Origin of the sequence: Streptomyces canarius, from assembly GCF_014650735.1 — a bacterium.
GTDB classification, from domain to species: Bacteria; Actinomycetota; Actinomycetes; order Streptomycetales; family Streptomycetaceae; genus Streptomyces; species Streptomyces olivaceoviridis.
In genome coordinates, this window is the sequence record NZ_BMVN01000014.1 from 159,133 (window position 1) to 214,186 (window position 55,054).

Genomic DNA, 55,054 nt, shown 5'->3' on the forward strand with positions numbered 1-55,054 from the left:
GACTGGGCCGAACGATTCCGCAAAGCCGGAACCAGCATCGGCGACCCCTTCGGCGGCAGCTTCAATGCCGAGCCGCCGGCCGGGGCGGTCCAGACAGCCGTGCATACGGATCCGCCGGGACTGGGCGTGGACTTCTACCAGGCACTGCCCGACACCGAAGCCGTCCGCATCGCCCAGTCCCTCATCGACGTACCCGCCGGAGTCGAACGCCCGGTCGCCGCGCGCCTGGAACTCACCCGCCAGCTCTCCACGGTCCTGGCCGACCCCGACACCGCCGCCCGCGTCGCCGCCAGCGGCGTCCGCGTCAGGATCATCCCCCGCACCAGCACCGCCGCCGAGACCGCCGGCCTGCCCGACAGCCCGCACGCCCCCGACGGCCGTCCCCTGGACACGGTGCGCGGTGCCACCCTCACTGACCACCGCCTCGTCCTGGTCGCCGAGGAGAACCTCCTCGGCGAGCACACGCCCGTCAGCGACGACCAGCCGCACCAGAGCGACGGCTACTCCTCGGTCAGTCACGAACTGCACCATCTGATCTACCACTTCGGGCTGACCGACACCGACCGTGACCTCGTCGGCTCAGCTTTCACCGCCAAGAAGAACGCGGGCCCCGACGCCGAATGGGCGGACGGCCCCCTCCGCGACGCCGACGGGAACGACAACTACGCGTCCCGCGACGTGGAGGAGTACTTCGCCCAGACCGCGAACGCCTACCTCGGCGCGAACCACGGGAACGATCCCCACACCGGCCTGCCCCGCAACAACGGCGTCGACTGGGTCGACCGGAACGAGCCCGGCCTCGCCCCCCTCCTGCACCGCCTCTACGACAGCCCCGCCCCGTCCGAAACCGGACACAACCCCGTCAACGCGACCACCGCCGAGAACAGCCTGTGGCAGGGCTTCCGCGACATCACCGCGCTCAACGAGCGGGAGCCGGTCCCCGGCGAACCGGACGGGGTGACGACCGAAGCCGACGGGCAGCCGGTCCGGCCGCAGGCCGACGGGCACCCGGACGTCACCCAGGACCTCGACGGCTCCGGTGTCGGGGTCCGTGGGGAAGAGCCGCCCGCGCGCACCGACGAGGCCTCGTCCCCCGTCGAGACGACGCGCCCGAGCGTCGTCGACTCGGTCTTCTCCGTCCTCACGTCGCCCGCTGCGCACGGCATCGACTCCGGTGTGCACGACACCGGAACGGCGGCGGACAGTACCACCCAGCCCCGGCCGAGCGGCACCGTACACGCCGGAAGCGGCGTGCCCCAGGAGTCGTCGCACTCCGGTGGGCTTGCGCCGGACGGGGCCGACGTCCACGACGGGCAGGAGGTGTCCACGGCGGCGCCCGCCCAGGGCGACGGCCACGGGGTCCGCGACTCGCAGTCACCCCGGCAGACCGAAGCCCCCGACGCGTCAGCCGTGACGCCCGGCGCTCATCCGGCCGGGGCCGCCGCGGAGCCGGCCCCGCCCCACCACGTGCCGGAGGCCGGGGCGGCGGAGGCCCAGGGGACCTCCGCGGGAGACCATCTCTCCCCGGATCCGGTCGCCGGGCCGCTGCCCCCGCCCCCCGCCAGGATGACGGTCGTCGGTCAGATCGGCGGCGCGGACCGTGTCCTGCCGTCCCAGGAGACTGCCACCGCTGTCCTGGAGGACGTGGTGGCGCGTCTCGACGCCGTGCTGGACCCGGCCGAGCGCGAGGCGCTGTCGGCGGACTGGGGGGACCAGCTCCGCCGCACGATCTGGCCGTCGCTGTCGGCGATGACCCGTGGTGAAGTGCGCACCCTCACCCTGGACGTGGCCGGCTTCAGCGGTGAGGTCCCGGTCCGGGCCGAGGTCACGCGGGCCGAGACGGTCGGTGTCTTCGACAGCCTCGAGTTCGAGGACGGCAGCGAATCGCTCATCCGTGACGGCTTCCAGCGCGACAAGCGTTCGACCGTCACCGGCGGCCTGCTGGTGAAGGGCAAAGCGGCCGAGCACACCGAACTGACGGGAAACCTGTCCTCGAACTGGTCCCATTCCCGTTCGCACCGCACGTTGTCCAGCGGCCGGCTGTTCAGCCGTACGAAGACGCCGGAGCCGGCGTTGCGCATCGATGCCGGGGTCCGGTTGGAGTTCGACTTCTCGGCGGTCCGCGGCTCCCTCGGCAAGCGCATCATGTGGGATGCCGGCGACGGTGCGCGCACCAGTCGGGTCCAGGTGTCGGCGACGGTGCCCGTGGCCACCGCCGAGGGGGACACCCGCCCGCTGTCCGAGACACCCGACGCCCGGCACTACACGGCTCCGCTGCGGGTCGAGCAGACGCAGGCGCTCGGTGGCATGGACACCGTCCGCGACGTGTTCCTCGTGGACGCGAACGGCGAACGCGTCACCGGGACTCTGCACGAGAGCCTGTTCGGTTCCCCGGACGAACCCACCTCACTGGAGTCGTACGGGCGGCGCGTCTTCGGCTCCGATTGGAGCGGGGTCCGGAAGACGGTCGGGGACCGCCTCGACTCCCTGGACGTCCTTCAGTACGAGCTGAAGGGCCTGACGGCGGGCGAGGCACTGGAGATCGAGCTGGGCGGGGACCGGGGGACTCTGCTGGTCTCCGCCGAGGTCACGTCGATGAAGCACGTGCGGAACACCGCCAAGACGGAGTTCAACACCGGCTCGGACGTCACCCGCGTCTTCTCCGACGCGGAGGTCTCCGAACAGTCCTTCCGCGCGGCGTTGAACGCGCAGAGCGGCGACCTGCACGCGGGCCCGACGACGGTCACCGGTACCGTGCAGGGCGACTTCGACCGTGACGGCACCCTGGTCGACCAGCACTCGGTCAGAACGGGCACCGCGATCAAGATGAAGGTGCCCGGTGCCGTCTTCGACGGTACGGCCGCCCTCACCTTCGTCCATCGTGCCGACCCGCTCGGCGCGTCCTCCACGACGACCGCGTCGGACGCTCCCGCCACCGCGCCGCACACGGGGACGTCCGCGTCGGCTCCGCCGCGCGGGGCCCGGGCCCGGATCGGCTTCCAGGTGCTGGTGGACGCCGGCGACGCGCGTGCGGTCTCGGAGCCGACCGTCTTCTCGGCCGCCGAGCAGCCGCAGCAGCCCCGCCGTATGACCGGGACGCCGCTGGAGCCCGGGGACACCGCCTGGCAGCCGTCGCCCCAGGTCTGGACCGGGCTTCCGGCCCACACGGTCGTCCTCGACGTCCTGGCCGGGGAGGAGCGGTCGCCGGACGCCGCCCACCTGCCCAAGCTCGGTGATCTCCTGGACGGGATCGGCCGTGACTTCTTCGCTTCCCACTGGCGCGCCGTACGTCCGGCCGCACACGACATGGCCACCCGGGAACAGCTCGCCACGAACCTCCCCCGGATCACTCGCGGCACCACCGCCCACAGCATCCCGCTGCCGGCGCCGCTGCGGTCCGATGCCCAGCTCAGCCTGAACGGGCGGCTGGAGTCGTTGGAGTACCTGCGGGTTCTCGACGCGGCCGAGGTGAACCTGCTGAACGACGTGACGGACGAACTGAGCACCCGTATGGGGTCGGCCGTCACGCACGGCGAGTGGGCGCAGGCGGGCGTGGAACCGGACCTCGGCAACGATGTGCTCCTGAGTGTGCACGCCCCGGGCGCCGGCATCGCGCACCGGTACCGGACCGGTGCCGGGATGTCCGACGGCTACAGCAGTGTGGCCAGTGCCAAGTACCCGGAGCCGATGGTGGCGTACATCGCCACGGTGAGCGTCGACGCCGCTGTCAGCCGGCCGGACGTGTCAGGGGCGCACCGGGGCCGGACGCAGGTGCGTTTCGTCGTGGCGTTCCCGCAGGCCCATGCCCAGCGCTTCGAGGTCGCGCGGGACGGCGTCGGCACGCAGGTGTTCACCCGGCCGGACACCTCCGCCGACGGCGGGCCGGCCGTACACGAGCGGACGGCGGACCCGGCCACGGCCGTGCCCGGGAACCCCGTGCACCCGGTGGCCGTCGGCGACACCGTGCCGGGCCGCCCGGAGCCGGCCGGTTCCGGGACCGCCCACGAGGCACCCTCGTCCGCCGGGTCCCCGCCGCGCGGGCACCTCGCCTTCCAGCCGCCGGCACGGGTGGTCGGCGGTCGTATCGGCAACGGGGACGTCGTTCTGGAGCTGCCCGGGGACCGGGTCGTCGCGGCGGTGAAGGAGAACCTCTCCGGCACGTTCGGTGAGCACTGGGACCAGGTGGAGGCCGAGATCGGCCAGTTCTTCGACTCGGACGCGCTCCAGCCCAGGACTGCCGGGCTGACCGCCGGCGAGACGTGGGGCGGCGTCTTCAAGGGCGGTCCCGTGACAGCCGACATACGCATCACCTCGGCCAGGGCCGAGATGACCCGGTACCTGCGGGTGGTGAAGGACTTCGAGTTCGAGCACGGCACCGAGTCCGCCGCAGCGTCGGCCGCCCAGAAGGACGGCAACGCCCGCCGGAGCCTGTGGCAGCGGGCCGGCGTCAAGGTGCCGCACGTCTCGTTCTCCGTCGGCCACCAGCGACACCGTGACGTGCTGTCCGGCAGCAGTGTGGATCACCGCGGCGGCGTGGTCTCCAAGGACAAGACCGTCGAACCGGCCGCCCTCTTCGAGGGCGACGTGACGTACACCGTGGAGGTCCGCCTCCCCCACGTGCTGCCGGGAGCCGACGGCGGCCGGCGGACGTTCACCGTCGTCAACGGCGGTCAGTTCGCGTTCCCCGTGCGGGATCTGCCGGTGGATCCCACGACCGGTGACGCGCCCGGACCGGAGCAGCACTTCCGCGTGCCCGACCGGATCGCGCGGACGTTGCGCCTCGGCGCCGACGACGTCGTGCTCGACGTACGCCCGGTGGGGGCCGACCGCGCCGCGGCGCCCGACGCGCACGCGGCCGAACTGGTGCAGGACGTGTTGCGGCAGCTGGACGCGACCGGACCGAAGGCGTTCGGCTCCGGCAGGAAGTGGGAGGCGGCCCGGCTGAAGCTCGCGGAGCGTCTGCACGGTTCCGAGTTCCAGCGGCGGCTGAGGTCCATGATGGCCGGGCAGCCGTGGGTCGTCCGGGTGAACGGCCGTGAACTGGCCATCACCGCGAGTGTGAAGGCGATGACCCACACCGCGAACACCAGGGCGACCGAGTTCAACTCGGCCACGCTCGGCGTCACCAGCAGCGGTCGGACGGATCCGCACGGCTCCGGCCCCCAGGTCACCGCCGACGCCACCAACCTCACGGTGGTCGGGACCTCCGATCCGCTGGGCGCCTCTCCGGCGGAGGTGTTCGCCGGGGGGACGCTGACGCACACCTCCCAGGTCGAGGACATCGCGGACACGTCGACCGGCGTCCGCTCCGCCGCCGGCACCAAGACCAAGGTGCCCGGCAGCGTCTTCGACGGTGTCGCACGGCTGCATGTCGCGTTCCGGGACCGGCGGCGGTTGTTCGGACCCGGTGTCGACACGCGGGTACCGGACGGCACGGCGCGGGAACAACTCCACATCGGTCAGCTGCGCGATCGTTTCGTGCAGCTGGAGGGGCAGCTCCAGGCGCAGGAACTCCGGGTCGCGGAACTGCTCGACCGGATGTCCGACGGCCATGCCCACGGTCCGGACCCGGCCGTGCGGACCGGGGACGGCGAGCGGCCCGAGGGCCCGGACGGTCCGCGACGCGAGCTGGAGCGCGCTCTGCTGGAGTCCGAGGCTGTGCAGGCGCGGCGCGACAAGGCACGGACCGAGTTCCATGACGCGCTCAAGGCGCAGACCGAGCGCATCCGGGCATCGGCCGCCGCCAAGCTGGCCGAGGCGGGGCCGAACGGTTCTCCCTCCATGACCAGGCGGACGTTCGGCGTGCGCGTGCGCAAGGTCGGGGAGGCCGAGATCGGTTTCCAGGCGCTGGTGCAGAGCGCCGACGCCGTCAAGGTCTCGGGGGCCGAGCAGGCCCGCTTCGAAGCGCCGCGGCCCGGTTCCGTGGCCCCGCGCCCGGCGACGGAGACGTCCGCGAGTACCTCGGTGGTGCCGCAGCCGCCACGATCGTTGTGGACCCACGGCATGTCGGACGGTCAGCTCGTCCGCGATCTGCCGGACGTCGGGTCTCTGCGGGACTTGCTGGACACCGAGGGGCGCAAGGCGTTCGGAGGAGCGTGGTCCGACGTCACCCAGGTGGGCAGTCGGCGGAGCACGTTGGTCATGGCGGAGTTCGGCAAGGACCGGCTGATGGCCGCGCTGCCGCACCTGACCCGTGGCGGTGAGCTGCGGGGCGAGTCGTTCAGGGTGAACGGCCGTGAGGCCTGGGTGTCGGTCAGGGCCGAGGTGGTCGACCTCACGCACACGCGTCCGGAGGCGAAGGCCGAAGTGGCGCTGGCCAGCGAGAAGTTCTCCCTGTTCAGCCGGCGCGGACTGCATTCTCGGCAGTTCCTGCTGGTGAGCCAGCTGGGGGCACGCTCGAGTGCCCTGCACAGCAAGCTGGGGGCGGGTCTGACCTTCGGCGGGGGTTTCCGGTACCGCAGCCGGGCCGACCAGGCCAGCGGGGGCCGTGTCTTCGACAACGCGAAGATCCCGACCCCGCTCGAACACTTCGACGGTCATGTGAAGTTCACCTTCGCCTTCCACCACGGGGACTCCTCCACCGAGGCCACCGGGGTGGTGCCCGTCGGACTTTCGGTTCCGGCGTCCCAGATCACCGAGCACACGGTCGTCACTCCGCGGGTGACGGTCACCGCACCTGCGTCGACGGCCGACGGAACGCACGCCGACGATGCCGTCGGAGCGCCGGTGGACAAGGGCAAGGAGCGTGCCTACGTCTGGGAGGGCGACGACGTGGACCGCGCCCGGGACGAGGGCGCGGTGATCGACGCGGGCGCGGCGCTCACGTCTGCGCGGCTTGACCTGGCACGTGCCGAGTCGGTGCTGGAGGGAATACGGGAACAGGTCGGGCAGGGCGTGGGCGGCGTCGACGACGACGTGCGCCTGGCGCAGGCGTATGACACGTACGTGTGGGCCGGTCACGCGTTGTCCGAGGCGGAGGCGCACTGGTTCGAGGTGACGAACGGCGAACCCCTGCCTGAGGTGCAGCCGTACGAGGGACCCGGCCTCGGCGGCGGTATGCCGCTGCTGAAAAAGAAGACGGCGGACATATCCCAGCGCGCGCCCCTTGCTCAAAACCTGGGGGAGGGTTCGGCACAGCCGGGCCACGGAACGCATCCCGGAACCATGGGCACGAATCATGTGGCGGCGGCGCCCGACACATATTTCACGAAGTGGCTCTCGAAAACTCCGCCACAAGCACGCAAGAACAGGTACCTCGCCCGCGTTCACGACGATCTGCATGCCTGGGTCTACAACCGAGGGTCCCTCGACGCCGTCCAGCACAGTATCGATGCGTACTTGAGTTCACTCGCAGGGCAGAACAACAGCATGTACACCAGTGCTGTGAGGGACTTGCGGGCTCGTCTGGGTCAGCACACGCGGAACCAGATGCCATCGGGACCTGCGTATCAGCACCAGGGCAGGAACAGCTCGGCAGGGAACCTCGACATCGGGTACAGCTTGAAGCGCTCGGACACCCGCGAAAGCCACCGCAGCCAGGTGTCAGTGGCGAGCGAATCGGAGCGGGGCCGCTCGAAGACTCGCGGAATCTTCGGCCGCATCGGAGACACGTTCAGGCGTTCGGTTTCCCGTGGCGGCGCGCAGAGGGACAGCCTGCCTCTCGCCGAAGGCACGATGCACCCGCAGTACACCGGGCACCAGGTGCCCTGGACCGGCCCGACGCCGGAGCGCCCGCCGTCGGCGACCGGACAGTACGCCGCCGGCCCGTCCCGACGCCGGTCGTCTTCGGCGGCCCGTCCTGACGCCGCGCCTCACCCGTACCAGCAAAGCCCTTACGGCACTGTCCAGCATTACCCGACGGGCGCGCCGGCCACAGGCCACCGCCGTAACCCGAGCCAGGTCAGCGTCAACAGCCTCGTAGGCCCGCTCCAGGGAATGCACGTGGGCCCGACGAGGCATGGGGGCCAGCAACAACACGCCCCCGTGCAGACGCACGCGCAGGGCACACTGCACGCACAGCCTTACGGCGGCCATGCGCCTTCTCCGCAGACAGGGCGTGCAACCCCGTTCCATGGGCACACGCCTCAAGGCACGTCCGGCGTGCCGCACTTCACCGACTATGTCGCGATCTCCAGGAGCGCCCGCGAACATATGTCGGCCATCGCACAGAGCAGGTTCGACGGCAGAAGATTCGAGGGCGACCTCAACCTGGCACTGGAGAATTTCAGAGCAGCTGAAAACCGAGGGTGGGAGCAGACCACGCTCTACCAGGCAATGGGTGGGGTGCAAGCAGTGCCTGGTGCGAACTTGGAGGCCACCAAGACCTACCACCTCCAGATGAACCCCGAACTTCAGACCTACTTCAGAGACATCAAGAAGAATGAGCTGCCGGCCAAACCTTTCGGCCCTCACCAAATGTACAGGGATTCAAATTTCCAACTCTCTCACGGCGTGACCGCCCGCATCACCTACTACAAAAACGAAAGGTCATACCGGAAGGTCGTCGAGGCGTTCAACGAAGCAATTTCGGCGATAATCACGAAGTTCGACCTGCCCGCAACCGAACTCGAAATCGTGATATCCCCGTACGCGAACAAGCAGTTCACGATCAACCTCGACGGCAGCGTAACGAAAACGGGTACGATTCCGGGCAGGAATGAGAATGACGCGGCATACTCCGCAGGCGGGAACAAGTTCTTCATAGCAGTGCCCCACCGCATGATACCCCGCTTCATAATTCACGAGTTCGGCCATCAAATAGCGAGGCAGAGCAATCCGCTCCTCTATTACACGACATTGAATGCAGGATGGAAAGACGACTCACACAAGCAGAGGGCACTGCGCACACCGGTGAGCTCCCAGGGCGCAGCAGAGGGCTACGCCGGAGCCAATCCGGCCGAGTTCGTCGCCGAAGCGTTCACAGCCTTGGTAGAGGGCAAACAACTGCCCCCTGACATCGAAAAAATGTACAGAGCACTCGGTGGCCCCATGCCCCGGGGAACTCGTTAAGGAAAGCAGGAGACCGGATTGTCCGCGCAACACCCGATGCCGATACCCGATCTACCCGAAGTACCCGCGGAGAGCTCCTCCGCAGGGGAAGACGACGCCGTCCTCCCCGCACCTCCAACGGAAATCGTCAGTGCCGCGAAGGTCGCGCGCGGCCAGTGGCTCACCGAGGTCGATCCGCTCTGGGCGGACGAGGAGGAGGTGCCCGCCTGGGCGGTCGTCGGTGAGTGGCAGAGCGATTCCAGGGGGCAAGTCGTCGCCTGGCGCGCGAACGACGAGTACCGGCCGTCCCCGCTGGCGCTGGGCTGGCCCGACCCGACGGACCCGGTCGACCAGGCGATGCAGTGGGCCGCCACCGGACACGGGCCGGTCGAAGCGGTCCTGCGGGCTCTTGTCGAGGCCGAGGAGGTCGCCGTCCTCACCACGCTGGACGGGTCCTTCGTCACCGCCCTCTCCCAGGACGGCGCCGAGGTGGTCCCCGTCTACACGGCCGCGGACCAGATGCTGGGCGTCGGTCGTCTGACCGCGCGTACGGCGCCCGTCGCCGAGCTGCTGGACGGGCTCCCGGACGGCCACGAGTTCTACCTCAACCCCGCCGGCCCGGTCGCCATGCGCGTGCGGACCGAGGCGTTGCGGGAGGCGCTGGCCCGGTCATCGGCCGAAGCCGAGCGTCCGGAAGACCTGTCGCCGGACCTCGAACCGCCCTTCGTGCCCGTGCCCACACAGTCCGCGGAGGCCGAGGAGCCGCTTCAGGCCTCCGTCGGTCCCTGACCCGCCGGCCGGCGACTGAGGCCCAAGGCGGCCGGCCCGTTGGGATGCGGATTCCAGCGCGCCGAGCGGGTCGCGCAGCAGCCGGTGCCCGCCAGGGCGACGACGTCCCCTCCAGGACGCCTCGGGGACCCGGCGCGCCCCGGCACGCCTGGGACATGTATCCAAAGACGTATCCGGCACACGTTTGCGCGTCGGCTGCCGTACGATCGCCGCCATGCTCGACGATTCGACCCACACATGGCTGCGCGGTCTGCTCGATCGCCACACGGCCGTCGCCGGCACGGTCCACGTGGTGCGCGAGGACCTGCTGCACATCGCCGCGGCGCACAACATCCCGCCCCGCGTGCAGGAGGTCACCGCGCGCATCCCGCTCGGCAAGGGAATGGCGGGCCTCGCCTGGGAACGCGACCGGCCGGTCCAGACCTGCAACCTCAGGGAGGACGACAGCGGCGCGGTCAAGCCGGGAGCCAGGGCCGTGGACGGCAAGGCCGCCGTCGCCCTGCCCGTGCACGACGACGACGGCACGGTCCGCGCCGTGGTCGGTCTGGCCTGGCTGGACGAACGTGAACTGACCGACGGTGAACTCGCGTCGATCGCCGAGGACGCGACCTCCCTGCCCGTCACAGTGCCACCGGTCTGATCGGCCGGGACGACGGTCTGTCGCCGCCCGCCGGGCCCCGCGACGGACATGTGATCCCCGGCGCCCCCGGATTCCGTGTCCCTAGTGAGCGGGCCGGAAGAACCCCGGCTCCCCAAGCCGGCCGGACCGGCCCGCCGGTCGTGCACCGGTTCGGTGGACGGCCTCCGCCCCTCCGGCGGCGGACACACTTCTTCTGCGAGGAAACGGTATGGGACGTCTGGAGAACAGGATCGCACTGGTGACGGGCGCGGCACGCGGGCTGGGCCGCAGCCACGCCGTACGCCTCGCCGAGGAGGGCGCCGACATCATCGCGCTGGACATCTGCGCACCGGTCGCCGGCATCGACTACCCGATGGCCACCCTCGACGATCTGCGCACCACCGGGGACCTGGTGGTGAAGACGGGCCGCCGGGTCGTGACGGCCGAGGTGGACGTCCGGGAACGGCAGGCCCTCACGGAGGCGGTGGAAGCCGGGGTCGCCGAACTCGGGGGCCTGGACATCGTGGTGGCCAACGCGGGTGTGGCGGCGTTCGGGCGGTGGAACGACACGGACGGGCAGCAGTGGGAGGCCGTGATGGGGGTGAACCTCACAGGCACCTGGAACACGATGGTCGCCACGATTCCCCATCTACAGGCCCGCGGCGGCGGTTCGGTCGTGGTCACCGGCTCGGTCGCCAGCGTCGAGGGCCTGCCCTGCGCGGAGGCGTACACGGCCTCTCAGCACGGTGTCTTCGGGCTGGTGCGCTCGCTGTCCGCCGAACTGATCGAGGAGGGCATCCGGGTCAACGCCGTCCGCCCGATCGGCGTATCGGGAACGGGCATGCCGCAGACCCTGCCCGCGGTGGCGGACGTCCAGGCGGGCATGCGGGGGGAGTCCGTGTTCCGCCGCGGGTTCGAGGCCGACACCGTCGAGCCCGCGGACGTCAGCAACGCGGTGCTGTACCTGGCGTCCGACGCGTCCCGGTACGTCACCGGTACGGCCATGCCCGTGAACGCCGGCCTGATCAGTCACTGACCGCGCGCCGCGCTCCCGGGGTCCAAGAGCACCGGCGAAGCCCGGCGCGTCCGTTCGGACGTCGTGTCGCAGACCCCACGGCCGACGGCTGGAAGCCCCATGCGCCGTCGTTTCCCTGGCGAACCTCTCGCCCGGGTCGTAGCACGGCACCGCTCGCCGTGGTACGACCGGGCTCCGCCGTCATCCGTGGAAACCGCGCCCTGCCGAAGGGACCGAAGGGACCGGCATCGGCATCATGGTCCGGCGCCGCGCTCTCAGAGGGTGCGGGCCAGCAGGGCGAGGAGTTCGGTCCAGTGCCGCTCGGCCGCCGCGGGGTTGTAGGCGGCGGTGTCGGACTGGGTGTAGCCGTGGTGCGCGCCCTCGTAGACCTCGCACCGGTGCTTGACGCCTGCCTCGGTGAGCGCCTGCTCCAGGCGGTCGACCTGCTCCCCGGGCATCGACGGGTCGTCGTCGGCGTGCGCGAAGTACAGCTCGGCCGTGACCCGGCCGGCGAGCAGGTGCGGGCTGTCGGGTGCCTCGCTCGCCAGCCCGCCGCCGTGGAAGCCGGCCGCCGCGGCCACCCGGTCGGCATGGGTGCCGGCCGTGTACAGCGCGAGCCGGGCACCCATGCAGTAGCCGGTGATGCCCACCGGTCCGTCCGCCACCGGCGAGGCGTCCGCGAGCCACGCCAGGTAGGCCCCCGCGTCGCGCTCGATCAGGTCCGGCGTGAGCGACTCCATGACCGGGACGATCTTCTCCACGATGTCCGGTCGGGCCTCCATGTCGATGAACTCGGGCAGTTCCACGACCGGGGCGGGACCGTGCCGGTAGAAGACGTTGGGGACGAGCACCGTGTAACCGGACTCCGCCAGCCGGTCGGCCATCGCCTTCAGATGCGGGCGCAGCCCGAACGCGTCCTGGTACACGAGCACACCTGGATGTGCCTTGCCGTCGTCCGGGTGGACGAGATACGCGTCGGCGGTGCCGTCGGCGGTGGCGATGTCCACGGACGTTCTGCTCAGGGTGCTCATGGCGGGGCTGCCTCTCAGTGTGGTCGGGACGGGCGGCAGCACCACGGCACACCGCTCCGCTCACACATCTCGAACACACTTGTTCGTTCCGCGATTCCCGCTCGCCATGACCAATTGACATAGGTGTCTCCGCGCGGGCGGGACGGGCACGGAGGCCGACGTCATATGCCGAACACGGCACCGGCATGCGCGCCGTCGAAGTCCTCGCCGCTCGGGCGTACCCCCGCCGCCAGGAAGGCCACCTCGACGGCCGGCGGCAGGAAGGCGCTCTCCTCGTCCTCCCGGTACCGGCCCAGGCCGATCTCCTCCATGAACGGCACGAAGACGCTCCGCTCCGCGCCCCTGGGAGCCGCCTTGCCGCGCTCCAGCCGGGTGGAGTCGTCCTCCCCGTACCCGGCGAGCAGCTTCCCGTCCCGGTACCAGGCGAGGGACTGCCAGCCGTCGTAGTCCAGGTAACAGACGATCGCGTCGGTCCCGCGGGACAGGTCCTTCCCGCGTTCCACGGCTTGGTAGCCGCACGGCTCGACGACCACGACGTGGTCACCCGTGCGCACCGCGAACGCGCTCGCGCAGTCGGTGTCCGGGTCCCGGAGGGACGCCTGGAGCAGGTCCCGGTACGTGGTGGCCCTGATCGTCTTGGCGGGGGCGCCCAGGCTCCGCAGGACCTCCTCTTCGTCGGTGTGCTTCACCAGCGTGAAGGTGTACGGGCCCTCGGACAGGTCCAGCAGGTCGAACCAGTCCCGGGGCAGGCCGGTGCCGGCCGGCCGCACGGGCCTGGCGGCCTCCCTGGCCTGCCTGCGGGCCTCCGAGCGGCGGAGCTTGTCGAGCCGGGCCTCTTCCGCGGCCGACCCGCTGTCGTGGAGTTCGGCGCCGTTCTCGTCGAGCAGCACGATGTCTCCCCGGTCACGCACCACCACCGCGGAGATCCGGACGGCCTCCGGATCCAGCCGGTAGCGGCCGGTCCAGCGCAGCAGGACCATGGAGTTGGTGCCGGCGCGCAGGATACCGTCGGTGCCCAGGGTCAGTTCGCCGGGTGCCTTCACGCTACGCGACCAGACCGGGCGGTCCCTCCCGTCACCGGGTGCGGTGAGAGCGGTCTCGCCGTCCGGGGTGTGGCTGAGCCGGTACTGCCCGTTCGGGGAGACGAGCGGCTCGGACAGCACCTGACCGGGCAGCAGCCGGTCGCCGGTCGCGGGGCGGTGGGCGGCCAGTTCGGCCTCGCTCACCGGATCCCGGCTCCAGCGCAGACCGCCGTCCGGGTCGGTGAGGACGAGGCGCCCCTGGTCGGTGACCATGGCGGTGACCGCTCTGGGGTCGGGGTCCGCCGAGATCCAGACGGGCCCCCTGGGCCAGGCCTCCAGCACCAGACGCCCGTCGTCGAGGAGGGTGAGCTGCCCCGGCGCCGTGCCGGGGACGCCGACGTGCCACAGGTCGCGCCCCTGGACGCGGTCCCGCAGGACGGCCGTGCCGTCGCGCCGGTGCTCCAGGGCGTAGCCGCCGCCGGGCGACACCAGGGACGCGAGGGCGAGCGGGCGGCCCGCCCTCAGCACGGTCGTGTCAGCGGTGCTCATCACGGCCTCCAGGGGGTCGGACAGCGCGGTGGTGCGCGCGACGGAAGGCGGCCGTCCCACCGGGGGAGATAGGGACGGCCGCCGGATCCGCCGCATCTCGATCGCGCGGCGGAGCTTCCCAATCGACAACGGATCCGGGATGCCGAAAGGTTCACATCTCTCGGCTCGGCCCCGGGACGGTCTGCCCCGTCCGGAGCTCGTCGGCCCCGGGTTCCGCTGCGAACGAATCGTACACACAACCGGGTTGGGCCTGGAAACACCTGATGCTTCTCCGCGTAGACACCTATGATCGTTCGGCGACATGCCACGACCACATGTCACGGAGCCGGTCGTCCGGCTCTGCCCTCACACCGCGAGGACAACACTGACGTGAACGACGACTTCCACCCCGGCCGCCGACGCCTGCTGAAGATGTTCGGGCTGGGCGCCACCGCGACCACCGCGACCATCCTCCAGGCCGACCCGGTGCTCGCCGCGACGCTCGGGTACGACGAGAAGACCGGTGTCTCTCCGGCCTCGTACCGTGCCCCCAAGGGGCTGGCGCAGAACACCGCCGCCAAGCAGACCGCGCTCGACTGGATCTCGGCCAACGAGGACGCGATCAAGAAGCTCAGCGACGAGGTGTGGCAGCACGCGGAGCTGTCGCTGCGCGAGTGGAAGTCCTCCCTCGCCCACGCCAAACTGCTGAAGGACAACGGCTTCACCATCGAGTGGGGTTCGGCCGGCTTCCCGACCGCCTTCGTCGCCACGTACGGCACGGAGGGGCCCGTCCTCGGCTTCAACGCCGAGTACGACGCGCTGCCCGGCCTGTCCCAGAAGAAGGGTGTGGGCACCCACGACCCCCTCGTCTACAACTACGACGCCTACGGCCCCACTTACGGCGCCGGCCACGGCGACGCCCACAACACCCTCGGCGCGGGCGGCACCGCCGCCGCCATCGCCGTCGCCCAGGCGATCCGGGCGAACGGTCTCAAGGCCCGGGTCAAGCTGTTCGGCAGCGCGGGCGAGGAACAGCTCGTCGGCAAGGCGTACGCCGTCAAGGAGGGGGTGTACGACGGCCTCGACGCGTTCCTGGACTGGCACCCGTTCAACATCACGGTGCCGTTCTGGAACACCACCAGCGCGCTGATCTCGGCCACCTTCACCTTCCTGGGCGCCTCCGGTCACGGCGGCACCCCGCTCGGCAACAAGAGCGGTCTGGACGGCGCGCTGCTGATGGCCACGATGTCGGAGTACCTGCGCGAGAAGAACGTGGCCCCGTCCGGGCGTTTCCACTACGCGATCATCAACGGCGGCGGCGCGCCGAACGTGACCCCGGACATGTGCTCCATCTGGTTCTTCGTCCGCGAGGGCAGCCCGGCGCGCGCCCAGGTGCTCTACGACAAGATCGTGGAGTGCGGGAAGGCCGCCGCCCAGGCCAGCCAGACCCGCCTGGTGCACAAGTTCCACGCCGCGACGTGGAACCTGCTGGCCAACAAGGCCGGTGCGGAACTGCTCAACGACAACATGCGGCAGATAGGCGCCCCCAAGTTCGCCGACGCCGACCACGCCCTGGCCAAGAGCATCCAGAAGTCCCTGGGCAAGCCCGAGGTGGGCATGCCGACCGAGCTGACCCCGCTCGCTCCCCCGGCCGCCGCCTACACCGGCGGACTCGCCACCGACACCGCCGACATCAGCTGGCAGGCGCCCACCGCCGTGCTGCTGTCCGCCGCCTACCCGCCCGGCATCCCGAACCACAACTGGGGTGTCACCGCGACGGCTGCCACCAACATCGGCCACCAGGCGCTGCTGTCCGCCGCCCGCTACCTGGCGGCGGCGGCGGTCGACCTGATCGAGCAGCCGGAGCAGCTGGACGCGATGAAGCAGGAGTTCAAGGACCGTACCGAGGGCGTCGCATGGGCCTCGATGATCCCCGACGGCAACCAGCCGCCGCTGTACGAGCCGCCGGCCGAGTTCCTGAAGGCGACCGGGCAGAGCTGGCCGCCGAAGGGCGTGACCTGGCCGGTGCCGCCGGTGGTGTCCACTGAGCAGCTCGGCACGACGGGCCCCAACCTCCCGCCCGTCACCTGACGTCCGGCGGACTCCCGCACGAACCCGCCCGTGACCGGTCTCTGCCGGTCACGGGCGGGTTCGTGTCGCACGGGCGGGTGCGGCGGTCACCGTGCCAGCGAGGCGGCGTCCCCCATCACGATCACCGGGTGCAGCGCCGGGTCGAGCGTGCGCAGCAACTGCCTCATGTGCTCCTGCGACAGGCTCACACACGCGTGGGTCGGGCCGCCGTGGTCGACGTGCAGCCATATGCCGCCGCCCTTGTCCGCGCCCTGGGGGCGGCCCCAGTCGAGCGGGGACGTGCCCCTCACGCGGTTGTAGTCGATGGCGACGACGTAGTCGAAGGAACCGGCGAGGGACTCGCCCTCGAAGCCGGTGCCGCCGACCGCGAACCCGCCGGAGCGCGTGTACGGAAGCTTGGTGCCCGGGTCGGCCAGCAGACCGCCCGCGTCGCTGAGCGTGAACACACCGATGGGCGAGCGGAGATCGCCGAGGTGGTGGTCCGTCGTCCAGCCCTTGAAGGCGTTGTGGGCCTGCCAGGTCGCACCGCCCTCCCAGCCGGACGCCGTCTTCCGGTACAGCACCACCTGGGAGCGGGAGGAGTCCTTGCCCTCGCCGGTGACCAGCACGACCTGCCGCGCGTTCGCGGGGATGCGGGCCGACGTCTTCGGGCCCACGCCGGGAAGGTGTGTGTCGGTGGCGGAGACCGGATCGGCGGCCGTCACCGTACGGGGGACGCCCGGTGCGGCCGGCGGCGCGCCGCCCGGCGCCGCGTCCGGTGCGACGGCCTGGGCCCCGTGGACGGGATCGGCGGTGGTCGCGCCGGTGGCTCCGCATCCGCTGACGGAGACCGCGGCGACCAGGGCGACCGCGGGGAACGGCAGACGCCTGCCGGAGTCGGCGAGCAGTGCGCGTAACCGGTCGCCGGCCGAGGGCGCGCGGTGACGGCCGGTACGGGCGCGGTCGTAGGACGAGGACATGTCTGAGGCGACCCCCACTTCACGGTGCACGTCGGTGTGCGGCGGAACCCGCACGGATGCGTGCCGGCGACGCCCGTCGTCCAGGTGTGGGACATCGCCGATTGAGGCACGTATGGACTTGAAGATACATGCACCGTGGTCGCAGCCCGCCGGCACCGGCCGCTCGGCGGCCCCCGGTGCCGGGCAGCACATTGACTTACGTCACGTTCCTCCCGCTCCGCACGGCGCGTCTCCGCGTCATCGGCTGCCCCACCGCGCCTCGTCCTTTGACCGTCAAGTGACCGATGTGCGGGTTGTGCCCCCGGGCGAACAGTGGGAGGCGCAGACTTCCTACCACGGAGGGGAACTCCCGTCATGCACCGTGACCAGTCACCACTGCGGGCGCGGTCGACGCCCCGGCATCTGCCTTCGCTGTTCCTGGACCTCGACCAGATGCTCGACGAGTTCACCCGGCAACCCATGCGAGCGGAGTTCCGGTTCGACGCGGACATGCCCGCGGTGATCACCGTCGAGTTCCTGGCGGAGCGGGGACCGAGTCTCATCTGGCGGATCGGCCGCGAGCTGCTCCACCGCGGCCTGACGTCGATGAGTGGCTGCGGCGAGGTGCGGATGTGGCCGACGCTGCCCGGGGAGCGCCCCTCGTCCTGGCTGCTCCTCGAATCGCAGGAGGTGGAGGCCCTCTTCGAGGTGCCCACCGGGCCGCTCGCCGAGTGGCTGGAGGCCACCTACCGGATCATCCCGGCCGAGGCGGAGATGGACGGTCTGAACTGGGACGACTTCCTCCTCCGGTTGCTCGACGGTCCGGCGGCGCCGTCCGAGTGAGCGCGACCGGGCCCGGGCAGGGACGACTTGCGCCCCATCGCGTCACCTGTCAGAGTGGTGACGCACAGGATGGCCGGACACCGATCCGGCGGGCGGCACGGTCACACGTATGCCACCCCGGACACCCGAGGACACACTGTGCCGCAGGCCGCACGCGCGGCGGATGAGGAGGAATGACGTGAAGAGCACCAACCCGGTCTTCTCCCGCTGGGGCGCCGCCCGTGATGCCGCCCCGGTCGACGCATACACGCGTCACCCGGTGGGCGCCACGGCCGGAGGCCGGCCGGCGGACGACTACCTGACCAACCCCTACGCCCCGGCCGCCGGCGCGGGCCCGGACGCCGGCGTACGGACCACGCGGACCGCGATCACGATGGACGACGTCGTCGTCCGCACCGCGACCACGCTCGGCACCGTGGCCCTGACGGCGGTGCTGTCCTGGCTCCTGCTGCCCGTCGACGAGGCGAACATCGGCCGGTCCTACGGCCTCGCCGTGGGCGCCGCCCTGATCGCCTTCGTGCTGTCGATGATCCAGGCGTTCAAGCGGGCACCGTCCCCGGCGCTGATCCTCGGATACGCGGCGTTCGAGGGGGTCTTCCTCGGCGTCATCTCCAGCGCCACCTCGACGTACATCGCGCCGGGCGTGGTCGTCCAGGCGGTGCTCGGCACCTTCGCCGTGTCCGCCGGCGTCCTCCTCGCCTACCGGATGCGCTGGATCCGCGTCGACCGGCGCTTCGCCGGGTTCGTCGCCTCCGCCGCGACCGGATTCCTGCTGCTGCTCGCCGCCGACCTCCTCTTCTCCGCCTTCGGCGCGGGCAACGGCCTCGGCTTCCACAGCGGCGGCCTCGGCATCCTCTTCGGCGTGCTCGGCATCCTGCTCGGCGCGGCCTTCCTCGCCATCGACTTCAAGCAGGTCGAGGACGCCGTCGCCTACGGCGCACCCCGCGAGGAGGCGTGGCTGGCCGCCTTCGGTCTCACCACGACCCTGGTGTGGATCTACCTGGAGGTGCTCCAGGTGCTGACCATCCTCAACAGCGACAACTGAGTTCCCGGACGCCGGAGGGGCATGCGCGGTGCGCATGCCCCTCCGGCGTGTCCGTCCACGGGCCGGGCAGGCTGAACCAACGCCGAACCCGGCTCGTTCTCCCCACACGACGACCTGACAGCGCGTCGGGTGCCGGCCGGGGCCGCCCCGGGCGGCCCCGGACCGCCAGAACCCGAGAGGCACCCATGAGCGCGCACGAGCACTGCCCGTACCAGGACGGCAGGGTGGTCATCGATCACGCCTTCAAGGCGGACTCCCCCGCGCGGTACGCCCGGCTCCGGCAGCTCGGCCCCATCCACCCGGCCGAGTTCCACCTCGGTCTGAAGGGCTGGGTGATCGTCGGCCACGACCTGGCCCGGGAGGCGCTGACCCATCCCGCCCTGCTCAAGGACGCCACGCCCGCCGCCGAGGCCCTGGCAACCGCCGGATACGTCCTGCACCAGCCCTCGGTGGGGCTCGGCGCGCAGATGATGGAGGCCGACCCGCCCGAGCACACCCGCCTGCGCCGGCTGGCCTCGGCCGCCTTCACTCCCCGCCGTACGGCCGAACTGGCACCGCGCATCGAGCGGATCGCCCACGACCTGATCGACGCGATGCCGCCGTCGGGCGAGCTGGACCTCGTCGAGGCCTTCAACGCCCCGCTGCCCGCCACGGTCATCGCCGAACTCCTCGGCATCCCGCCCCGGCACCACCTGGACTTCCGCCGCTGGTCGGGGCAGGCCCTCCAGGTGGCCTCGCCCGAGCACCGCCCGGCGCTGGCCGCTCTGCACGGGCTGCTGGCCGACCTGGTCGCGGACAAACGCCGCCGTCCCCAGGACGACCTGCTGTCCGCCCTGGTGGCCGTGCGCGACGAGGAGGACGGCCGGCTCTCCGAGGAGGAACTGGTCGGCACGGCCATGATGCTGGTCGTCGCGGGCCACGAGAGCACGGTGAACCTGCTGGGCAACGCGGTGCTGGCCCTGCTGCGACACCCCGGCCAGCTACGGCTGTTGCGCGAGCGGCCCGAGCTGGTGCCCGGCGCGGTGGAGGAGTTCCTGCGCTACGACACGTCCGTCGAGCGCTCCACGAGCCGCTACGCCTCGGAGGACCTCGAACTGGGCGGGGTGCCGGTGCCCCGGGGCAGCATGGTCGTCGTCGCTCTCGGCTCGGCCGGGCACGACGCCCCGCAGCCCGACGGCGACGACCCCGCCGTCCTCGACGTGACCCGGTCGAACGCCCGCCACCTGGCCTTCGGGCACGGCATCCACTACTGCCTCGGCGCCCCGCTCGCCCGCCTGGAGACGGCCATCGCCCTGCGCACCCTGCTGTCCCGCGTCCCCGAGCTGGAACTGGCCGTACCGCCGGACTCGCTCGACTGGATCGGTTCCGGGATCATCCGCGGCGTGCTGTCCCTTCCGGTGCGCTACCGCGTCGGCTGACGGCCCCCGGCCACCCAACCACCCACCAGCCGCGGGCAACTGGCCACCGGCAACCAGCAACCGGCAACCAGCAACCAGCAACCAGCAACCAGCCAAGGGTCCCGGCCCGCGCGCCCCGGCCCGGCGCACGGAAAAGTCCCGGCCCGCGCCACGGGGCGCGGGCCGGGACGGCACCGGTCAGGGGTGGTCAGACGGTCCGGGTGCGCAGCTGGCGGGCCTTCCAGCCCAGCAGCAGGGCCTGGAGGATGAACCACACCCCGCCGCCCGTGGCGTAGACGGACAGCACGTCGAGCGAGGGGTTGTCGCCCGCGGCCTGGACGTTGTAGACGAAGCCGACCAGGAAGGACAGCCCGCCCGAGATCAGGGTCGGCCACTGCTTGCCCAGCTCGGGACCGCGCCGCCGCAGCCCGACGACCACCTGGGCGGCACCGGAGACGACGGCCCAGGCACCGAACACATGGAGCACCGGCGCGACGCCACCGGCCCCGGCGATACCGACCGCGATGGCGGCCAGCGTGCTGAGCGCCCCGTTGAACGCGGTGACCCGGCGCTCGGAACCGGCGGGGGTGGCCCGGTAGTCGATCAGCGAGGACACCGCGTCGATCAGCGGGTAGACGACCAGCAGGGTGATGGCCACGGCGTCGACGTTCTCATGGGCTCCGGCGAACGCCAGGGCCCACGCCACGGCCAGCACGCCGCGGCCCAGGTACAGCCTCAGCAGGGAGGAACGTCCCTCGGCCGCCGTCGAGTTCGACGGTGCCGCTGTCTGCGTGCTCATGGGGGTGGGGCCTTTCTCGGGTGGTCAGGTGGTCGGTCGTCGGGTCAGTGCCGGGACGGCAGGACGCACCGGAAGCTGGAGGCGACGGCCGGGTCGCCCTGGCCGTCGTAGCGGGACACCGACGGGTAGCTGCACAGGTCGCGGGTGACGCTCTTGCCGTCGGCGTTGATCAGGGTGGCGGGCAGCGTCCGGGGGGCCTTGCCCTTCTCGACCCAGGTGCGCAGCGCGCCGAGGTCGTCGGCCGTGGCACCGCTGCCGTTGTTCAGGCCGCAGTGCGCCGTGCCCGGGGCGAGGAAGAGACGGTAGAAGTCGTTGACCTTCTTGGCGCCGCCCAGCTCCTGCTCGACCTGCTTGCGGTACTTCACGGTGCCCTGGGCGGGGATGTACTGGTCGGCCTGGCCGTGCCAGCTCAGCAGCTTGCCGCCGGACTTGCGGAAGGCGGACAGGTCCGGGTCGTCGGTGCCGATGATCTTGTCGTACTCGGCCTCGGACTGCTTGAACAGCCGCGTGAAATCACTGTAGGTGATCTTCGTGAGGTCGGAGGACGGCTGCTTCTGCACCCAGGTCTGGACCCAGGCGGCGGGCACCGGGAAGGGGGCGCCCTTGACGTTGCCGTTCGCGTCCGGCGGGGTGACACCGGCGAGGGCCGACAGGTCGGCCCCGATCGGGACGCCGGACCACAGCTTCTTGCCCGACGCGGTGCGCGGGCCGTCCCAGATCTTGCGGACGACGGCCGCGTCGGCCGCCGTGATCGTCAGCTCCTTGCCGTCGCACACCACCTTCGTGCCGATCAGCCGGCGCGGGTCGAAGTCGCACCGGGCCGGGTCGTTGACCAGGCCGTCCTTGACGCCGTCGAGCGGGTCACAGGCCTTGACGGCGGCGTCGGTGAAGGTCTTGAACTCGCAGGACGTCGGGTACGTCTTCTCGTTGTTCATGACCACCTGCGGCCACAGGGTGGCGACCTCGAACTCGTCCCAGTTGATGGCGGGCGCGTTGGCGAGGATGCCGTCGTAGTCGTCGGGGTAGCGCTGGGCCTCCATGTAGCCCTGGCGTCCGCCGGTGGAGCAGCCGTTGAAGTACGCGTAGGAGGCGGGCCTGCTGTAGAAGCCGTCGATGACGTCCTTGGCGACGACCGCGGCCTCGTGCTCGGAGCGGCTGGCGAAGTTCTTCAGCAGCGCCGTGTCGACCTTGCCCCCGTCGGTCAGGGCCCAGCTGGTGTCGATGTAGGTGCCGACGCCGGCGTCGGTGGTCGCGGCGGCGTAACCGTTCTTGACGGCGGCGGCCAGGCTCGCGCCGTAGTCGCCGGCGGCGTAGGCCTGGCCGCCGATCGTCTGGAGGCGGCCGTTCCAGCTGTCCAGCGGGAGCCAGACGCGCACCTTGGCGTGGTCGCCCTGGCCCGGGTGGGTCAGCGTCACCGTCACGTCGCAGAACGCCGGCACGTCGGGGATCTGCGCCCCCGGCAGCGGGGTGACCGGGGGCACGTCCACGGTGCCCGCCGCGTGGCTGACCGCGGTCACGCTCTCCACCTTCGTACCGGCGGGGGCCTTCACGGGCAGCGAGCGGCAACCGAGCGGCGCGGAAGCGGTGTCCGCCGTCTCCGCCGACGCGGTCGGCACCCACAGTGCCGCGGCCAGCGGAACACCGGCCGCGAGGACAGTCAGAAGTGTGCGTCTCATTGATTTCCATCCCGGAAGTAGTAGGTGTGCGCCTGACCGCGGCGACAGGGGTGCATGGCACATGAGCTGAACATGGCGAGGTCGGCGGGCCCCCCGCGGGCGGCATCCGCACGCGTTCCTCCGCGACCTCGGTACGCGGCCCTGAGACAGCCTCGGGCCGCCGAAGCTTGAGCCACACACTATCACCGGTCTAAGTGGTGACGGAAGAGGGCGGGTCACATGTCTCGCGATCACATGTCTCGCGCTCATGTCTTGTACGGCCGCGGGAAGGGTTGCCCTGCGCCCGTGGTCTCACTCTGGCCGGGCGGACCACGAGACGACCACCGTCAGTTGACGGTCCGTGGCGACGGCTCCGGGCAGGGCTCTGTAAACGGACAGTTAGGTCATTCGACGGTCGGCCGGGCCGCCGCCCCGTCCCCGGGGATGTCCATCTCCAGCCAGACGGTCTTGCCCCGGCCGCTCGGAGAGGTGTTCCACGTGTGCGCCAACGCGTCGACCAGGTACAGGCCGCGGCCGTGTTCCGCCCGCGCGCTGCCCTCGTCGGTGAGCGAGTAGGCGGTGGGCACGGGCGGGTCGCTGTCCGAGTCCCGCACCTCCAGACGGACCCGGTCGCCGAACGCCCGCAGCCGCAGGTCCACATCGCTGCCCGCGTGGATGAGCGCGTTGGTCACGAGTTCCGAGGTGATGAGTTCGAGGTCGTCCGACAGATCGGCCAGCCCCCAGTCGCACAGGCACTCGTGCACGAAGCCGCGGGCCGCCCTGACCGCCCGCAGGTCACGCCGGTGGATGTGGAAACGCGCGGTCCGGGGTGCAGCGGAGTCGTCCGCCCCCTCGTAGCGGGCCAGCAGCAGCGCCGCGTCGTCGCGCCGGCCGGGGGTGTCCGCCAGCAGGCGGTCCGCCAGGATCTCCAGGTCGGCGCCCGCCCCGTCGGCACCCAGGCGGGCGCCGACGTCGTCGCGGTCCGGTTCGTGCACGCCGTCCGAGTACAGCGCGAGCACGGTTCCGGGCGGAAGGGTGTGTTCCTGGGAACGGTAGGGAGTGCGCCCGTGCAGTCCGAGCGGCACGTTGGCCGGTGCCCACAGCGGACGGACGGTGCCGTCGGACAGCCGGGCGAGCGGCGCCGGATGCCCGGCCAGCGCCACCTCGGCCACCCCCGTCCCGGTGTCCACGGCCACCACGCAGCAGGTGGCGAGCAGTTCGGTGCCCATTCGGGACAGCAGCCGGTCGGTGCGTTCGAGCAGCGCGGCCGGCCCGTGGCCCTCGGTGGCGTAGGCGGCCACCGAGGTGCGCAACTGGCCCATGACGGCGGCGCTCTCCAGCGTGTGCCCCTCGACGTCCCCGATGACCAGCATCACGCGGTCGTCCGGCATCGTGATCACGTCGTACCAGTCCCCGCCGGCCTCGCTCGCGGCCTGGGCCGGCCGGTAGCGGGCCGTGGTGGGCAGGCGGGGTGCCTCGGCAAGGACGGCGGGCAGCAGCCGCCGCTGCATGCCCTCGGTGAGCACCTGGCGCGCGGCGCTGAGCTGGATGCGCTGGACCGCCGCGCCCAGCAGCCCGGCCATCATGGTCAGCACGGCCCGTTCCTCGGGCGGGAACGTCCGCGGCCCGTCGAACGACAGGCAGCAGACCCCGACGACCGGGGCGGCGCCCGCCATCGGCAGATCGACCACGTGCCGGCTGCCGACGAGCGGCAGGTAGGCGGCGGCGTGCCGCCCGTCATCCCCGCCGTCGCCGGGCACACCGCTCAACGGATCCCCGGGGCCGGCATCCGGGACACGGCCCGTGGCCGGCGCGCCGGCGGAACCCGGGACGAACAGCGCCCGCCCCCGCATCGCCCGCGCGGCGGGCGTGCCCGTGTGCAGAGCGCCCCCGTGCAGCTCGGACACCAGGTCCGAGGAGTCCCCGCTGTGGCCCAGGACCCACAGCCGGCCCTCGGCCGCCGAGGTCAGCGCCAGCGCCCGGGCGCGCATCGGCGCCACGACACAGAACTCCGCCACTCCGACGACGTCTTCCATGGTGGTCGCCCGGTTCAGCATCTCCGTCAGCCGCTGAAGGGCGTACAGCAGGGTCATCCCCGCGGAGCCGGGCACACCCGGCACACCCCGGACGACGGCCTGCTCCCCGGCCGCGGCCGGCGGTTCGGTGCCGAACACCGGCACCAGCACGGGCAGGCACCCGGGCGCGATCGCGGCACCGCGGGCGTGGAGACCGGCCAGCAGGACGGCCAGCCGGTCACCGATCCGGGTGAGCTCCCGGCAGTCCGCGTCGCTGTAGTCACCGCTGTCCTCGGTGCGCAGCACGGTCAGCGAACCGAAACGGTGCCCTTCCGTCTCCAGGGGGACCGAGGCGACGGTATAGGGGTAGGCCAGCGCCCCGCTCTCCGGTTCGGCGAGCGGATCCGGTTCGGCCAGGAGCGCCACACACCGCCCGGCCAGGGCCTGCGCGGAGGCGTAGGGCGAGTCCAGCTTCATCCGGCCGGGAAGCGTGAGCATGGACGGCGGGCTGCCGCCGATCATGGCGGCGCGCAGTTCGCCGCCGTCCGGGGTCAGCAGGTACACGGCCGCGGTGAGGGCGTGCAGGCGGCGAGCGGCCTGGCGCACGGCACGGTGCAGCACCGCCGTCAGCTCGTCGCCGGGCACTCCTGCGGTCTCGGGCCCCCGGCCGTCCGGGGACCGGGCGTCAGGAGCGCTGCGGTCGTCCATGAACCCTTCCGGCCAGGTCTGCCCCTCCTCGGGGGACATGTCACACCTTGTCCGCTTCCTCGGTTTCACCGGTCACGGTACCCATCCCCTCCTCCTTCAGCCACCGGGAGTGGTACCGCTGCGCCCAGGACCGGCTGACGTACCCGGTGCGCATGCCGAGTCTCGCCTCCGGATCCTCGAACGCCCGGCGCATGTGCCCGAGGAGTACGAAGGTGATGGCCCAGGCCAGGAGGTCGTGGACGAAGATCGCGCTGGTGCGGGAGATCGAGGGCAGCAGCCCCATGAACCACATCAGCAGACCGGTGAACATCATCACCAGCACGGCGCCGGCGATCCAGCCCGCGTAGATCTTCTGGCCCGCGTTGAACTTGCCGGCCGGTCGCGCCTCGGGCGCCGTACGGCGCTTGCGCACGGCCCGCAGCCACTGCCGGTCGTACACCGCGAAGCGGTTCAGCCTGCGCAGGTCCGCGCGGAAGTCGGCGGAGAGGAGTCCGAGCAGGAAGGGCAGCGGCAGCGAGATGCCCGACCACTCGTGCAGCGTGACCATCAGGTGGCGCCGCCCGACGAGCTGGGCCAGGGGCCCGAGGTACAGGCAGGCGGCGGTGACCAGGCACACCAGCATCAGGTAGCCGGTGGCCCGGTGGACCATGCGCTCCGCGGTGCTGAACCGGCGCAGACGGCCGGACGGGTCAGGCCGCGTCGCTGTGCCGGTCGGCGTCGTCGAGCCAGCCGTCGACTGCATAACCGCGTTCCTCCCAGTAGCCGGGAACGACCTTGTCGGTGACCGAGATGCCGGACAGCCACTTGGCCGACTTGTAGAAGTACATGGGGGCCACGTAGAGACGGACCGGTCCGCCGTGCTCGTGGGTGATGGGCTTGTCCTGCATGTTCAGGGCCACCAGGACGTCCGAGCGGCGGGCCTGTTCCAGGGTGAGGCTCTCGGTGTAGGCGCCGTCGAAGCAGGTGAAGCGGATCGCCGCGCCCGGGGAGCGCACCCCCGCGGCGTCCAGGATGTCCGCCAGCTTCACCCCTTCGAAGGGTGTCTTGTCCACACGCCATCCGTCCGTGCACAGCACGTCGTGGACGACCCGGGTCTGCGGCATCGCGCGCAGTTCGTCGAGCGTGTAGGTCCTGGGCTTCTCCACCAGACCGTCGACCTTGAGTTCGTAGTTCGTCGCGTCCTTGTGCGGCACCGAGCCGACGACGCTGTAGTACCGGAACCCGCCCGGATTGGGCAGCAGACCGGTCAGGCCCGTGGCGTCGACCTGGGAGGCGGCACCGAGGAACCCCTCCCAGCCGCGCTGGAGATAGGGCGCGGCGGCGAGCCCGGCGGCGCCCGCTCCGAGCATGCCCAGCATCGCCCGCCGTCCCACCGGTGCGCCCTCGGCCCTCCGCTTCGGCTTTCCTGCCATGGTCAGTGTGCTCCTTAGGGGTGGCGACGATCCCGGTGAGGTGCGGCCGGACGGGCAGGCACCGGTTCGGGCGAGCCCACACGTGTGAACACTGTCGACTACCTGTGACACCGTCACCTATTTAACTGGTGACGATGGTGACACGGCCGTCCACGGACTGTCAACCAGGGGCACATATGTATGAACCGCCACCCCCGGGAACGCCCGACGCTGCACCTGCGCTACACTGAGGGAGACGTAGACCGTGTATCGAGGAGTCGCAGACGTGGTGGGTGAAGACGACATCTCCGGGTGAGATCCGGATCTGACGGCCACCGGCCGGTGCTCAGGAGCGCCGCCGACGTGGTCCGTTCTGTCGTACCCATTTTCCCATGTCTGCCCAGGGCAGAAGTCCATGCTCTGCCCTCAGTACCTCCGAGGTCGCCTCCATGTCCGACGCCGCCGTCGTCTGCTCGAACCTGTCCTTCGCCTGGCCCGACGACACCCCGGTCTTCCACGACCTGTCCTTCACCGTGAACTCCGGCCGCACGGGTCTGGTCGCCCCCAACGGCTCCGGCAAGAGCACCCTGCTCAAGCTGATCGCCGGGGAACTCAAGCCCGCCACCGGCTCGGTGTCGGTGGCCGGCACGCTGGGCTACCTCCCCCAGAGCCTCCCCCTGACCGGCAACCTCACCGTCGCCGAGGTGCTCGGCGTCGCCGCGGTGATCCGCGCCATCGACGCCGTCGAATCCGGGGACGTGAGCGAGGAGCACTTCACCACCATCGGCGACGACTGGGACATCGAGGAGCGCACCCGCGCCCAGCTCGACCGCCTGGGCCTCGCCGACCTCACCCTGGACCGCAGCCTGAGCACGCTCAGCGGCGGCCAGGTCGTCTCCCTCGGCCTCGCCGCCCAGCTCCTCAAGCGCCCCGACGTGCTGCTGCTCGACGAGCCGACCAACAACCTCGACCTGGAGGCCCGGCGCAAGCTCTACGACGTGCTCGGGGACTTCAACGGCTGTCTGCTGCTCGTCAGCCACGACCGCGCGCTGCTCGACCGTATGGAGCGCATCGCCGAACTCGGCAGCGACGAACTGCGCTTCTACGGCGGCAACTTCACGGAGTACGAGGAGGCCGTGCGCGCCGAGCAGGAGGTCGCCGAGAAGAACGTCCGCAACGCCGAGGCGGAGCTGAAGCGGGAGAAGCGGGAGATGCAGCAGGCCCGCGAGCGCGCCGAGCGCCGCGCGAGCAACGCCGCCAAGAACCTCAAGAACGCCGGTCTGCCGAAGATCTTCGCCGGCAACATGAAGCGCGGCGCGCAGGAGGCCGCGGGCAAGGCCGGCACGATGCACGCCTCCCGGGTCAGCGAGGCCAAGGCCCGTCTCGACGAGGCCGGACGCGCGCTGCGCGACGAGCAGCGCCTCACCCTGGAACTGCCCGACACCCAGGTGCCCGCCGGACGCAACCTCTTCCTCGGCGAGGGCATGCAGGTCCACCACGCGGGCAAGGCCGTGTTCGCCGACGGCGGCGTCGACCTGACCATCCGCGGCCCCGAGCGCATCGCGCTGACCGGTCCCAACGGCGCGGGCAAGACCACGCTGATGCGGCTGATCACCGGCGACCTCGCCCCGGACAGCGGGGAGATCAAGCGCAACGACGGCCGGATCGCCTACCTTTCGCAGCGCCTGGACCTGCTGGACCTGGACCGCACCGTGGCGGAGAACTTCGCCGCGTTCGCCCCCGAGCGGCCCGAGGCGGAGCGGATGAACCTGCTCGCCCGCTTCCTCTTCCGCGGCGCCCGGGCCCACCTGCCGGTCGGCGTCCTGTCCGGCGGCGAACGGCTGCGCGCCACCCTGGCCTGCGTGCTGTGCGCCGAACCGGCTCCCCACCTGCTCCTGCTCGACGAGCCGACCAACAACCTCGACCTGGTCAGCGCCGGACAGCTGGAGAGCGCGCTCAACTCCTACCAGGGCGCCTTCATGGTGGTCAGCCACGACGAGCGGTTCCTCGCCGAGATCGGGGTGAACCGCTGGCTGCGGCTGGCCGACGGGACACTCAAGGAGACCGGGGCCCCCGCGGTGTGAGCCGCCGGTGTGTGAAGGGGCCCGCCTCCGAGGCCTTGTGCCCGGCGGGCCGACCACCGACCACCTGGGACGGTTCCCTGTGCCTCAACCCGCTCTGCTCGCCCGAGACATCGTCCGCGCTCTCGGCGGCCGTCGCGTCCTCGACGGTGTCTCCCTGACCGCCTCTCCCGGCCACCGCATCGGCCTGATCGGGGAGAACGGCGTCGGCAAGTCCACCCTGCTGCGGGTGCTGGCCGGCGTGGACGAACCCGACGCCGGGAGCGTCACCCGCCCCGGCGACCTCGGCTTCCTGCACCAGGAGATGCCCTTCGACGCCGGCTCGACCATCGCCGCGGTGCTCGACGACGCGCTGCGCGAGGCCCGCGAGGACCTCGCGGAACTCGAACGGCTCGGCGAGGAGCTGGCCCGCGTCCCGGAGGACGATCCCGGCCACGCCGAACTCCTCGACACCTACGGCAGGCGGCTGGAACAGGCCCAGGACCGTGAGTCCTGGGACGCCGACCGCCGCGCCGCGCTGGTGCTGGACGGCCTGGGCCTCGGCACGCTCGGGCACGAGCGCACACTCGGCTCACTGTCCGGCGGGCAGCGCGGCCGGCTGGCCCTGGCCGCGCTGCTCGTGCGCAGGCCGTCGGCGCTGCTGCTGGACGAGCCGACCAACCACCTCGACGACACGGCCGCCGCGTTCCTGGAGGAGCAGGTCCGCGGCCTGCCCGGAACCGTGGTCATCGCCAGTCACGACCGGGCGTTCCTCGACGCGGTCTGCACCGACCTGATCGACCTCGACCCCGCGGTGGACGGCCCGGTCCGCTACGGCGGCAACTACAGCGCCTATCTGGCGGAGAAGCGCGCCGAACGGGAGCGCTGGGAACGGCGGTACGCCGAGGAGCAGGAGGAACTGGAGGAGCTGCGGCAGTCGGCGGGTGTGACCGCGCACCGGGTCGCACCGGACCGGGGCCGCACCGACAACGAGAAGATGGGCTACGGCCACCGGGCCGGCCGGGTGCAGAACCAGATCTCCCGCCGGGTGCGCAACGCCGCCCGGCGGCTGGAGGAACTGGAGCGCACTCAGGTCGCCGAGCCGCCGCGGCCCCTTCGGTTCGCGGCGGGGGAACTGGCCGCCCGCGCGGAGGAGGGCCCGCAGCCGCTGGTGGCCCTGCGGGACGTACGGGTGCCCGGCCGGCTCGCGCTGGACGCCCTGGAGGTGCAGGCGACCGACCGGCTGCTGGTCACCGGCGGCAACGGGGCGGGCAAGTCGACGCTGCTCGCCGTGCTCGCCGGACGTCTGCCGGCCGAGGGCGAGGTGCGCAGGCGGCGCCGGCTCACGGTCGGGCTGCTCACCCAGGACACCGTCTTCGACCGGCCCGAGCGGACGGTCCGCGACACGTATGAGCTGTCGCTGGGCCCGGCGCGCGCCGAGAAGGTGCCGCTGGGTTCGCTCGGTCTCCTGCACGAGGCGGACCTGGACAAGCCCGTCGGCGGGCTGTCCGTGGGCCAGCGCCGGCGGCTCGCGCTGGCCCTCCTGGTGGCCCGACCGCCCCACCTGCTGCTGCTCGACGAGCCCACCAACCACCTGTCCCCCACCCTGTGCGACGAGCTGGAGGCCGCGCTCGGCACCGGTCCCGGCGCGATCGTCCTCGCCAGCCACGACCGCTGGCTGCGGCGCCGGTGGCAGGGCCGCGAGATCCGGCTGGAGTCCGGAAGCGGAGAGCGGGAGAACACGGCGGCGGCCCGTTCCCGGTCCTGACCCGGGCGCACCACACCGGGCGCGGGGGCCTCGGACGGATGCGGCGGCGCCGGACCGGACGCCGGTCGTCGCCCCGGTCCGGCATGCCGGGCGCCCCACGCCCGGTGCTGCCGTCCTCTTCACACCGGGTGCCCTGTGACCTGGGTCCGGTGCGGTACCGTGATCACGCCCGACCAGTCGGCACCGCCCTGAACGGTGACGCTTCTTGCGTTCCACGGCAGTCACCTGTCAGGATGGTGATGTGAACCTTGACCATGTCTTCGTATGCGGGCACCCGGCCCTCGACTTCGCGGCCACTCTCCGTGCCCGGCGCTCGACCCGGTTCGAGATGTTCGTGACGCCGGACCGGCTGAACGCCTGGTACCTGGAGTCCGGACTCGTGGACACGATCACACCTGGCGACGAGGAAGACGTCCGCGAGGCGACGACCGTGCGCGAGGCCATCTACCGCCTCGTCACGAACCGCCGCCTCGGTGAGGAGTTCGACCGCGAGGCACTCGCCGTGGTCAACGGCGCCGCGCGCAAGACACCGGTGACGCCGCAGCTCACCAAGGCCGGGCGGCACAACGAGGCGACCCCCGGGCAAGCCCTGGCGACCGTCGCGCGGCAGGCCGTCGAACTGCTCAGCGGCCCGGACGTCCCCCTGATGAAGGAGTGCGGCAACCCCGAGTGCACGCGGGTCTACATCGACCGCTCCCGGGGCATGCGGCGCCAGTGGTGCGGCATGGAGTCCTGCGGCAACAAGATCAAGGCCGCCGCCTACCGCGCGCGGAAGAAGACCGCGCCCGCCATGCCCGTGCGCTGACCCGGGCCCGGCCCGGGTCCGGCGGACGCGGGTTCGGTTCAGTCGGCCGCCAGGGCCTTGAGCGTCCTGCGGAATCTGCTCATCAGCATCCCCCGGGTCCAGCGCACGGAGGGCGGCAGGCCGCCGTACAGCCGGTCCCGGCCGGGAAGGGGCTCGGGGTGCTCCAAGAGGCCGAGGACCAGATGCGGTCCGCCGCGCGAAACGGAGTCGGCCAGTGCCTTGCGGAGCCCTGCGACGCCCTCGTCCGGGGCGACCGGGATCAGCCCCCTGAGCAGCGGCTCCTCCACGCCGAAGCGTTCGGCCAGCAGGTCCCGGATCCGGTACGAGGCGAGCGTCCCCTCCCGCATCGCGTGCCCCCAGCTCACCGAGCCGCCGACCCGGCGCTCCTCGGCGATCCGCCCGATCACGCTCTCCAGTTCGTCGAGCGCCTCGCCCAGCGCGTCGGCGTCCTCGGCCAGCCGGTCGAGCCGGCGGACCCTCCCGGGGAACCGCTCGCGCACCACCGGCCAGAACAGTTCGTCCTTGCCCTGGTGAAATCGGCGCACGAAGTCGACGAACCACTGCACGGTCGCCACCAGCGTCTTCGTGTCGACGGCCGCACCGCCCGCCAACTGCGTGAAGGACCCGACGACGAGCTGCGCGCCCCGGGTCATGATGCCGTGTACGGCACACAGTTCCTCGAAGAGACGGGTGCCATCTCTGACCGGCACCTGCGTGGCGGACATCCGTAGACCTTTCTTACCGTTTCCGTGCCGGGAGGCGAGGACGGCGACCCGGCGGACCGGCAGCGGGCAGTCGCTCAGGGCGGACCGGGGACGCTGTCGGCCGGTGGGCGTGTTCGATCGAACGAGGGAGAGCCGGCCCTCCGGTACGCACGCGGATCACCGGACCGACTGATCACGGAACGTACCACAGAGACACGTGTCAGAAGATCCTGTGGCGAAGAAGTGTTTCGGGTGGAGAAATTTGGCCGGAAGTAGGCCGCACCCGGCCGGTCACCGGAGAGACGAAGGGGCCGGCCCGCCCTCAGGGATGCGGGCACCTCACAGGTACAGGGCGCGATGGCTGCGGTAGGCGAACGTGTCACCGGAGCTGAGGATGGTCACGATGTCCTCGCAGTAGCGCCGGTACTCCGTCTCCTCCTCGGCCGGCAGGGTCACGGAGCCGGTCCGGCCCCGGCGCGCGACCTGCCGCAGGGTGTCCAGGAGCCGCTGCGGCTGCGGAAGCAGCAGGACCTCCATGACGCGCCGGAAGGCGTCGACGAGGGTGTCCTCCCGTTCGGGCCGGTCGGCACCCGCCTCGGCGTCCGCCCGGCCCGGCACGGCCCGCTGGGCCCTGCCGGCCGCGACGAACAGGTCGAGGCAGGCCGTCAGGTGTCCGAGGTCGGCCGCGGCCACCTCGATCGGGTAGAGACTCGTCAGCTGGGTGCCGCCCGCGCCGTGCAGGGTGTACCCGGCCGGCTCGCCCGGGGCAGGCTCGGCGGACGTGTCCGCGGCGTGCCACTGGGACCACAGCGGCAGTTTCAGCAGCACCTGCACCCAGCTGTCGTAGGCATCCGAGATGATCCGCTCGTCGTCGGACTCCAGGCCCGCGCTGTGGAGCAGGTAGAGGCGGCGGAGAAGCGGCTCTTCGAGGCTCTCGAACTTGGCGAAGAACACGGGGTCGTCGGGGACCAGTACGTACAAGGGGGCTCCTCCTCTCACCGGTCGGCCGGCGGAGCAGGCGCCCGTAGCGGCCGCCCAGGCGATGGAAGGCCGTCATGAGAACGAACGGTGCGGGCTTCCCCATGGTTCACCTGCCGCCCTCGCGCCGCCGGCGTCCCGGCACACACACGTGTGGGCGGTGCGGCCCGAGAACCTCCGGCTGTCACCTCGACATGATCCACCATGACGGACGGATCCACATCCCCGCGGCCACCACACGGCACTCCTCCCACCAATGCGTCACCGCCTTGACCGGTGACGCACGGAGGGGCATGATGAATGACGTCCCCCATTGGCAACGCCGGGTGAGGTGCACATGCCGGTCATACAGGGTTCGCTCGCGCACACCGGGTGCCCGCGTTCGACAGGTCGACCCGCGCACTGCCATCGTCATGTGACGCACCGAAGACCCGGATGGCGCGGGAACGGCAAGTCGGCAGACTGATACACCGACGGTCACCGGCTGCCATGCTTGCCCCGTGTTTCCCCGCCCCGGAACGGACGGACTGGCCGGACGGCATGGCCTGTAGTAAAGTCGGGCCCTAAACGGACTAAGGGGTCCATTTACGGGCATACCATGACAGAGGTGTCTCCGCTTCCCGGTGCCGCGCCAGGGCGGACGGTCGGGGCAGCACCCTTCGTGCGACCGAACACGTCAACCGACAGTGGTGGGTTCCGGACACGCCCGTCCCGTGCACCCGTTCCACTGCCCGCTCCTCCGGGGTTCCATGACATGTCCGAGGTTTCTCAGGCATGTCGGCGCGTGCCCTCGCGGCGGACGGCCCCGTCCCGGACCGGAGCGGTGACCCCATCGGACGGGCGACCAACGGCACGACGTGAGAATGACGAGGCCAGCGGCGAGATGGACGCGACAGTGCGCTACTCAATCCTCGGCACCGTGCGGGCATTGCGTGGTGACACCGAGATCGACCTGGGGCCCCCGAAACGACTGGCCCTGCTCGCCTTGTTGCTGCTGCGTGCCCCCGGCCCGCTCACGGTGGGCGAAGCCGTGGACATCCTGTGGGACGACGAGCCACCGGCCAGCGCCGTCAATGTGGTGCACCGGCACATCGGCGCGCTGCGCAGAACACTCGAACCCGAACTGCGCAGCAGGACGCACGCGACACACCTGGTGCGTGCCGCCGACGGATACCGCCTGCTGGTCGACACCTCGACCTCGGACCTGCTGCACTTCCGTGACCTGCGCGCGCAGGCACAGCTCGCGCTCAGGGGCGGCGCGCCGGCGCAGGCCGCACAGGACTTCATGGAGGCGCTGCGGCTGTGGCGCGGTCCGGCCGTCGCCGCCGGCACCCATGTGGCCCGGCACCCGGTGTTCACGTCGGTGGGGCACGAGTTCGTCGCGACGGTGAAGGAGGCGGCCGACGCCGTCCTCACGGCGGCGCCCGCGCTGACCGAGGAAGCGCTGACGATGCTGCGCCGCGCCGTGGAGTGCCACCCCTTCGACGAGGCCCTGCACTGCCGGATCATCGCCGCACTGGCCGCCAGCGGCCGGCAGGCGGCGGCCCTGGAGCAGTTCGAGAGCATCCGCCGGGGGCTGGCCGACGAACTGGGCGTCGAACCCGGGCCCGAACTGCGCGCCGCCCAGCAGCACCTGCTCCAGCGCCGGATCACCGGCGGTACGGACCCTCTCGCACCACAGCCCGTGGGTGCCGGCAGGCCGGCCCAGTTGCCCGCGGACTGCTTGTCCTTCGCCGGCCGTGAGCAGGTACTGGGCCAGTGCCTGGAGCTGCTTCCGCTGGAGGGGGAGAACCGGCCGCCCACGATGACCGCGGCCATCTGCGGCATGGCGGGCGTCGGCAAGACGACGCTGGCCGTGCACTGGGGCCACCTGGTGGCCGACCACTTCCCCGACGGCCAGATCTACGTGGACCTCCAGGGTCACCACCCGTCCCAGGGCCCCCTGGAATCAGGCGCGGCCATCGCCGAGGTCCTCGACGCGCTCGGTGTGGAGAACAACCAGTCGTACCCGAGTGCCGCCGCCCTCGGCTCCGCCTACCGCAGTGCCCTGGCCGGACGCCGGCTGCTGCTCGTCCTGGACGACGCGGCGGACTGCGAACAGGTACGGCCCCTCCTGCCCGCCACGCCGGGATGCCTCGCGATCGTCACGAGCCGGCGGCGGCTGGAGGGCCTCGCCGTCACCGACAACGCCCGGATCATCACCCTCGACCCCATGACCCGGCAGGAGGGTCTCGAACTGCTCGACCGGCGACTGGGCACGAACCGGACCCGTGCCGAGCGCGCCGCCGCGGAGGAGCTGGTGGAGTTGTGCGGCGGGCTGCCGCTGGCACTGGCCGTCGCCGGCGCCCGTGCCCTGACGCACCCGCAGTTCCCGCTGGCCTCGCTCACGGCCAGACTGCGGGACACGGCCGACTGCCTCGACACCCTGTCCAGCCGGGACGCCCGCACGAACACCCGCGACGCCTTCCACCGCTCCTACGACGCTCTGAGCAGCAGCGCCGCGAGACTGTTCCGGCTGCTCGGCCTGCACCCCTCGCGGGACATCGCCCTTCCGGCCGCCGCCAGCCTGGCCGGCACCGATCTGCGCAGGACCCGGCAGGACGTGGCCGAGCTGATGGACCACCACTTCCTCGTCGAGCTGGTCGCCGGGCGGTACACCTGTCACGAACTGCTGCGCACCTACGCCGCGGAACTCAGCTCGCTCCTGGATTCGCCGAGTGCCCGGTCGGACGCGGTCGCCCGGATGGTCGAGCACTATCTGTACAGCGCCGAGGCCGCCACGGCGCTGCTGGCACCGCACCGCAGCACCGTGATCCTGCCGCCGCCGCGGCCGGGTGTCCGCCCCCAGCACTTCGCCGGACGCTCGGACGCCGCCGAGTGGATCGTCGCCGAGCGGTACCTGCTGCCCGAACTCGCCCGCTCGCTGGGTCACTACCCGAGAGGCGAGGCATTCCGGCGCCAACTGACCTCGGCACTGGAGATGTGCGTCAACAAGCAGTAGGGGTCGTCGTCGGGGACGCGGGGACCGGGATCGGCCCCGGGGCGGAGAGGCAACGCTGTCCACGCCCCGGAGCCGGGAGAGACAACGATGTCTAAGCCGCCTCGGGTCGTACGACCGCGCGCAGCTTGCGCAGCGCGTTGTGCTGGCGGCTCTTGACCGTGCCGGCCGGCACCCCGAGGATGCCCGCGGTTTCCTGGATGGTGCGGTCACACAGGTAGATGTGGACCAGCACGGCCCGGTGTTCGGGAGACAGCCGCCGCAGCAGCGGCCTGACCACCAGGGCGTCGTGCACCGCCTGGGTGCCGTCGGTGCCCGACACCGGGTCGTTGTAGGTGTCTCCGAGGACTTCCCGTCGGGCATGGGGCTTGCGCACCCAGTCGATGACCAGATGCCGGGTCACGGTGAAGAGCCAGCCGCGGACCGAGCCCTCCATCCCGATCAGACGGTCGATGTTCCGCCAGGCCCGGATGATGGCCTCCTGGACGATGTCCTCGGCCAGTCCGTGGTCACCCAGCATCTTCTCGGCGTACGAGACAAGGCCGTCCCGGTGTTCCCTCATGATCGTGCCGAGCAGGTCGGACCGGGACATAGCCGTGAGGGGCGTAGCCATAGTGTTCTGAACCATCCTGGTTCTCTGTTGTGCGGCGACCGGGGGCCGGATGTAACCCCCGCATTCGCACTGTAGGCAGCGGCGAGTGCCAGAAAACTGCTGCATTTGTGTCGCCGCGGTGCCGTGTCCCCGTCCGGCCGGAACATGTGGGCGTACGTCGTCCAGGGTGGGCCGGAAAACCCCTTCTCACCAGGCGGTTTCCGTTCCCGACGGTCATTCCCGGTCTTAACAGAATCCAAACATGTAGGAGCGGTGAGTTGTATGTCACGTGCGTCGAGCCGCCTTGACCCGCCGGAGGCGCGACAGTCCAAGGTAAACACATGTGCGTGTCGTGGGACAATCGGGTGGAGAGTGTGGGGGCCCGGGCGGCTCCGGCCGCAGGTGTGACACTGTCTGCTCGACACGCGATGCGCGCGGCACGGTGCGGACCCCTCGGGCCACCGGAGCCGACGGCGCCGGTCATGAACGCGTGTTTCCCGTAAGACAGCGCGCCGGCCCGGCCCGGACCCGCCGGCCCCTGCCGGCGCGCTGCGGATCCACCTGAAAGGTTTGACCCACATGCGCAAGAACCTGCTGCGCCTGGGAGTGACCATGGCCGCTGCCGTCGGCCTCTCCCTCGGCGCGGGCACCGCGTTCGCCACACCGGCCGGTCCCGGTGTGAAGGGCACGATCATCTCCCAGACGACGTCCGGCGGGAAGGACTACATCGTCCGGCAGATCACCATTCCCCCGGGCCAGAGCACGGGCTGGCACTACCACGACGGGACCGTCTACGGCTTCGTCCAGCACGGCACCCTGAGCCACTTCGACTCCGGCTGCGCCTCCGACGGCGTGTACCGCACCGGCAGCAGCATCACGGAGCCGTCCGGCGCCGACCACGTGCACATCGGCCGCAACCTCGGTACGACCGACGTCGTCCTCGACGTGCTCTACGTCCTGCCGCACGGCGCCCCGCTGTCCGAGGACGCCCCCAACCCGGGCTGCGACTTCCAGTAGGACCAGCCCCGCCCGGCTCACGGGTACACGCGCCCGCCACGGCAGCACGCCGTGGCGGGCGCGCCGTACGAGGAGGCCGGCGGCCGGGTCAGCCGGCCGCCGGCGACCAGGAGCGGAACACCGCGGCCTGGCCGTGGATCCTGCCACGGGCGTCCATCAGATCCCACATGGTCACGTCCTCTATCCGGAAGGGGCGGCCGTCCTTGCCGACACGGATCCCCCGGTAGCCGGTGGCGTAGTGGTCGGCCCGCACGGCGCGCACGAAGGCATCCCGGTCCTGCCGGCCGTCCGGGCGCGCGGACAGCCGGGACGGCATGCCGACGAACTCGTCCCATGAGTAGCCGAAGCGCTCCTGCGCCGTGCTGTTGGCGTAGACGAAGAGCGGATCGGCGGAGGTGTCGTGCGCGAGCAGGCCGAACGGCGCCCGGTCGTAGAGCCATCGCGCGGCCTCCTGATCGGTGTCCCACCGCGCCGGGCACAGCGGCGCGCCCACCAGCCGCAGATGGCTGGCGAGCAGCAGGGCGGCGAAAGCGGGGTCGGTGGCCGGCCTGTTCAGCGTCATCGGCGTACCGCCGTCATCGAGGGATGTCATCGAGGTTCACCTGTTCCTTCGTCCGGCACGGGCCGGCGTCCGGCCCGGCGGTGTGGCACCGCGACGTCGGACCACGGGAGGCGCTCCTCCGGCGTCGCGCCCGCCCCCGAGGCCGTGCGCGCCCTCGACCGTGTGCGGCGGACCAGGTTGTCGGCCTCCCTGTGGGGGGAAGGCCCCGCTCTCGCGGGTGCCGCGCGACGGAGACCGCCGCGAGGCGACCGCGACCGTCCGCGACACGGGTTCCGCGGATGGTCCGGCTCTCAATGCCGGACGCCGAGGACGGCGGCCGGGCGCTGCCCCGCTCCCCGACGACGACGCCCACCTGTGGCCGCTGCCCGGTGAGACGCGCGCGATCACGCCGTCCTGGCCTCGGGCCGGGCGGAGCTGCGGGCCGAGGGGTGCGACGCGCGTCCGGTCATGGTGCGCGGCTGAGCACCCGGAAGCCCGCGTCGCCGGTCACCTCGGCGGCGCGGGCCCTCATGTGCCGATCACACGCGCCGCTCGTAGGACGCCCACGCGATGTGCGACTCGTGCAATGTCACGGCCACCTCGTGGATCCCCCGGGCGCCCTCTCCCAGGGCTCCCGCCTGGATCCGCTCCACCAGACGGTCGGCGATCACCTTGGCGAGATATTCCGTCGACGTGTTGATCTGCTGGAACTGCTCCTCGTCATCGAGGTTGCGGTAGTTGAGCGCGCCGACCACCTTGCCGAGTTCCACGGTGGCGAGACCGATGTCGACGACGATGTTGTCGTCGTCCAGGTCGGGGCGCCGGAACGTCGCGTCCACGACGAACGTCGCACCGTGCAGCCGCTGGGCGGGCCCGAAGACCTCACCACGGAAGCTGTGGGCGACCATCATGTGGTCACGTACGGTGATGCTGAACAAGAGTCCTCCAAGGTGGGGCCCGGGACCGGCGCGACAACATACCTGGCGCACCTGTGACGGAGATGTTTCCATACCCGGCCGCGGACCAGTGAAGGACGTTCACGGTTCCCCCGGTATGTGAACCAAGTGCGTCGCTGACTCGTGTCCATCATGTGTCCCACGGCCCGGCTCCGCCGTCGGAGATCGCCGGGCCCGGACGCGAGGGACGCCCGGAACGTGTCCGCGGCATACGCGGCCCGCCCGGCCGCTTCGAGGTCATGCCGCCTGCGGGCGGTTTCACCGGCAAAGGAGGACGATGGACAGGCCACCGGGGAGCCGTCTGGAGAAGATCCTTGCTGACTTCGCCGAGCAATGGGGTGTGCTGAACAGGGCTCGGGAGCAGATGAGGGCCCTGTCGGTGACGGCGTGTTCCAAGGACGGCGTCGTGGAGGTCACCGTGGGTGCCGACGGCCGCGCCGCGGGGGTCCACTTCGTCAGCCAGCGTTTTCGCGAGTTGGCCGCCCCCCAGCTGGGCGACAGCGTCATGGAGGCTCTGACGACGGCCCGCACCGAGTTCGCGGCCCGTACCACCGCCGTGCTGACGGCCGCGAACATCCGTCTGTCGATGGCCGCGGAAGGCGCGCACGAGGACGAACCGCCGAGCCCGGAGGCGGTCCGTGAAGCGCCGCCGGTGTGCTGGCGCCGTCTGGTCCGGGAAGCCCGGACGATGGCGGTCGGCCCCGGCCCGGTCCGCGACTCCGCGTGGGCCAGGCCGTTGTGGGGCCGCCCCGGTACGCTGTCCGCCCTGCCGCACACTCCCCTGCCGTCGGAGCTGTACGAGGCCGTCACGGCACTGAGAGATGCCGTGTGTGATGCCGTGTGCGACTCCTGAGACACGTTCCGCCGCCCGCGGGCAGACGGCGGCCGGGGGACATTCCACACATACCTGCCATACATATGTATTCGCTGCTACCGTAGCTCCGCAGGATTGCGTGGTGAGAAACACGCCTTCTCGCAGTCCTCCCGCCGCACGCCCGGCGCTTCCTTCCCTTCCCGATCCTCCGCGATCCCGTCCAAGGAGTCACACCTGTGACCGACTTCCCCTCTCCGCCGCCGGTTTCCCAGGACCGCCAGTTCGTCCTCGGCCAGCACCTGCGCCTGTCCGTCCTCACCTCCGCGGACGAGACCGAGGGCCGCCACGACGTCTCCGACGTCACGCTGCCCCCGGGCGCCGGGACCCCGCTGCATCTGCACACCGGCTACGAGGAGCGCATCTGGGTCGTCTCCGGCTCCCTGACGGTCTGGGCGGGACCGGAGACCTTCACTCTGCGCTCCGGGGACTTCTACGCCATCAAGATGAACACACCGCACACGATCAAGGCGGGCGACGACGGCGCACGCACCCTGGCCATCACCTCCCCCGCCAGGTTCGCGGAGCTCATCAGCCGCACCGGTACTCCCGCACACCTGGCCACCACCGAGACCGACTGGGACATGGGCCTGTTCCAGGCCGTCACCGAGGAGTTCGGTGACATCATCCTGGGCCCGCCCGGAGCCACCCCGGCCGACCTCCAGAGCAACGGTCAGTGATCCGACGGGACCGCTGCGGGCGGTGGAACGACGGCGTCGTCCCGTCGTCGTCCGGCTCAGGCAGGTGGCTGAGCCGGATCCCCGCCCAGCGGTCCCCCACGTCTTCCTTCGAGGAGCCATACGGCCATGCCGAGAATCCTGCGTGACGACGACATCGTCCGGGTCCGGGACAACGTCTACGCGGTGTCCGGCAGCAATACCAACTGGGTGATCGTCAAGGACGGCGCGAGCTGCACCCTGATCGACACCGGCTACCCGGGCGACCGCGACGCCGTGCTGGCCTCGCTCCGGGCGGTCGGGCTGGACCCGCGTTCGGTGGCCGCCGTACTGGTCACGCACGCGCACAACGACCACATCGGTGCGGCCGAACACCTGCGCGCCGCGTGCGACGTGCCCGTCCTCATGCACCAGGACGAGGTGCCACACGCCCGCCGCGACTTCCTCGACCAGGTTTCCGTCGGACAGGTGCTCGCCCAGGCATGGCGTCCCGGCGTGCTTCCGTGGGCCGTGCACGCCCTGCGCGCGGGCGGAACCACCCACGTTCCGGTCCGCGAGCCGCAGGCCTTCCCCGTGCCGGGAGCCCTGGACCTGCCCGGCGCCCCCGTTCCCGTGCACACCCCCGGGCACACCAAGGGACACTGCGCCTATCACCTGCCCCACAGCGGCATCCTGATCAGCGGCGACGCCCTGGTGACCGCGCACCCCACGTCACGGATCAACGGTCCGCAACTGCTGCCCGACATGTTCCACACCGACCGCGCCAGGGCTCTCGACTCCCTCGCGGCGTTCGAGAGGCTCGACGCGGACACCGTCCTGCCCGGTCATGGACCCGTGCACCACGGTTCGGCCGGGGAGGCCGCCCTGACAGCCCGCGAACGCGCGGCGATGTGACCTCGGGGACCCGTGGGGCGGCAGGCGCCCCACCGGTTCCCGGACGGTTCGACGACACACTTACCGGGCAGTCTGTTCGAGGGGGAACCCCGTGCGGGTGGCGGTGGCGTCCTGTAAGCCGTGGCAAAAGGCAGCACTTGCCACGTGCATCGGGCACATCGCGATTATCGTGAAGAGTGAACATGCCCGGCGAACCGTCTGGCGTCGACACTTATCTGCACGGGACCCTCGGCGTGGGTACCATGCGCAACGTCATCCATATCGAGGGAGTGAACGGTTGTGACCAGCCAATCAGCCGCCACGCTCCGGTCGCGGTACGTGGAACAAGCCGCATCGGACCTGGAGGAGAACCGCCGGCGACAGCAGGAGCTGGAGGAGAGGATCAGGGTGTTGAAGCAGGAGGAGGCCCTCCTGGCGGACATCCTGAACCTCGCCGAGCGGTACGAGGGCTTCGCCGACCCGTCGCGTCTGCCCGAGCAGATGCAGGACGAGCCGGTCCTCACGAAGGCGAAGACCGGGTCCGGCGCCGCTTCGCGGCGTTCGGCGTCGGCCAGGACCGCTTCGAAGGGCAGGACGGCGAAGGCCGGTGCGAAGGGGAAGTCGCACCGGCCTCTGCTCGGGGACCTGCTGGCGGATCTGCTCGCCGGCCACGACGAGCCGCGCCTGGCGAAGGAACTGCGGGACGAGCTGCTCGGGAAGTATCCGGACCGCAACCCCACCCCGCAGGTGGTGCGCAACACCCTGGAAGCCCTGGTCGCCAAGGGCCGCATCCGGCGTCACAAGCAGCAGCGTTCCGTCATGTACACCCTGGTGGAGCCGGCCTCGGCCGCGGCGGACACCGCCGGCTGACACCTGTGCGCCCGTCCCGTCGGCGGTAGTCGCGCCGCCGGTCATCGGTACGTGTCCGGTGCGGCGGGCTTCGCCACGCGGGACGGGTGAGCCACCTTCAGGCGGTGCGACGAGCAGGCCGCGCACGCCGCGGCACCCCATCTCGCGGCCCCTCTCGGACAGCTCGGCACCGGTCTTCACCAACGCATCTCTCCTCATGGCGGCACCACCGGACACATCCGCCCCGGAGTTCTCTCTGATCTCCCTATGTCCACGGACGGGCGGGGCCGAAACGTTCACCCGGAGCCGTCCCCGCGTCCGTCGAGCCGGCGGCCCGTCGGCGAACGCAGGCGCCGCGCGAGGTCCGCACCGGCAGCGGGGCCGCTGCGTCAACGTGGCGAGTGCGCTCCGTTCGCTCATATGTGTCGTGGTTACCGCCGTGATGACATATGCCCGGCCGCCGCCGCGGGCCAGGCCCTGTCGTTCGGATCATCCCGGCGTCGCAGGACCTGGCACGCACATCCGCCGCGGTGCTGTCGGTTGCCGAGTCCCCACGCCGCCGCGCCCGCGCGGAGGACCCGGATCGCGTCGGCGGCCATCCGAGTGGCAGGTCCTAGCCCCGCCATATGTTGTCGAACGCGGCGTTCTCGACGTCCCTCCGCAGCCGTAGCGCCTCCAGCCGCGTCACGGCGTCGCCGACGGCGGCCAGCACCGTCGTGACCGCGTCCCCGGTCGGGCTCTCGTCCGCCTCCGACGGGTCGGCCCCGATCCCCAAGGCTGCCAGCAGCGTCCCGAGGACGGGCTCGCCGGACTCCCGGCGTTCCTCGGCGCGGGCGCGCTCCGGCGAGTCCGCCGGCACGGTCCGCCCGGACCACAGGTGGAAGCCATGGCGCCGGGGGTGGACGAAGAGACCGGCCCGGTCCAGGTCCTCGACATAGGCCGGGGCGAGTTCCCGGCCGCGGCGCCACAGCCAGTCCTCGACCGACTCGTGCGGCTCCTGCCGGGCGAGCGAGGCGACCGCCTGGTCCAGCAGACGGTCACCCGTCGCCACCGGCGCGCCGGGAACCATGCGTTCGTCGTCCAGGGTCAGCGCCCCGCTCTCCAGCAGGTCGATCGCCTCGGCCCCCGCGAGCGCGAGGGACAGGTCCCCCTGCTCCACGGGCTCGTCGGGCAGCAGCCCCAGGACGACGAGCGCGAGGTCTTGTGCGGTGGTCATGAGTCCCTCCACGTCTCCAGCAGACGCAGCCACACTTCGCTGATGGTGGGGAAGGCGGGTACGGCGTGCCACAGGCGCTCGACCGGTACCTCCCCGGTGATGGCGACGGTGGCCGAGTACAGCAGCTCACCGACGCCCGGTCCGACGAACGTGGCGCCGACGACGACGTGGCGGTCACGGTCGATGAGGACGCGGGCCCGGCCCCGGTAGTCGGGGCGGTACTGGAGGGCACCCGCGAGGTGGCCGATCTCGTAGTCGACGACGTCGACGGCGCGGCCGGCGCGCTCGGCCTGATCCGCGGTCAGACCGACGGAGGCGACCTCGGGGTCGGTGAAGACGACGCCGGGGACGGCCTCAAGGTCGGCCGTGCTGCTGTGCGGGGCCCAGCGGGCGGTGTCGATGTCCTCGCCCCGGGCACGAGCGGCGATCACGGCTCCGGCGATACGGGCCTGGTACTTGCCCTGATGGGTGAAGAGTGCACGCCGGTTGACGTCGCCCACGGCGTACAGCCAGTTCCCGGGTACGGCGGTGACGGTCAGGCTGTCGTCGGTGGGGAGCCAGTCACCGGGGGTGAGGCCCACCGTGCCGAGCCCGATGTCCTCGGAGCGCGGAGCGCGGCCGGTGGCGAAGAGGATCTCGTCGGCGGTGAGTTCGTCGCCGTCCGACAGGGTGATCCGCACCTCGCCGTCGCCCTGCCGCCGCGCGGCGACGACCGAGACGTCGAACCGTACGTCCGCACCGGCCTCGCGCAGGCGCTCGGTGACCAGTTCGCCCGCGAAGGGTTCCATGCGCGGGAGCAGCCCGTCCTCGCGGGCGAGCAGGGTCACCCGGCTGCCCAGGGCCTGCCAGGCGGTGGCCATCTCGACACCCACCACACCGGCGCCCACGATCGCGAGGCGTTCCGGTGGCCGCTGGGCGCTGGTCGCCTCCCGGCTGGTCCACGGCCGCAGCGTGTCGATCCCGGGCAGGTCGGGCAGGGCGGCGCGGCTGCCGGTGCACACCGCGACGGCGTGCCGGGCCCGGAGTCGGACGGTGTCGCCGTCGGGTGTCCGCACCGACACCTCACGGACCCCTTCCAGGCGCCCGTGGCCGCGCAGCAGGTCAATGCCGGCCGACTTGATCCACTCGACCTGGCCGTCGTCCTTCCAGTCGGCGGACATGCGGTCGCGGTGTGCCAGGACGGCCTCGACGTCCAGCGGGTTCTTCACGGCGGGGTCAAGCCCCGGAACGTGCGTGGCGTCCGCGCGGAGCAGGGCGGGGCGGAGCAGTGCCTTGCTGGGCTCGCAGGCCCAGTACGAGCACTCGCCACCGGCCAGTTCGCTCTCGACGATCGCGGTGCTCAGGCCGGCGGCGACGGTGCGATCCGCCACGTTCTCGCCGACCGGGCCCGCGCCGATCACGATGACGTCGTAGGTCCGGATGTTCTCGGTCGGCATGTGTCCTCCGGTGGATGCGTGCCGGTTGGGTGGGTGTCGTGGTGCCCGGAGGTGGGCGGCCCCGGCGCGGCGGGGGCGTCGGCCGCGCCGGGGCCGGGTCTCAGCGGCCAGGCGCGCGCTCGGTGACCTCCTGGAGGAACCACTCGTTGCCGTCGAGGTCCTTGAAGGCGGCGAAGGTGCCGTAGCTGGCCCGCTCCGGGTGCAGGCCGGGGACCCGGTGGGCGTCACCGGCGTGGTGGAAGGCGCCGGTCTCGTCACGGAACGGTCCGGAGACCTCCACACCACGGCCGGTCAGCTCCTCCTGGGCCTTGACGATGTCCGTGACGGTCAGCTGGAGGCCGTGGAGCGTGCCCGCCGGCTGCTCGGTGAGGCCCTCCCCGAAGATGACCGAGCACTCGGACCCGGGCGGCGTGACCTGCACGATCCGATAGCCGTCGTTGATCGGGAAGTCGGCGTCCAGACGCCAGCCCAGCTGCTCCACGTAGAAGCCCTTGGCGCGGTCCACGTCGGAGACGGGAAGGATGACGACTTCGAGCTTCATGTCCATGGCAGATATCTCGCTTTCGGTTCGGTTCTGGTGGTGGGCTTGTGGGCGGTGCTGTGTGTACGTGGGTGTGCCGCGCCGCCCCGGACCGAGCCGTCGGCGGTTCCCCCCGGGGTGGCGGATGTGCCGAGCACGTATCCGTGCCGGCACTCGCCGCGTTCGTCCTCACTGTCGTCCGGGAACGGCATGTCCCGCATCAGTCACCTGACGGTGTGTCCCGGCCGGCCCCGCGGCCTGATGTCCTTAAGCAGTCCGGCCCGGGATACGTGTGAAGGAACCGAAGACGACGCTGGTCCGCCAGGCGCGGCGGGTCACTCCCGCCGGATCGTCACGCGAAGCTTGCAGCCGTCGGGCCGTACCCCGACAGCACCGCGCTCTCCGCCCAGTTCCACACCTGCGTGTCGTCGGGCCACGCCCGCTCCATGGAGCTTCCTGCGCGCCAGGACGGTTGCTCGTCGCAGACGGTGGAGACCTGGTCGTCGACGAAACGTCGGTGCCCGGCCCTCCGTCGGAATGTCAACGTCATGGCGGCCATGTCATGCCCTCGTTCCCGGGGAGACGGTGCGGGTGTGGCAAGGGAGCGGGCCCCGTGCCGGGGGAAGGGGCACGGGACCCGCGGTCTGGTGGATCAGGCGGCGGCGCTGGCGTTGATGGTGACCGGGATGTTGTCGCGCGTGGCCTTGGAGTACGGGCAGATCTGGTGGGCGGCGTGCGCGAGTTCCTCGGCGGTGGCCTGGTCCACGCCGCCGAGCACGGGGCTGAGGACCGCGGAGAGGGAGAACTCGCCGTCGTCGCCGTGGGTGAGGGTGATCTCGGCGGTGATGGTGGTGCTGGTCAGCCGGATCTTGCGGGTGGTGGCGGCGCGGCGGAGGGCGCCGAGGAAGCAGGCGGCCCAGCCGGCGGCGAGGAGCTGCTCGGGGTTGGTCGCGGTGCCGGCACCGCCCAGCTCCTTGGGGAGGGCGAGGCTGGTCTCCAGCAGACCGTCGGCGGAGCGGACGTGACCGCCGTTCCGGCCTTCTCCGTCGACGTCGACAACGGCGGTGTAGCTGACTGCCATGACTGGTGCTCCCCATCTGGATCGAAAGGTATTCGAAAGGTATTCGGTCACCTCCCGCCTGGACACATTTCGTGTCACCGGTTGAGGTGGTGACGTAATCATGGCAGGGCTTCGCGTCACCCGTCAAGGCGGTGACTATGTCTTTCGGTGGCTTGTCGTTGACTCATCCCCCGGCGGCGCCTTCGCCATGTACGACGAAGGCCGTACCCAGCGCGCAGGTGTGAGCCGGACCGAGAACACACGTGTGCTGGAATCCCCTGGCGTGTCAGGGGCTGGCCAGGCACACCGACGGTACGCCTCGGGTCTACCGGGCGGTGCCCCGGACGTGTCGCTCCGTTCCCCGCATCGAACGCACCGCCGGCGCGCTGCATGCGGCGCGGGCGGAGGCGAACCGGCTGCCGAGACGTCATGGCGGGACCCCTCGCCGCCATGACGCCGGACAGTTACCGGAAGTCATCACGGGGGCGGAGGTCTGCGCCAGCGGCTGAGACGGATCCAGGCCGATTCCCCTGAGGAGATGCTCTGGTCTGCCGGGTCCAGTACGTGGGGATGCCCTCCGACACCAGCACGGAGGAGCACGAGGCCCTCTCCCGAGGCGACCGCTACCACGCGCTGCTGCTCCGACACGGGCGAGCCGGCCACGGACGACAGCGGCACGCACCCGCCACCGTCACCGGCCGACGGGAAACTGTTGTCCCCGCTGGTCACGGGGGCCGGAACCGACAACTGCCCTACGCGGGCGGCCCGTTACGGCAGCGGGAAGCCGAGCTGCTCAGCGGTGGCCGCCACTCCGGCGGGGCCCCACCGCTTCACCACCTGCTCCATGGTGGACAGGGAACGCAGTTCGGCGCGGTCGAGGTAGAGCACCCCGTCGAGGTGGTCGGTCTCATGCTGCACGATCCGCGCCCCGAGCCCCGCGTGCTCCTCCACGAGGCGCCGTCCCGTCTCGTCCTCGCGGGTCAGCCTGATCCGGTCGGGACGAGCCACCATGGCCTGCCAGCCGGGCACACTCAAACACCCTTCGAAGCTCATCGTCCGCGGTCCACCCGCGGCCTCGTACGAAGGGTTGATCAACACGGTGAACGGCACGGGCTGCTGTCCGCTCTCGACCAGCCGGGCAGTGAGCGCCTCGGGCGTCGCCAGCACCGCGAGCCGCAGCGGAAGCCCGACCTGGGGTGCGGCGAGTCCGACGGCGTTACGGGTCTTCTCCATCGTCTCGCGCATCCTGCCGACCAGACGCTGGAGCACATCGTCGCCGAGCTGCCCGTCGTAGGAAGCCGTCTTCTGCCGAAGGACGGGATCGCCGGCCTCGACGATGCTCAGGGGACCCGGCTTCTCAAGGAGCTGAGCGACCCTGTCGGAGAGTTCGCGGTTTTCCATGTCTCACCTTTCGGATGTCTTGAGGAAGAGACACATGCGCGTTCGCCGGCATACGACATGGGTCACGGCGTCAGTATAGAGACACGTATCCCGAGATACCGCCGCCTCGGCGTCCCGACACACATGTGTGCAGTGGTGCCTAGGACCCGGACCGTGGAACGGAGGCATCCGGCAAGCGGCGCGTGATCGCGCACTGGGAGAGAACGGTTCACCGACGCGCGGGCAAAGACCCTCATCCGCACCCGGAAAGCCGCGCTGACGGCCGCTGTGGGACGGTCCTCAACGCAAAACCGTCTCCGGCGCGCCGGGAGCGGCTACGGGAGAATCGTTCTGAGCGAAGAATCGAACTGTTCGAAAGCCGGTCGGATATGAGATGATTTGCCCGGCTTATGGCCCTCTGGCGTTCCCCCTAGGGACCGTCCGCTCCTCCCACGGGAACAGGGACAGGCCGCAACATCGTCCCGACAACGGACCAGACCATTGTCGGGACGACAGACAAAGGCGTCCTACGGATCGCGCCTCATTGACGTGAAGTACATTTAGCGCGATCCACAGAGCGCCTCAGGTGGCCCGCCGGAACGGGACCACGACCCGCTCCCCCAGCTGCCCCGGGGTCAACCGGTAGTACTTGATGTGACCGATCTTCTCCGTCTGCTCCAGCCAGCCGAGTTCGATGACCTGCTTACGTGTTCTGGAGAAGACGGGCGGCGCCATGCCGACCAGCTTGGCCAGCTGAGCGGCTGTTTCCAGGACGGCGCCTGAGCGATCAGTCGGGTGCAGAGCGTAGAGCATGACGACGAGGCGCTGGTTGGCGGTCATGCCGGCCGTGGCCTCCAGCAACCTGAGGTTTTGCTGCCTGTCGTCGCTGGTCACTTTGCCTCCCACCGTGCTGGCGTGTTCTCGTCGAAGCCCGGGATGTCTGGCGGATTACATGATTTCACCGCTTCACGCTGCTCCAAGCCCGTGCCGTGGAAAGCGATGTAAGGACTGATGCGGTAAAGGTTGTAATTTCCGATACGTCCACGCACTACCAGGATGCGGTGCTTGGTCAGCTTCCTATTGATTTTCCCCACGGCGTCGGTCGACATGCCCACCCGTTTGGCGATGTCGGCCCCCGTGGCCCTCAATGGCTCCATCCCCTCCGGAGAGACGCCGATCCACCAGAGCACCAGAAACTTCTGGCTGGGTGTGAACGCCTTCGACTCCGTGATGGCCTCGACTCTGGCCTTGTCCACCTGGGTGTGCCTGCCGGAGAAGGCATATGGCGCATAGAGGACTGGCTCGCCCGTGTCGGCGTCAACCAGTCTGCGTGCTGCTCCCAACAGGCCCTCCGTGCATGGGTCATTGCCGCACCGTTCCTTTGAGGGCGGCCTTCGAGCCGCCCTCATGAACCTAACGTACATGAGCAAGAAGTCAATCAACTCCGCCTGTCGGCCGTGTCGTCTGCCGTAAGGGATCCCTCCGCGACCTTCCCGACACCGGCTGCCTCTACGTGAGAGATGTACGTGACGTCAATCTACCGCTGCTGTAGAACAGCGGTACTCAGTTCCTGTGGACGTGGTGGCAGTTCCTGAGAACTGCCTGGCAGTCCCCCAGAACCGCCTGGCGGTTCCTCCAACCGTGGTAGCAGTCCAGGGGATCTGACTGCCACGATCTGCGGAACTGGGCACCCGGTTCCACGGATCCGCCTCTGCTGTCACAGGAACTGCCTGGCAGTTCACAGGATCTGGGTCCAGAGACCTGTTTCCGCAGGTCAGAGCCCTTTCGGGGGCGTCGCTCTCTTTATCTACAACTCAGCGCCGTACGGGGTTTCCGCATTCGGCTCAGGTCCATGACCGGTGCAGTGACTCCCCTCGCTTACTCCCCTCTCCCCCACTGCTCCCGCACCACAGAAAGTCAGCCACGACGTACCGGTACGCGCACGATCAGGCGCGCGTATGTCTCCATCAGCCCCCCACTCGGCTCAGCCACGTAATGAATTCCGGGAAGCCAGCACCAACTGGCAGCGGTTGACGATGCCTCAGGCGCCACGTCGGGAACACCCCGGCCGCCCACGATGAGAAGCTGGAGACCTCGCCCCACCGGAGCGTGCACCCGCCCGGGCAGCAGAGCCGCGTCGGGCCAACGGGCAGAGAGCAGCCCATGGGGAGCCGGCGATGAGGTCGCGGGTACTCACGCCTGGAGAGGCATGCGATGTCAGCTCCGAACGACCTCAGGACGCAGCCGTTGGCCAACGCCCGCGTCATCGCCGACCTATTACGGCGTAATAGCCCGACCCCCGGATGACTGCCAGTGCGTCGTCTGCGGGACGGGACGGAGTCGGCCGGCGCTTGGGCCCGCTTGCGCACAGCGCTGCACCCGAGACCGGGGAGAGGAACGACAACATGCTGATCGAGAAGCTGCGGGCTCGCGCGCGTGCGACCCAGGCCGGCGCTTCGACACAGCAGACGTCCCCGTTGCGTGGATAGCCGAGCAAGACGGCAGTGAGTAGCTGGACCAGGACCGAGACGACATCGTGTCGTACGGCAGCAACGGAACAGTTCAGCTAACGAGCTCGCGCACGGTAGGCGGTGAGGCGTCGTGGGCCTGGGTGGGGTTTGGTGTTCACATGGGTCGTGCCGGGGTCAGGTCGGCGGTCTGCTGATGGGACAGCAGGGCGGCGACGGCCTGGGTGGTGTCGCTCATGTGCTCGCGGCGGCCGAGGTGACGGGCCAGGGCACGCCAGTTCTTCAGATGGGCGATGCCGTGCTCGACGCGGATGCGTCGCGAGGAGTGCGCCTTACGCTGCCGCTCGTACATCTCCTCGTACCAGTCCGGAGCTTGCCTCTTGAACTTTCGGTGTGGTGGCGTCACCACGCGTCCGCCGGCCTGCGCACCCAGGCCCTGGTAGCCGGCATCGGCAAGGATTTCCACTGCGGGCCCATCGGCCAAGACCCTGACCAGCCCTAACTGACGAGCGTGCGTGATGTCCGCACAGCTGCCGGCCGCGGGTCCGTGACCACCATGGTCTTGACGGCGTTCTGCCTGCTCTTGCCTGAGATGAACTCATCCCGGTCCTTGCGGCCGGCAGCAGGGCGGCGGACGCGGATCTCGGTGCCGTCGATGATCCCGGTGTTCCCGCTGGCGCCGAGATGGTCGACGACGTTGGCCAGGGTCCGCAAACGCATACCCGGGCTGATGGTGCACCCCCGCTCGGCGAGCAGTGGCCGCACCTCGCCGATGGCACGGGTGATGGTGGAGCGGTCGACGCCGAACCAACAGGCCAGCACGTCGTGCGTGGCAGCGTGGCGGAGATGGACAAGCGTGGCCAGGAACCGGTCGACGAACACCAGCCGGTGCTTCGCGCCCGCGCCCACAGCCCGCTTCCGTGGCCTTGACGCGAGCTTGGCCTGGTGCGGTTCGTGCCACAACGGGCCCACCTCGGCGACAAGTTCAGCGAGCACATCAGCCGACAGACCCGTGATCCTCCGGTTGCTGATGATCGCTGCACGAGACGCGTTTCCCACCACACGACCATGATCGACGATCGAGAGCTCGACGCCTCACCGCCTACCGTGCACGAGCTCGTAAAGGGTGGCCGTCCACTCACCGACTGCGGTCGACAACCCGGTGCTTGTCTATGACGCTTACGGTTGGGAGCCCGCATGGGGCGAGGACCCACATGACGGCCTGCGACATGCGTCGTCATCACTGCGACGTTGGCTCTGGATCTGGGCTGATGGCGGCGACGTATGGAACGAGGTCTTCAACCGCCGCTCCGACTGTGAGTGACGTCTGCGCAGCGGAGCTATTACGCCGTAATAGACCAACAGCAGACGCTGCCTTCGGAGTCGGCAAGGATTGCCCAGTTCCACCTCCTGCTCACGCGAGGTCGCACTGGGCCCTCGGGCAGCGGGCGGCCAGTCACCCTGTTCCAGAACGAGTTGCAGTCATGGTGTTGGGCAGGCCGCAACCCGCATCGTCGGCCGGTTCAGCCGGGGTGACCTCGGGCCATCACCGCCCTCATCTGCTTGGGCTACTGCCCGGCATGGAACGCAAGGACTCCTGGCAGCTACGGGTGGTGCAAGTGCCGTGCCCTTGCTGCCCTGCCGCCACGTGATCTCCTCGAAAACGGCGACTCTTCAACCAGATCTGGCAGCGGCCGGGGGCGCCTCGCGGTATCGGGGCAGCGTCGGCGGTCCAAGTCCGCGCCGTGCGGTCTCCTTCAGGTCGACGGCCACGACATAGGACCAGCCGCGTTCCTCCAGCGCGAGCCGGAAGGAGACGCTTCAGCCGAAGCCGGCATCCGTCATGATCACGGGCACCGCCCGCCCCTGCCCGGCCACACGGTCCCACAGCCCCAGCAGCTCCAGCGCCAGACGGGTCTTGGAGGCGTGTCCGACCTCGTCAGGGATCCCGGCCCGCCGACGCCTGTGATGATCAGCAGCCCATTCCTCTGGTTCACGAACTGCTGCCTTCATGTTCCCGTCCGGCAGACGCTCGGCCATCGGCTGGATCGACTGGCGAGGGCTGTCAGCTTCAGTTCCCGCGGATGACACGCGCCCCACCGTCGCTGATCCCGCCGTTGCAGCGGGGCGAGGCGAACACATCGGCAACGAACTCCGATGACTCGCCCGGAGCCGGGCATCGACGCCCGCGCTGCGGGGCCGCGCACGGGTCCGATCTCGGCAAGGGTCGTTGGGTGGTCGAGCGTGTTACAGCGGTCCGGGACGGTCGGATCTGACGCCGCCGCTTCCTCCGACTACATGGCTATGCCCGGAAATGAAGGCAGCGACAGAGCGGGCCGGGCATCTGCTTGCCGGGCGCGACCTCGACCAGCGGCGGTTCGTGGGGGTGCAGTCGGAGCGTTGGCGGTCCGGGCTATTACGGCGTAATAGCCCGGAGACCCTCGTGCCTTCCGACCGCACTCCGCATCGCGGCCATCTGCCGACCTCGCCCTGAACGAAACGACAGTCACACACCATGCGCCATGGCGCCGGGGGAGTCGGGCTCATGACTGGCCCCCGGTCCCTGTTGCAGCTCCACAGCAGCGGCCAAAGCCAGCCGGGCCTCCTCGGTCAACGCTGGTGAACGGCCCGTACGCTGCTCCAGTTTGAGCAGAGCCCGCAGGGCTGCATCGAGATAGCGGTTCAGGCTCACCATTTGCAGCGGAGTCTGGCAATGGGGGAGTACCGCCTCGATCTCCTCCAGCCAATAGTCGGCGTCCTCATCGCACTGCAAGGACTCGCGCTGCTCCAGCAGACGGGTTACCACTGGTACCAACACCTCATGCCGCCGCTGCGCCGCCTCCTGGGCGCGGCGCTCGGCAGCCTGCTCCAAGGCAATCCGTCGCTCAGCACTGAGGACTGCCTCAGGCGTCCGACGTACGGGGTGTGCTTGAGGCGTCTCGTCGATGAGCTGAACGGCCTTCAGTCGCTTCGCCTTGTTGTAGGCAGCGTTCGGTGCGCCGACAGCCAACGCGGGAGCCAACTCGATCCATTGGGCTCCCGCTCGGCGGGCGTCGTCCACTGCTCGCACCTGGTGGATCTCGGTCTGCTCTCGGAGGTACTCCCACAGCTGCACGCGCTTCAGCGCCGCGGCACGCTGCACTTCAGGTGACTGTCTGCGCAGCGCCTGTACGTGCTTCTCGGCATAGACGAGCGCACCGAACAGTTCGTCATCGGCAGGCATGCGCTCCACGTCGGGATCTTCTGCGTCCTCATGGATCTTGCGTAGTTCACCGACGACGGCTGGAGCATCGAGGGAACCGATCCGCATCGGGGCCTTGACCAGCGGTTTTGTAGGACGGCTCGCACTTCGCGCGCGCTTCTTCATGCTGACATCCTGCCCCGCCGAGCGCCGTTTCACAGACTGTGAATCGTCTTCGGGCGGCTTCTCGGTGCGGAGGGAGTCGTGAGGCGCAGGGCTATTACGGCGTAATAGCCCTGGCTTCCCGGCACGCGGTTGACCGGGGCTCTGCCGCTGGCGGTCGCGATTCCTGAGCGAGGGCGGCGACGGCAAACGACAGGCGGCAGAGCTTAGGACGACGTCCGGTCCTCGGTCGGAAAGAAGGCAGCCACGTCATAGTTGGCGATCCGTTCAGCCAGCGCCCGTGGACTCACACCCTGACCGTTCTCCCGGTCAGGGTCAGCACCGGCTTCCAACAGGAGCCGGATCATTGTCCCCTCGCCCCGCGACCCGAACACCGCCTTAGACAGCGGTGTATTGCCATGACGGTCCGCAGCATCACACGACGCGCCGGCAGCCAGGAGAACCTCGACGGCCGCTGGAGCCTGGGCCTGCGCCGCAGAATGCAGCGGCATCCAGCCCGCGGCATCGGCTTCCCCAGGAGCGGCACCCTCGGCCAAAAGTACCCTCAAGGCATCCGCGTCCCCATCGGCAGCCGCGTAGTGCACCGCCGTCCGCCCCAAAACATCCCGCTCCGCCATGCCGACCATGCCACCCATCCGTGGCCACTGGCGGGACCATCGTGAGGTGATCGACGCGATCGCCTTCAAGTTCCAGACCGGTACCCAGTGGGTGCACCTGCCGGAGAGGTACGGCAACTGGCGGGGCGTCTCAACCGGCTGCGGACGTGGGCCGTCGACGGCACCTGGGAGCGGGTGTTCACCACCCTGGTCGCCCAGGCCGACGCGGACGAGGACCTCAACTGGGCCGTGTCCGTGGACTCCACCATCGTGCGCGCTCACCAGCACGCTGCCGGGGCCCGCACAAAGGGGCCCCGGCCGGCGAGCCGGACGACCACGCCATCGGCCGGTCCCGCGGCGGACTGACCACGAAGATCCACCTCGCGGGCGACGGCCGACGGCCGGTGCCGGCCGCTGGTGTTCGTCCTCACCGCCGGTCAGGCCGAAGACG

Annotated in this window: 43 protein-coding genes and 2 pseudogenes; 19 read left to right on the forward strand and 26 right to left on the reverse strand. The window is 70.7% G+C overall.

Annotation, left to right across the window (positions count from 1 at the left end; all coding sequences use genetic code 11):
* Positions 1–126: 126 nt before the first annotated feature.
* The 4 genes from IE294_RS21385 to IE294_RS21400 all read left to right on the forward strand — a co-directional run bounded on the left by IE294_RS21385 (position 127) and on the right by IE294_RS21400 (position 11,432).
* Positions 127–9,009, forward strand: a complete 8,883-nt coding sequence (locus tag IE294_RS21385; RefSeq protein ID WP_229917267.1) for a hypothetical protein — start codon at positions 127–129, stop codon at positions 9,007–9,009.
* 18 nt (positions 9,010–9,027) lie between these two features.
* Complete coding sequence (locus tag IE294_RS21390) at positions 9,028–9,777, forward strand: type VII secretion system-associated protein (RefSeq protein ID WP_229917268.1); 750 nt, start codon at positions 9,028–9,030, stop codon at positions 9,775–9,777.
* A 214-nt stretch (positions 9,778–9,991) separates the two neighbouring features.
* Positions 9,992–10,417 carry a GAF domain-containing protein gene (locus IE294_RS21395; protein WP_189888493.1) on the forward strand — a complete coding sequence of 142 codons (426 nt, stop codon included), beginning with the start codon at positions 9,992–9,994 and terminating at the stop codon, positions 10,415–10,417.
* A 208-nt stretch (positions 10,418–10,625) separates the two neighbouring features.
* Positions 10,626–11,432, forward strand: coding sequence for a mycofactocin-coupled SDR family oxidoreductase (locus IE294_RS21400; protein WP_189888495.1), 807 nt, complete (start codon positions 10,626–10,628; stop codon positions 11,430–11,432).
* Between the two features lie 254 nt (positions 11,433–11,686).
* On the opposite strand, the gene IE294_RS21405 is transcribed toward IE294_RS21400, so the two are convergent.
* Both IE294_RS21405 and IE294_RS21410 read right to left on the reverse strand, forming a co-directional pair.
* Positions 11,687–12,442, reverse strand: coding sequence for a dienelactone hydrolase family protein (locus tag IE294_RS21405; RefSeq protein WP_189888497.1), 756 nt, complete (start codon positions 12,440–12,442; stop codon positions 11,687–11,689).
* Positions 12,443–12,603: 161 nt separating this feature from the next.
* Positions 12,604–14,013, reverse strand: coding sequence for a DUF6461 domain-containing protein (locus tag IE294_RS21410; RefSeq protein ID WP_189888499.1), 1,410 nt, complete (start codon positions 14,011–14,013; stop codon positions 12,604–12,606).
* A 369-nt stretch (positions 14,014–14,382) separates the two neighbouring features.
* Here IE294_RS21410 and IE294_RS21415 point away from each other — a divergent pair, with 369 nt between their 5' ends.
* Positions 14,383–16,083 (forward strand): zinc-binding metallopeptidase family protein, encoded by a 1,701-nt coding sequence (locus IE294_RS21415; protein WP_229917269.1) that lies wholly within the window; start codon positions 14,383–14,385, stop codon positions 16,081–16,083.
* 86 nt (positions 16,084–16,169) lie between these two features.
* Here IE294_RS21415 and IE294_RS21420 read toward each other — a convergent pair whose 3' ends face one another.
* On the reverse strand, positions 16,170–17,042 hold the full coding sequence (locus tag IE294_RS21420) for a hypothetical protein (RefSeq protein ID WP_189888501.1): 873 nt from the start codon (positions 17,040–17,042) through the stop codon (positions 16,170–16,172).
* 354 nt (positions 17,043–17,396) lie between these two features.
* On the opposite strand from IE294_RS21420, the gene IE294_RS21425 reads away from it, so the two are divergent.
* The 3 genes from IE294_RS21425 (at position 17,397) to IE294_RS21435 (ending at position 20,327) form a co-directional block, all read left to right on the forward strand.
* Positions 17,397–17,864 (forward strand): SsgA family sporulation/cell division regulator, encoded by a 468-nt coding sequence (locus IE294_RS21425; protein ID WP_189888503.1) that lies wholly within the window; start codon positions 17,397–17,399, stop codon positions 17,862–17,864.
* Positions 17,865–18,042: 178 nt separating this feature from the next.
* Entirely contained in the window at positions 18,043–18,909 is an 867-nt protein-coding gene (locus IE294_RS21430) for a Bax inhibitor-1/YccA family protein (RefSeq protein WP_189888505.1), read from the forward strand.
* A 185-nt stretch (positions 18,910–19,094) separates the two neighbouring features.
* Entirely contained in the window at positions 19,095–20,327 is a 1,233-nt protein-coding gene (locus IE294_RS21435) for a cytochrome P450 family protein (protein WP_189888507.1), read from the forward strand.
* Between the two features lie 187 nt (positions 20,328–20,514).
* Here the strand turns inward: IE294_RS21435 and IE294_RS21440 are convergent, their stop codons facing one another.
* The 5 genes from IE294_RS21440 to IE294_RS21460 all read right to left on the reverse strand — a co-directional run bounded on the left by IE294_RS21440 (position 20,515) and on the right by IE294_RS21460 (position 26,895).
* Positions 20,515–21,105 carry a DUF308 domain-containing protein gene (locus IE294_RS21440; RefSeq protein ID WP_189888509.1) on the reverse strand — a complete coding sequence of 197 codons (591 nt, stop codon included), beginning with the start codon at positions 21,103–21,105 and terminating at the stop codon, positions 20,515–20,517.
* Between the two features lie 44 nt (positions 21,106–21,149).
* Positions 21,150–22,781, reverse strand: coding sequence for a tannase/feruloyl esterase family alpha/beta hydrolase (locus IE294_RS21445; protein WP_189888511.1), 1,632 nt, complete (start codon positions 22,779–22,781; stop codon positions 21,150–21,152).
* 383 nt (positions 22,782–23,164) lie between these two features.
* Positions 23,165–25,522: a SpoIIE family protein phosphatase gene (locus tag IE294_RS21450; protein ID WP_189888513.1), complete on the reverse strand. Its 2,358-nt coding sequence runs from the start codon at positions 25,520–25,522 to the stop codon at positions 23,165–23,167.
* 1 nt (position 25,523) lies between these two features.
* A complete protein-coding gene (locus IE294_RS21455) occupies positions 25,524–26,225 on the reverse strand; it encodes a cytochrome b/b6 domain-containing protein (RefSeq protein WP_189888515.1) in 702 nt (233 codons plus the stop codon).
* On the reverse strand, positions 26,173–26,895 hold the full coding sequence (locus IE294_RS21460) for a molybdopterin-dependent oxidoreductase (protein ID WP_189888517.1): 723 nt from the start codon (positions 26,893–26,895) through the stop codon (positions 26,173–26,175). Before IE294_RS21460 ends, IE294_RS21455 begins: the two co-directional genes overlap by 53 nt.
* A 428-nt stretch (positions 26,896–27,323) precedes the next feature.
* Here IE294_RS21460 and abc-f point away from each other — a divergent pair, with 428 nt between their 5' ends.
* From abc-f to IE294_RS21475, 3 genes are all read left to right on the forward strand, one after another.
* Positions 27,324–28,958: a ribosomal protection-like ABC-F family protein gene (gene abc-f / locus IE294_RS21465; RefSeq protein WP_189888519.1), complete on the forward strand. Its 1,635-nt coding sequence runs from the start codon at positions 27,324–27,326 to the stop codon at positions 28,956–28,958.
* Between the two features lie 79 nt (positions 28,959–29,037).
* Positions 29,038–30,702 carry an ABC-F family ATP-binding cassette domain-containing protein gene (locus IE294_RS21470; RefSeq protein WP_189888521.1) on the forward strand — a complete coding sequence of 555 codons (1,665 nt, stop codon included), beginning with the start codon at positions 29,038–29,040 and terminating at the stop codon, positions 30,700–30,702.
* A 241-nt stretch (positions 30,703–30,943) separates the two neighbouring features.
* Positions 30,944–31,507, forward strand: a complete 564-nt coding sequence (locus tag IE294_RS21475; protein WP_189888523.1) for a CGNR zinc finger domain-containing protein — start codon at positions 30,944–30,946, stop codon at positions 31,505–31,507.
* Positions 31,508–31,545: 38 nt separating this feature from the next.
* On the opposite strand, the gene IE294_RS21480 is transcribed toward IE294_RS21475, so the two are convergent.
* Both IE294_RS21480 and IE294_RS21485 read right to left on the reverse strand, forming a co-directional pair.
* Positions 31,546–32,232: a hemerythrin domain-containing protein gene (locus IE294_RS21480; protein ID WP_189888525.1), complete on the reverse strand. Its 687-nt coding sequence runs from the start codon at positions 32,230–32,232 to the stop codon at positions 31,546–31,548.
* A 318-nt stretch (positions 32,233–32,550) separates the two neighbouring features.
* Positions 32,551–33,192 carry a hypothetical protein gene (locus tag IE294_RS21485; RefSeq protein WP_189888528.1) on the reverse strand — a complete coding sequence of 214 codons (642 nt, stop codon included), beginning with the start codon at positions 33,190–33,192 and terminating at the stop codon, positions 32,551–32,553.
* Between the two features lie 880 nt (positions 33,193–34,072).
* Between IE294_RS21485 and IE294_RS21490 the strand changes: the two genes are divergently transcribed.
* Positions 34,073–36,190 carry an AfsR/SARP family transcriptional regulator gene (locus IE294_RS21490; protein ID WP_189888530.1) on the forward strand — a complete coding sequence of 706 codons (2,118 nt, stop codon included), beginning with the start codon at positions 34,073–34,075 and terminating at the stop codon, positions 36,188–36,190.
* A gap of 91 nt (positions 36,191–36,281) precedes the next feature.
* Here the strand turns inward: IE294_RS21490 and IE294_RS21495 are convergent, their stop codons facing one another.
* Entirely contained in the window at positions 36,282–36,779 is a 498-nt protein-coding gene (locus IE294_RS21495; RefSeq protein WP_189888532.1) for a sigma-70 family RNA polymerase sigma factor, read from the reverse strand.
* Between the two features lie 579 nt (positions 36,780–37,358).
* Here IE294_RS21495 and IE294_RS21500 point away from each other — a divergent pair.
* Positions 37,359–37,796 (forward strand): cupin domain-containing protein, encoded by a 438-nt coding sequence (locus tag IE294_RS21500; RefSeq protein WP_189888534.1) that lies wholly within the window; start codon positions 37,359–37,361, stop codon positions 37,794–37,796.
* 88 nt (positions 37,797–37,884) lie between these two features.
* On the opposite strand, the gene IE294_RS21505 is transcribed toward IE294_RS21500, so the two are convergent.
* Both IE294_RS21505 and IE294_RS21510 read right to left on the reverse strand, forming a co-directional pair.
* Positions 37,885–38,388 carry an MEKHLA domain-containing protein gene (locus IE294_RS21505; protein ID WP_189888536.1) on the reverse strand — a complete coding sequence of 168 codons (504 nt, stop codon included), beginning with the start codon at positions 38,386–38,388 and terminating at the stop codon, positions 37,885–37,887.
* Positions 38,389–38,876: 488 nt separating this feature from the next.
* Entirely contained in the window at positions 38,877–39,275 is a 399-nt protein-coding gene (locus tag IE294_RS21510) for a 6-pyruvoyl trahydropterin synthase family protein (protein ID WP_189888538.1), read from the reverse strand.
* A 295-nt stretch (positions 39,276–39,570) separates the two neighbouring features.
* Here IE294_RS21510 and IE294_RS21515 point away from each other — a divergent pair, with 295 nt between their 5' ends.
* From IE294_RS21515 to IE294_RS21530, 4 genes are all read left to right on the forward strand, one after another.
* Entirely contained in the window at positions 39,571–40,146 is a 576-nt protein-coding gene (locus IE294_RS21515; protein ID WP_189888540.1) for a YbaB/EbfC family nucleoid-associated protein, read from the forward strand.
* 197 nt (positions 40,147–40,343) lie between these two features.
* Positions 40,344–40,844: a cupin domain-containing protein gene (locus IE294_RS21520; protein ID WP_189817408.1), complete on the forward strand. Its 501-nt coding sequence runs from the start codon at positions 40,344–40,346 to the stop codon at positions 40,842–40,844.
* 126 nt (positions 40,845–40,970) lie between these two features.
* A complete protein-coding gene (locus tag IE294_RS21525) occupies positions 40,971–41,735 on the forward strand; it encodes an MBL fold metallo-hydrolase (protein WP_189888542.1) in 765 nt (254 codons plus the stop codon).
* 279 nt (positions 41,736–42,014) lie between these two features.
* Positions 42,015–42,584 carry a hypothetical protein gene (locus IE294_RS21530; protein WP_189888544.1) on the forward strand — a complete coding sequence of 190 codons (570 nt, stop codon included), beginning with the start codon at positions 42,015–42,017 and terminating at the stop codon, positions 42,582–42,584.
* A 592-nt stretch (positions 42,585–43,176) separates the two neighbouring features.
* Here the strand turns inward: IE294_RS21530 and IE294_RS21535 are convergent.
* The 13 genes and pseudogenes from IE294_RS21535 to IE294_RS21590 all read right to left on the reverse strand — a co-directional run bounded on the left by IE294_RS21535 (position 43,177) and on the right by IE294_RS21590 (position 54,633).
* Complete coding sequence (locus IE294_RS21535) at positions 43,177–43,779, reverse strand: GPP34 family phosphoprotein (RefSeq protein WP_189888547.1); 603 nt, start codon at positions 43,777–43,779, stop codon at positions 43,177–43,179.
* On the reverse strand, positions 43,776–45,215 hold the full coding sequence (locus IE294_RS21540; RefSeq protein WP_189888549.1) for a dihydrolipoyl dehydrogenase family protein: 1,440 nt from the start codon (positions 45,213–45,215) through the stop codon (positions 43,776–43,778). The genes IE294_RS21535 and IE294_RS21540 overlap by 4 nt, the downstream gene beginning before the upstream one ends.
* Positions 45,216–45,315: 100 nt before the next feature.
* A complete protein-coding gene (locus IE294_RS21545; protein ID WP_014668998.1) occupies positions 45,316–45,762 on the reverse strand; it encodes a VOC family protein in 447 nt (148 codons plus the stop codon).
* 325 nt (positions 45,763–46,087) lie between these two features.
* Positions 46,088–46,285: a hypothetical protein gene (locus IE294_RS21550; protein WP_229917270.1), complete on the reverse strand. Its 198-nt coding sequence runs from the start codon at positions 46,283–46,285 to the stop codon at positions 46,088–46,090.
* Positions 46,286–46,387: 102 nt separating this feature from the next.
* The gene (locus IE294_RS21555; protein WP_189888553.1) at positions 46,388–46,816 is read right to left on the reverse strand and encodes an organic hydroperoxide resistance protein; all 429 of its coding nucleotides are present in this window, start codon (positions 46,814–46,816) and stop codon (positions 46,388–46,390) included.
* Positions 46,817–47,563: 747 nt separating this feature from the next.
* Positions 47,564–48,196: a peptide deformylase gene (locus tag IE294_RS21560; RefSeq protein ID WP_189888555.1), complete on the reverse strand. Its 633-nt coding sequence runs from the start codon at positions 48,194–48,196 to the stop codon at positions 47,564–47,566.
* A gap of 561 nt (positions 48,197–48,757) precedes the next feature.
* Positions 48,758–49,069 (reverse strand): cyclic nucleotide-binding domain-containing protein, encoded by a 312-nt coding sequence (locus IE294_RS21565; RefSeq protein WP_014669002.1) that lies wholly within the window; start codon positions 49,067–49,069, stop codon positions 48,758–48,760.
* Positions 49,066–49,518, reverse strand: coding sequence for a MarR family transcriptional regulator (locus IE294_RS21570; RefSeq protein WP_078611565.1), 453 nt, complete (start codon positions 49,516–49,518; stop codon positions 49,066–49,068). The genes IE294_RS21565 and IE294_RS21570 overlap by 4 nt, the downstream gene beginning before the upstream one ends.
* Positions 49,519–50,800: 1,282 nt before the next feature.
* A complete protein-coding gene (locus IE294_RS47720; protein ID WP_229917271.1) occupies positions 50,801–51,127 on the reverse strand; it encodes a transposase family protein in 327 nt (108 codons plus the stop codon).
* Between the two features lie 14 nt (positions 51,128–51,141).
* Positions 51,142–51,705 (reverse strand): transposase family protein, encoded by a 564-nt coding sequence (locus IE294_RS47725; RefSeq protein WP_229917272.1) that lies wholly within the window; start codon positions 51,703–51,705, stop codon positions 51,142–51,144.
* A gap of 759 nt (positions 51,706–52,464) precedes the next feature.
* Positions 52,465–52,783: pseudogene (locus tag IE294_RS21580) on the reverse strand (transposase).
* A gap of 366 nt (positions 52,784–53,149) precedes the next feature.
* Positions 53,150–54,010 carry a hypothetical protein gene (locus IE294_RS47730; protein ID WP_229917273.1) on the reverse strand — a complete coding sequence of 287 codons (861 nt, stop codon included), beginning with the start codon at positions 54,008–54,010 and terminating at the stop codon, positions 53,150–53,152.
* Positions 54,011–54,213: 203 nt separating this feature from the next.
* Positions 54,214–54,633, reverse strand: a complete 420-nt coding sequence (locus tag IE294_RS21590) for an ankyrin repeat domain-containing protein (RefSeq protein ID WP_229917274.1) — start codon at positions 54,631–54,633, stop codon at positions 54,214–54,216.
* On the opposite strand from IE294_RS21590, the pseudogene IE294_RS49715 reads away from it, so the two are divergent.
* Together IE294_RS49715 and IE294_RS49720 are read left to right on the forward strand one after the other, a co-directional pair.
* Positions 54,632–54,706: pseudogene (locus IE294_RS49715) on the forward strand (hypothetical protein); the annotation flags it as partial. The gene IE294_RS21590 and the pseudogene IE294_RS49715 overlap by 2 nt on opposite strands.
* A gap of 5 nt (positions 54,707–54,711) precedes the next feature.
* On the forward strand, positions 54,712–54,969 hold the full coding sequence (locus tag IE294_RS49720; protein ID WP_373315840.1) for a hypothetical protein: 258 nt from the start codon (positions 54,712–54,714) through the stop codon (positions 54,967–54,969).
* Positions 54,970–55,054 lie beyond the last annotated feature (85 nt).

Bases quoted from the DNA above. Each gene is read 5' to 3' on its own strand.
- IE294_RS21545 (WP_014668998.1), bottom strand. From the start codon at position 45,762: ATGGACATGAAGCTCGAAGTCGTCATCCTTCCCGTCTCCGACGTGGAC.
- IE294_RS21495 (WP_189888532.1), bottom strand. From the start codon at position 36,779: ATGTCCCGGTCCGACCTGCTCGGCACGATCATGAGGGAACACCGGGAC.
- IE294_RS21540 (WP_189888549.1), bottom strand. From the start codon at position 45,215: ATGCCGACCGAGAACATCCGGACCTACGACGTCATCGTGATCGGCGCG.
- IE294_RS47730 (WP_229917273.1), bottom strand. From the start codon at position 54,010: ATGAAGAAGCGCGCGCGAAGTGCGAGCCGTCCTACAAAACCGCTGGTC.
- IE294_RS21480 (WP_189888525.1), bottom strand. From the start codon at position 32,232: ATGTCCGCCACGCAGGTGCCGGTCAGAGATGGCACCCGTCTCTTCGAG.
- IE294_RS21535 (WP_189888547.1), bottom strand. From the start codon at position 43,779: ATGACCACCGCACAAGACCTCGCGCTCGTCGTCCTGGGGCTGCTGCCC.
- abc-f (WP_189888519.1), top strand. From the start codon at position 27,324: ATGTCCGACGCCGCCGTCGTCTGCTCGAACCTGTCCTTCGCCTGGCCC.
- IE294_RS21515 (WP_189888540.1), top strand. From the start codon at position 39,571: ATGGACAGGCCACCGGGGAGCCGTCTGGAGAAGATCCTTGCTGACTTC.
- IE294_RS21410 (WP_189888499.1), bottom strand. From the start codon at position 14,013: ATGAGCACCGCTGACACGACCGTGCTGAGGGCGGGCCGCCCGCTCGCC.
- IE294_RS21400 (WP_189888495.1), top strand. From the start codon at position 10,626: ATGGGACGTCTGGAGAACAGGATCGCACTGGTGACGGGCGCGGCACGC.
- IE294_RS21455 (WP_189888515.1), bottom strand. From the start codon at position 26,225: ATGCAGTCGACGGCTGGCTCGACGACGCCGACCGGCACAGCGACGCGG.
- IE294_RS21435 (WP_189888507.1), top strand. From the start codon at position 19,095: ATGAGCGCGCACGAGCACTGCCCGTACCAGGACGGCAGGGTGGTCATC.
- IE294_RS21490 (WP_189888530.1), top strand. From the start codon at position 34,073: ATGGACGCGACAGTGCGCTACTCAATCCTCGGCACCGTGCGGGCATTG.
- IE294_RS21500 (WP_189888534.1), top strand. From the start codon at position 37,359: ATGCGCAAGAACCTGCTGCGCCTGGGAGTGACCATGGCCGCTGCCGTC.
- IE294_RS21555 (WP_189888553.1), bottom strand. From the start codon at position 46,816: ATGGCAGTCAGCTACACCGCCGTTGTCGACGTCGACGGAGAAGGCCGG.
- IE294_RS21440 (WP_189888509.1), bottom strand. From the start codon at position 21,105: ATGAGCACGCAGACAGCGGCACCGTCGAACTCGACGGCGGCCGAGGGA.
- IE294_RS21525 (WP_189888542.1), top strand. From the start codon at position 40,971: ATGCCGAGAATCCTGCGTGACGACGACATCGTCCGGGTCCGGGACAAC.
- IE294_RS21395 (WP_189888493.1), top strand. From the start codon at position 9,992: ATGCTCGACGATTCGACCCACACATGGCTGCGCGGTCTGCTCGATCGC.
- IE294_RS21425 (WP_189888503.1), top strand. From the start codon at position 17,397: ATGCACCGTGACCAGTCACCACTGCGGGCGCGGTCGACGCCCCGGCAT.
- IE294_RS21560 (WP_189888555.1), bottom strand. From the start codon at position 48,196: ATGGAAAACCGCGAACTCTCCGACAGGGTCGCTCAGCTCCTTGAGAAG.
- IE294_RS21450 (WP_189888513.1), bottom strand. From the start codon at position 25,522: ATGTCCCCCGAGGAGGGGCAGACCTGGCCGGAAGGGTTCATGGACGAC.
- IE294_RS21590 (WP_229917274.1), bottom strand. From the start codon at position 54,633: ATGGTCGGCATGGCGGAGCGGGATGTTTTGGGGCGGACGGCGGTGCAC.
- IE294_RS21445 (WP_189888511.1), bottom strand. From the start codon at position 22,781: ATGAGACGCACACTTCTGACTGTCCTCGCGGCCGGTGTTCCGCTGGCC.
- IE294_RS21405 (WP_189888497.1), bottom strand. From the start codon at position 12,442: ATGAGCACCCTGAGCAGAACGTCCGTGGACATCGCCACCGCCGACGGC.
- IE294_RS21550 (WP_229917270.1), bottom strand. From the start codon at position 46,285: ATGACGTTGACATTCCGACGGAGGGCCGGGCACCGACGTTTCGTCGAC.
- IE294_RS21505 (WP_189888536.1), bottom strand. From the start codon at position 38,388: ATGACATCCCTCGATGACGGCGGTACGCCGATGACGCTGAACAGGCCG.
- IE294_RS21420 (WP_189888501.1), bottom strand. From the start codon at position 17,042: ATGTCCTCGTCCTACGACCGCGCCCGTACCGGCCGTCACCGCGCGCCC.
- IE294_RS21460 (WP_189888517.1), bottom strand. From the start codon at position 26,895: ATGGCAGGAAAGCCGAAGCGGAGGGCCGAGGGCGCACCGGTGGGACGG.